The sequence below is a fragment of the Streptomyces sp. NPDC001796 genome (assembly GCF_042892355.1).
Lineage (GTDB): Bacteria > Actinomycetota > Actinomycetes > Streptomycetales > Streptomycetaceae > Streptomyces.
The window spans coordinates 56,029-113,699 of sequence record NZ_JBIAUC010000004.1 but is presented as its reverse complement, the minus strand read 5'-3'; the positions used below and the strand labels follow the sequence as shown (position 1 = coordinate 113,699).

Annotated in this window: 46 protein-coding genes, 1 tRNA gene and 4 pseudogenes (2 of these 51 only partly in view); 39 read left to right on the top strand and 12 right to left on the bottom strand. The window is 68.7% G+C overall.

Annotated elements, in window-relative coordinates:
- Positions 1–7,259, top strand: partial view of a LamG-like jellyroll fold domain-containing protein gene (locus tag ACFYZE_RS10125; protein WP_388990759.1) — the 3' portion only. 3,715 nt of this gene lie to the left of the window's left edge; only the last 7,259 of its 10,974 coding nucleotides appear in the window; the start codon falls outside the window, past its left edge; it ends in the stop codon at positions 7,257–7,259.
- Between the two features lie 66 nt (positions 7,260–7,325).
- A complete protein-coding gene (locus ACFYZE_RS10120; protein ID WP_388991440.1) occupies positions 7,326–7,826 on the top strand; it encodes an Imm1 family immunity protein in 501 nt (166 codons plus the stop codon).
- A gap of 230 nt (positions 7,827–8,056) precedes the next feature.
- On the opposite strand, the gene ACFYZE_RS10115 is transcribed toward ACFYZE_RS10120, so the two are convergent.
- The gene (locus ACFYZE_RS10115; RefSeq protein ID WP_388990758.1) at positions 8,057–8,830 is read right to left on the bottom strand and encodes a tyrosine-type recombinase/integrase; all 774 of its coding nucleotides are present in this window, start codon (positions 8,828–8,830) and stop codon (positions 8,057–8,059) included.
- 445 nt (positions 8,831–9,275) lie between these two features.
- On the opposite strand from ACFYZE_RS10115, the gene ACFYZE_RS10110 reads away from it, so the two are divergent.
- Both ACFYZE_RS10110 and ACFYZE_RS10105 read left to right on the top strand, forming a co-directional pair.
- Complete coding sequence (locus tag ACFYZE_RS10110) at positions 9,276–9,710, top strand: DNA/RNA non-specific endonuclease (protein ID WP_388990757.1); 435 nt, start codon at positions 9,276–9,278, stop codon at positions 9,708–9,710.
- A gap of 77 nt (positions 9,711–9,787) precedes the next feature.
- On the top strand, positions 9,788–10,309 hold the full coding sequence (locus ACFYZE_RS10105; RefSeq protein WP_388990756.1) for a hypothetical protein: 522 nt from the start codon (positions 9,788–9,790) through the stop codon (positions 10,307–10,309).
- Between the two features lie 44 nt (positions 10,310–10,353).
- Here ACFYZE_RS10105 and ACFYZE_RS10100 read toward each other — a convergent pair whose 3' ends face one another.
- Positions 10,354–11,313 carry an IS481 family transposase gene (locus tag ACFYZE_RS10100; protein ID WP_388990754.1) on the bottom strand — a complete coding sequence of 320 codons (960 nt, stop codon included), beginning with the start codon at positions 11,311–11,313 and terminating at the stop codon, positions 10,354–10,356.
- Positions 11,314–11,371: 58 nt separating this feature from the next.
- Here ACFYZE_RS10100 and ACFYZE_RS10095 point away from each other — a divergent pair.
- Positions 11,372–11,584, top strand: a pseudogene (locus tag ACFYZE_RS10095) (site-specific integrase); the annotation flags it as partial.
- Positions 11,585–11,749: 165 nt separating this feature from the next.
- Here the strand turns inward: ACFYZE_RS10095 and ACFYZE_RS10090 are convergent.
- The 3 genes from ACFYZE_RS10090 to ACFYZE_RS10080 form a co-directional block, all read right to left on the bottom strand.
- On the bottom strand, positions 11,750–14,332 hold the full coding sequence (locus ACFYZE_RS10090) for an NB-ARC domain-containing protein (protein WP_388990753.1): 2,583 nt from the start codon (positions 14,330–14,332) through the stop codon (positions 11,750–11,752).
- Between the two features lie 834 nt (positions 14,333–15,166).
- Positions 15,167–16,294, bottom strand: a complete 1,128-nt coding sequence (locus ACFYZE_RS10085) for a hypothetical protein (RefSeq protein ID WP_388990751.1) — start codon at positions 16,292–16,294, stop codon at positions 15,167–15,169.
- 156 nt (positions 16,295–16,450) lie between these two features.
- On the bottom strand, positions 16,451–17,149 hold the full coding sequence (locus ACFYZE_RS10080) for a hypothetical protein (protein ID WP_388990749.1): 699 nt from the start codon (positions 17,147–17,149) through the stop codon (positions 16,451–16,453).
- A 248-nt stretch (positions 17,150–17,397) separates the two neighbouring features.
- Here ACFYZE_RS10080 and ACFYZE_RS10075 point away from each other — a divergent pair, with 248 nt between their 5' ends.
- A complete protein-coding gene (locus ACFYZE_RS10075) occupies positions 17,398–17,799 on the top strand; it encodes a hypothetical protein (RefSeq protein WP_388990747.1) in 402 nt (133 codons plus the stop codon).
- A gap of 210 nt (positions 17,800–18,009) precedes the next feature.
- On the opposite strand, the gene ACFYZE_RS10070 is transcribed toward ACFYZE_RS10075, so the two are convergent.
- Positions 18,010–18,081 (bottom strand) — tRNA-Arg (locus tag ACFYZE_RS10070).
- A 109-nt stretch (positions 18,082–18,190) separates the two neighbouring features.
- On the opposite strand from ACFYZE_RS10070, the pseudogene ACFYZE_RS10065 reads away from it, so the two are divergent.
- The 25 genes and pseudogenes from ACFYZE_RS10065 to ACFYZE_RS09945 all read left to right on the top strand — a co-directional run.
- Positions 18,191–18,625: pseudogene (locus ACFYZE_RS10065) on the top strand (response regulator); the annotation flags it as partial.
- A gap of 449 nt (positions 18,626–19,074) precedes the next feature.
- Positions 19,075–20,073, top strand: coding sequence for an ArgS-related anticodon-binding protein NrtL (nrtL, locus tag ACFYZE_RS10060; protein WP_388990746.1), 999 nt, complete (start codon positions 19,075–19,077; stop codon positions 20,071–20,073).
- Between the two features lie 16 nt (positions 20,074–20,089).
- Positions 20,090–21,481 (top strand): diaminopimelate decarboxylase, encoded by a 1,392-nt coding sequence (gene lysA, locus ACFYZE_RS10055; protein WP_388990744.1) that lies wholly within the window; start codon positions 20,090–20,092, stop codon positions 21,479–21,481.
- Between the two features lie 160 nt (positions 21,482–21,641).
- Complete coding sequence (locus tag ACFYZE_RS10050) at positions 21,642–22,931, top strand: homoserine dehydrogenase (protein ID WP_388991439.1); 1,290 nt, start codon at positions 21,642–21,644, stop codon at positions 22,929–22,931.
- Between the two features lie 6 nt (positions 22,932–22,937).
- Complete coding sequence (gene thrC / locus ACFYZE_RS10045; RefSeq protein WP_388990742.1) at positions 22,938–23,996, top strand: threonine synthase; 1,059 nt, start codon at positions 22,938–22,940, stop codon at positions 23,994–23,996.
- 257 nt (positions 23,997–24,253) lie between these two features.
- Complete coding sequence (gene thrB / locus ACFYZE_RS10040; RefSeq protein WP_388990740.1) at positions 24,254–25,171, top strand: homoserine kinase; 918 nt, start codon at positions 24,254–24,256, stop codon at positions 25,169–25,171.
- 408 nt (positions 25,172–25,579) lie between these two features.
- On the top strand, positions 25,580–27,562 hold the full coding sequence (rho, locus tag ACFYZE_RS10035; protein WP_388990738.1) for a transcription termination factor Rho: 1,983 nt from the start codon (positions 25,580–25,582) through the stop codon (positions 27,560–27,562).
- Positions 27,563–27,846: 284 nt separating this feature from the next.
- Complete coding sequence (locus tag ACFYZE_RS10030; protein ID WP_388990736.1) at positions 27,847–28,986, top strand: LCP family protein; 1,140 nt, start codon at positions 27,847–27,849, stop codon at positions 28,984–28,986.
- A gap of 256 nt (positions 28,987–29,242) precedes the next feature.
- Entirely contained in the window at positions 29,243–29,464 is a 222-nt protein-coding gene (rpmE, locus tag ACFYZE_RS10025; RefSeq protein WP_103838593.1) for a 50S ribosomal protein L31, read from the top strand.
- 134 nt (positions 29,465–29,598) lie between these two features.
- Complete coding sequence (prfA, locus tag ACFYZE_RS10020) at positions 29,599–30,669, top strand: peptide chain release factor 1 (protein ID WP_388990734.1); 1,071 nt, start codon at positions 29,599–29,601, stop codon at positions 30,667–30,669.
- A 49-nt stretch (positions 30,670–30,718) separates the two neighbouring features.
- Positions 30,719–31,564 carry a peptide chain release factor N(5)-glutamine methyltransferase gene (gene prmC, locus ACFYZE_RS10015; protein ID WP_103838595.1) on the top strand — a complete coding sequence of 282 codons (846 nt, stop codon included), beginning with the start codon at positions 30,719–30,721 and terminating at the stop codon, positions 31,562–31,564.
- 55 nt (positions 31,565–31,619) lie between these two features.
- A complete protein-coding gene (locus ACFYZE_RS10010) occupies positions 31,620–32,267 on the top strand; it encodes an L-threonylcarbamoyladenylate synthase (RefSeq protein WP_388990732.1) in 648 nt (215 codons plus the stop codon).
- Positions 32,268–32,319: 52 nt separating this feature from the next.
- Positions 32,320–32,979: a protein-tyrosine-phosphatase gene (locus ACFYZE_RS10005; RefSeq protein WP_388990730.1), complete on the top strand. Its 660-nt coding sequence runs from the start codon at positions 32,320–32,322 to the stop codon at positions 32,977–32,979.
- A gap of 183 nt (positions 32,980–33,162) precedes the next feature.
- Positions 33,163–34,404 carry a serine hydroxymethyltransferase gene (gene glyA, locus ACFYZE_RS10000; protein ID WP_388990728.1) on the top strand — a complete coding sequence of 414 codons (1,242 nt, stop codon included), beginning with the start codon at positions 33,163–33,165 and terminating at the stop codon, positions 34,402–34,404.
- Between the two features lie 126 nt (positions 34,405–34,530).
- Positions 34,531–35,877 carry an MraY family glycosyltransferase gene (locus ACFYZE_RS09995; protein ID WP_388990726.1) on the top strand — a complete coding sequence of 449 codons (1,347 nt, stop codon included), beginning with the start codon at positions 34,531–34,533 and terminating at the stop codon, positions 35,875–35,877.
- A 298-nt stretch (positions 35,878–36,175) separates the two neighbouring features.
- Positions 36,176–36,613: a hypothetical protein gene (locus ACFYZE_RS09990; RefSeq protein WP_388990724.1), complete on the top strand. Its 438-nt coding sequence runs from the start codon at positions 36,176–36,178 to the stop codon at positions 36,611–36,613.
- 225 nt (positions 36,614–36,838) lie between these two features.
- Positions 36,839–37,657 carry a F0F1 ATP synthase subunit A gene (gene atpB, locus ACFYZE_RS09985; RefSeq protein WP_200419335.1) on the top strand — a complete coding sequence of 273 codons (819 nt, stop codon included), beginning with the start codon at positions 36,839–36,841 and terminating at the stop codon, positions 37,655–37,657.
- Between the two features lie 78 nt (positions 37,658–37,735).
- The gene (gene atpE / locus ACFYZE_RS09980; RefSeq protein ID WP_018571456.1) at positions 37,736–37,975 is read left to right on the top strand and encodes an ATP synthase F0 subunit C; all 240 of its coding nucleotides are present in this window, start codon (positions 37,736–37,738) and stop codon (positions 37,973–37,975) included.
- A gap of 46 nt (positions 37,976–38,021) precedes the next feature.
- A complete protein-coding gene (locus tag ACFYZE_RS09975; RefSeq protein ID WP_263232107.1) occupies positions 38,022–38,573 on the top strand; it encodes a F0F1 ATP synthase subunit B in 552 nt (183 codons plus the stop codon).
- On the top strand, positions 38,570–39,385 hold the full coding sequence (locus tag ACFYZE_RS09970) for a F0F1 ATP synthase subunit delta (protein ID WP_388990722.1): 816 nt from the start codon (positions 38,570–38,572) through the stop codon (positions 39,383–39,385). Before ACFYZE_RS09975 ends, ACFYZE_RS09970 begins: the two co-directional genes overlap by 4 nt.
- A gap of 122 nt (positions 39,386–39,507) precedes the next feature.
- Positions 39,508–41,100 (top strand): F0F1 ATP synthase subunit alpha, encoded by a 1,593-nt coding sequence (atpA, locus tag ACFYZE_RS09965; protein ID WP_388990720.1) that lies wholly within the window; start codon positions 39,508–39,510, stop codon positions 41,098–41,100.
- Positions 41,101–41,121: 21 nt separating this feature from the next.
- Positions 41,122–42,042: a F0F1 ATP synthase subunit gamma gene (locus tag ACFYZE_RS09960; RefSeq protein ID WP_388990718.1), complete on the top strand. Its 921-nt coding sequence runs from the start codon at positions 41,122–41,124 to the stop codon at positions 42,040–42,042.
- Positions 42,042–43,478: a F0F1 ATP synthase subunit beta gene (gene atpD, locus ACFYZE_RS09955; protein ID WP_388990716.1), complete on the top strand. Its 1,437-nt coding sequence runs from the start codon at positions 42,042–42,044 to the stop codon at positions 43,476–43,478. The genes ACFYZE_RS09960 and atpD overlap by 1 nt, the downstream gene beginning before the upstream one ends.
- A 175-nt stretch (positions 43,479–43,653) precedes the next feature.
- The gene (locus tag ACFYZE_RS09950; protein WP_388990714.1) at positions 43,654–44,031 is read left to right on the top strand and encodes a F0F1 ATP synthase subunit epsilon; all 378 of its coding nucleotides are present in this window, start codon (positions 43,654–43,656) and stop codon (positions 44,029–44,031) included.
- A 158-nt stretch (positions 44,032–44,189) separates the two neighbouring features.
- The gene (locus ACFYZE_RS09945) at positions 44,190–44,636 is read left to right on the top strand and encodes a DUF2550 domain-containing protein (protein WP_388990712.1); all 447 of its coding nucleotides are present in this window, start codon (positions 44,190–44,192) and stop codon (positions 44,634–44,636) included.
- A 68-nt stretch (positions 44,637–44,704) separates the two neighbouring features.
- Here ACFYZE_RS09945 and ACFYZE_RS09940 read toward each other — a convergent pair whose 3' ends face one another.
- The 3 genes from ACFYZE_RS09940 to ACFYZE_RS09930 form a co-directional block, all read right to left on the bottom strand.
- Positions 44,705–46,534, bottom strand: a complete 1,830-nt coding sequence (locus ACFYZE_RS09940) for a glycosyl hydrolase family 18 protein (protein WP_388990711.1) — start codon at positions 46,532–46,534, stop codon at positions 44,705–44,707.
- A 129-nt stretch (positions 46,535–46,663) separates the two neighbouring features.
- Positions 46,664–47,305, bottom strand: coding sequence for a response regulator (locus tag ACFYZE_RS09935; RefSeq protein WP_388990709.1), 642 nt, complete (start codon positions 47,303–47,305; stop codon positions 46,664–46,666).
- Positions 47,302–48,474 (bottom strand): sensor histidine kinase, encoded by a 1,173-nt coding sequence (locus ACFYZE_RS09930; protein ID WP_388990708.1) that lies wholly within the window; start codon positions 48,472–48,474, stop codon positions 47,302–47,304. Before ACFYZE_RS09930 ends, ACFYZE_RS09935 begins: the two co-directional genes overlap by 4 nt.
- A gap of 184 nt (positions 48,475–48,658) precedes the next feature.
- On the opposite strand from ACFYZE_RS09930, the gene ACFYZE_RS09925 reads away from it, so the two are divergent.
- The 4 genes from ACFYZE_RS09925 to ACFYZE_RS09910 are packed head-to-tail and all read left to right on the top strand — an operon-like array spanning position 48,659 to position 51,517.
- Positions 48,659–49,348 (top strand): response regulator transcription factor, encoded by a 690-nt coding sequence (locus ACFYZE_RS09925; RefSeq protein ID WP_388990706.1) that lies wholly within the window; start codon positions 48,659–48,661, stop codon positions 49,346–49,348.
- Positions 49,345–50,808 carry a sensor histidine kinase gene (locus tag ACFYZE_RS09920; RefSeq protein WP_388990704.1) on the top strand — a complete coding sequence of 488 codons (1,464 nt, stop codon included), beginning with the start codon at positions 49,345–49,347 and terminating at the stop codon, positions 50,806–50,808. Before ACFYZE_RS09925 ends, ACFYZE_RS09920 begins: the two co-directional genes overlap by 4 nt.
- A 50-nt stretch (positions 50,809–50,858) precedes the next feature.
- Positions 50,859–51,284, top strand: a complete 426-nt coding sequence (locus ACFYZE_RS09915) for a hypothetical protein (RefSeq protein WP_388990702.1) — start codon at positions 50,859–50,861, stop codon at positions 51,282–51,284.
- Complete coding sequence (locus ACFYZE_RS09910) at positions 51,284–51,517, top strand: hypothetical protein (protein ID WP_388990700.1); 234 nt, start codon at positions 51,284–51,286, stop codon at positions 51,515–51,517. The genes ACFYZE_RS09915 and ACFYZE_RS09910 overlap by 1 nt, the downstream gene beginning before the upstream one ends.
- A gap of 52 nt (positions 51,518–51,569) precedes the next feature.
- Here ACFYZE_RS09910 and ACFYZE_RS09905 read toward each other — a convergent pair whose 3' ends face one another.
- Positions 51,570–52,142: a cob(I)yrinic acid a,c-diamide adenosyltransferase gene (locus ACFYZE_RS09905; protein WP_388990698.1), complete on the bottom strand. Its 573-nt coding sequence runs from the start codon at positions 52,140–52,142 to the stop codon at positions 51,570–51,572.
- Between the two features lie 13 nt (positions 52,143–52,155).
- A pseudogene (locus ACFYZE_RS09900) lies at positions 52,156–52,441 on the bottom strand (ABC transporter permease); the annotation flags it as partial.
- Between the two features lie 18 nt (positions 52,442–52,459).
- On the opposite strand from ACFYZE_RS09900, the pseudogene ACFYZE_RS09895 reads away from it, so the two are divergent.
- The 4 genes and pseudogenes from ACFYZE_RS09895 to ACFYZE_RS09880 all read left to right on the top strand — a co-directional run.
- Positions 52,460–52,750: pseudogene (locus ACFYZE_RS09895) on the top strand (TetR/AcrR family transcriptional regulator); the annotation flags it as partial.
- A gap of 122 nt (positions 52,751–52,872) precedes the next feature.
- A complete protein-coding gene (locus ACFYZE_RS09890; RefSeq protein ID WP_388990696.1) occupies positions 52,873–53,721 on the top strand; it encodes a 3-hydroxyacyl-CoA dehydrogenase family protein in 849 nt (282 codons plus the stop codon).
- A 145-nt stretch (positions 53,722–53,866) separates the two neighbouring features.
- Positions 53,867–54,190, top strand: coding sequence for an STAS domain-containing protein (locus tag ACFYZE_RS09885; protein ID WP_388990694.1), 324 nt, complete (start codon positions 53,867–53,869; stop codon positions 54,188–54,190).
- A 290-nt stretch (positions 54,191–54,480) separates the two neighbouring features.
- A complete protein-coding gene (locus ACFYZE_RS09880; protein WP_388990692.1) occupies positions 54,481–56,949 on the top strand; it encodes an ATP-binding protein in 2,469 nt (822 codons plus the stop codon).
- A 66-nt stretch (positions 56,950–57,015) separates the two neighbouring features.
- Here ACFYZE_RS09880 and nucS read toward each other — a convergent pair whose 3' ends face one another.
- On the bottom strand, positions 57,016–57,671 hold the 3' portion of the coding sequence (gene nucS / locus ACFYZE_RS09875; protein ID WP_388990690.1) for an endonuclease NucS. It continues 16 nt past the right edge of the window; only the last 656 of its 672 coding nucleotides appear in the window; the start codon falls outside the window, past its right edge; the stop codon is at positions 57,016–57,018.

Sequence of the window (57,671 nt, the reverse complement as noted above, 5' to 3'; positions counted from 1 at the left end):
GCGGTGTGCTCTTCGACGAAGAGCAGTGTGCGATCACCAACAACCCTGTCGGATGCGGTGGTTACAACCCGGCGCTGTATGTCGGGACCGACGGCAAGCTGTACGGCAAGTTCTGGGACAGCCACGGAACCAGCAACCAGATCGTCACCTCCGCCAAGGTGAACGACGGACAGTGGCACCACGTCATCCTCGCCGCGTCCACCAATGCCCAGGTCCTGTACCTCGACGGCAACCAGGCCGGAACCACATCCGGCACCCTGTCGGCGACCGGCCAGGGATACACCTACATCGGCGCGGGCGCCGCGGGCGGCAACTGGACCAACCACCCGACCAACACTCTGGGCTACTTCCCCGGCTCCATCGCCGAGGCGGCCTTCTACCGGTCGCAGTTGACGGCGCAGGACGCCCAGGCGCACTTCGCCGCCGGAAAGAACTCCACCGGTCTCCTCCCGGTCTCCACGGTCACCGTCACCGACCCGGGCAACGCGACCCTCACGTACCGCTACGACGTCACCAACGGCTACCGGAAGCTGTCCGAGACCGACGGGCTGGGCAACACCACCAGCTACGGGTACGACACCTCCGGTTTCGAGCACACCGTCACCAACCCGAACGGAGCGACCACCACCACCGGGCACGACGTGCGTGGCAACACGGTGTCGACGACCACCTGCCAGAACCAGGCCGCCAACACCTGCTCCACGGAGTACTTCAGCTACTACCCCGATGACACCACGGCGCAGCTGACGACTGCCGATCCGCGTAACGACCTGCTGCTGACGCGGCGGGACGGCCGTTCCAGCTCGGCCACCGACAACACCTACCTGACCAGTTACGGCTACGACTCCAAGGGCAACCAGACCACGGAGACCACGCCCGCGGTGGCGGGCTTCCCCTCCGGGCGGACCACGACCACCACCTACAGCGACGGCACCTCCACCTACCCGGCAGCAGACTCCGGCAACGTCCCGGCCGGCCTGCCCGTGAAGACGGTGAGCCCGGGCGGCGCGGTCAACACCATCGCCTACCTCCACAACGGCGACGTCGCCTCCACCACGGATGCCGACGGCCTGGTCACCCAGTACACCTACGACGGCATCGGCCGGGTGCTGACCAAGACCGTCGTCTCGGACACCTATCCGTCGGGCCTGAAGACCTCCTACGTCTACGACGGTGCGGGCAAGGTCACGCAGGAGACCGAGCCGACCCTGACCGACCGTGTCACCGGTGCCCAGCACACCCCGGTCACCAGCACGACCTACGACGCGGACGGCAACGTCACCTCCCAGACGGTGTCGGACGCCACGGGCGGAGACGCCTCGCGCACCATCTCCTCCACCTACAACCAGTACGACCAGGTCGCCACCGAGAAGGACGCCAACGCCAACGCCAACGCGACCAACGGCGCGACGACCACCTACTCCTACGACGCCTACGGCAACAGGACCCAGGAGACCCATCAGGACGGCACCACCACCGCCTACTCCTACGACGCCGAGGGGCACCTGCTCACCCAGACCCTGAAGGGGTACACCGGCGACCCGGTCAACCCCGCAACGGCAAAGGACCTGGTGGAGTCCTCCCGTGCGTATGACCCGGCGGGGCGTCTGGCGTCGATCACCGACGCGATGGGCAACACCACCTCGTACACCTACCTGGACGACGGGTTGGTCGCGACCATCACCAAGAAGGACTCGTCCGGACAGAACCCGTTCGTGGTGGTGTCGAACCAGTACGACGCGGCCGGGAACCTCACCCAACGCACCACCAACAACGGCGCGACGGTCACCCAGTACCAGGTGGATGCGGCATCCCGCACCACCTCGACCACGCTGGACCCGAGCGGTGTGAACCGGGTCACCCAGGTCTCCTACACTCCCGACGACCTGGCAGCCACCACCAACGAGCACGACTCCTCGGGGGCCGAACGCGTCACGACCGCCACCTACGACCCGATGGGCCATGTCACCTCGCGGACGGTCTACGGTGACGCCTCCGGGCACCCTTCCGGCTGGTGGAAGCTCGACCAGACCTCGGGCACCACGGTGGCCGACGCCTCCGGCACCGGCAACACCGCCTCGGCCACGGGCGTGACCTGGGGCAACAGCGCGGCGACCTTCAGCGGCAGCACGGGGCAGCAGATCGCGACCAACGGTCCGGTGGTCAGCACCACCGGGTCCTACACGGTGTCCGCGTGGGTGAACATGTCGTCGCTGCCCACTCACAACGCCGCCATCGTGGCCCAGACGGGCACGCAGAACAGCGCGTTCATGCTCCAGTACAACTACGCGCACACCAATGCGCCGCTGTGGGGCCTGGTCGACACCAGCACCGACACCGCCAACCCGGCTGGCTTCCCGGCCGCCTACTCGACCTCCGCACCGACCACCGGTAGTTGGACGCACCTGGTAGGCGTGTACAACGTCAGCACCGGCGCGATGCAGCTCTACGTCAACGGCGCGCTCGCCGGGACGGGCACCAACACCAGCCCGTGGAACGCCGGCGGTCCGCTCACGATCGGCGCCGACAAGTACAACGGCGCCGCGGCGGACCTGTTGCCCGGATCCGTCTCAAACGTGCAGGTGTACCCGCGGGCCCTGTCCGCGTCCGAGGTCGGCACGCTGTACGGCAACGGCCGCAGCGGCGGCACCGTCGGCTCGTCCAACCAGCAGACCACCACGTGGACGTACGACAAGCGCGGTCTGCCGACCTCGATGACCGACCCGAACACCAACACCACCAACTACTCCTACGACGAGGCCGGAAACCTCGCCGTGACCACGGCGCCCGCGATCTCGGTGGAAACCGGCGGCGGCACCCCGGTCACCGAGCACCCGATCACCACCAGCGGCTTCAACACCTTCGGTGAGGCCGTCGAAGAGACCGACCCGAACAAGAAGGAGACCGTCACCGCCTACGACGCCAACGGCAACAAGGTCTCCGAAACCCAACCCGACTACACGCCGCCCGGCTCTCAGACACCGATCACGGCGACCAGTACCTGGGCGTACGACAGCGACGGAAACGTCACCTCCGAAACCCAGCCGGACGGCGAGTCGGTCCAGTACCTGTACGACCAGTTGGGTGACGTCGCCCAGGTCACCGACCCGAACGGCGCCAAGACCCACACCACGTACGACACCAACGGCGATCCGCTGTCGGTGACGGACGGCACCGGCGCGCAGACCCAGGCCACCTACGACTGGCTTGGCCGCAAGATCACCGAGACCACACTGGAGCGCTTCCCGTCCTCGCAGACGCTGACCTCCACGCTGTCGTACGCGGCCGGCAGCACCAACCCGGGCGGCGCGTTCCTGGCCAGCCGGACCTCGCCGGAAGGCCGGGTCACCTCTTACGGCTACGACAACATCGGCGAGCCGACCGCGCTCACCGACGGCGCCGGAAACACCACCCGGTTCAGCTACGACTTCGCGGGCCGCAAGCAGAAGACGACCCTGCCGGACGGCACGTACAGCACCACCGACTACAACGCCTCCGACCTGCCCACGGCTGCCAAGCAGTACGACGCCTCGGGCACGCTGCTGGCGCAGACCTCGCAGGGTTACGACGGCAACGGCAACGTCACCTCGGCCACGGACGCCAACGGCCACACATCGACGTTCACCTATGACGCCACGGGGATGGTGACGCAGGAGGTCCAGCCGGTCGACGCCAGCACCTCCATCACCACTTCGTTCGGCTACGACGCCGCAGGCCACCGCACCCGCTTCACCGACGGACGCGGCAACAACTGGATCACCAACTACAACTCCTACGGCCTGCCGGAGAGCGTGGTCGCCCCGACGACCGCCACCTACACCTCGGCGGCCGACTCCACCACCACGTACAGCTACAACGGCGACGGCCAGTTGGTGCACGTGGTCCAGCCCGGCAACGTGTCGTACGACATCGGCTACGACAAACTCGGCAACGTCACCCAGCAGTCCGGTGCAGGGGCGGAAGCGGCCACCGCCACCCGCAACTTCACCTACGACGCCGACAGCCGGGTCCTGACCGCCGCCACCGCGGCGGCAGGTACCTCCGGGCAGCCCGGCTACCAGGCGGCCACCAGCGAATCCTTCAGCTACAACGACCGCGGAGAACTACTCACCGCGTCCGGTACCGCAGGCTCCAGCTCGTTCGCCTACGGCAACGACGGCCTGATGTCCTCCCGCACCGACGCCGCGGGAACGACCTCCTACACCTACGACAACGCCGGCCGGCTGGCCACCCTGAACGACCCGGCCACCGGCACCAACCTCGCCTACACCTACAACTCCCTGTCACAGCCGGCCACCGTCCAGTACGGCAGCAGCGGTCAGCTCCGGACGTTCACCTACAACAGCGCCCATGAACTGACCGGCGACTCCCTCAAGCAGGGCACCACCACGCTGGCCTCCATCAGCTACGGGTACGACCTCAACGGCAACCTCACGTCGAAGAACACCACCGGGGTGGCGGGAGCGTCCAACAACACCTACACCTACGACTGGGCCGACCGCCTGACCTCGTGGAACAACGGCACGTCGACGACCACGTACGCGTATGACGCTTCAGGCAACCGCACCCGGGTCGGCTCGAACGTCTACACCTATGACGCCCGCGACCAGCTGACCTCCGACGGCACCAACTCCTACAGCTACACCGCGCGCGGCACGCTGAGTCAGCAGACCGGTCCGTCGGGAACGCAGTCCTTCACCTCGGACGCCTACGGCCAGCAGATCACGGCCGACACCCAGACCTATGGTCTGGACGCGTTCGGCCGTGTCATGACCGACACCACGGCGGGCGGCGGGCCGGCCCGCAGCCTGCAGTACTCCGGTGCTGACAACAAGGTCGCGAGCGACGGCTCCTACGCCTACACCTACGACCCGACCGGCGGCCTGATCGGCATCAACTACGCCGGTGCCGCCGACACCTCCACCGGCCGGCTGGCCATGACCGACCAGCACGACGACGTGGTGGCCACCTTCGCCGCCGGAGCGAGCGCACTGGCCGGTTCGACGACGTACGACCCGCTGGGCAACACCACCGCCAGCAGCAACACCTTCGGCCAGCTCGGTTACCAGTCCGGCTGGACCGACTCGAACACGGGCAAGGTCAACATGGCCGCCCGCTGGTACAACCCGGCGACCGGGCAGTTCATGAACAAGGACACCATGTCCTTGAACCCGCTCCCCAACTCAGCCGCCGCCAACCCGTTCGCCTATGTCGACGGCAACCCGCTGACCCGCACGGACCCGAGCGGACACGGCTGGTTCGACGACTTGACCAGCTCCGTCTCCGACGCCTGGGACTCCGCCTCCAGTTGGGCGTCCAGCAGTTGGGACTCCGCGTCCAGCTGGGCCTCCAGCAGCTGGGACACGGCCTCGTCGTGGGCCAGCGACGCCTGGGACTACACCTACCACGCAGCCGCCACGGTCGTTCACAGGGTGGTCCACACCGTCCGCCGCGCCGCCCGATACGTCTACCACCACGTACGCGACGCCTACCGCTGGACCGTACACCGGGCACGGCGCATCTACCGGTGGGCCGCACGTCACGTCAGGCACTACTACCGAGCAGCCGTCCACTACGCGCGAACCGCCTACCATGCGGTCGCCCGTGTGGCCAGAAGAGCCATCCACGTCGCGGCCCATGCGGCGAGATGGGCCTACCACGCCACCGTGCACGCGGTGAAGACCGCAGCGAAGTTCGTCAAACACCACGCCGCCGCCATCACCTCGTTCGTCGCCTCCACCGCGGTCTTCATGGGCTGTGAAGCGGTGACGGCGGGCATCGGCACCATCGGCTGCGCCGCACTGTCGGGAGCGGTGGGCGGCCTGGTCGAACAAGGCTTCAAGTGCGCCCAAGGCGGTGGGTCCGCCTGCAGCCTCGGCGCGTTCGGCGGAGCCGCCCTGGCCGGCGGTATCGGCGGCGCCCTGGGCGGAGCCCTCGGTGCGGTGGGCGGCAAGGTCATGGCGAAGGTCATGCCCAAGGCGCTGGACGCGGTGGGGGGACTGTTCGGCAGAGGAGCGTCCGAAGCGGCCGACGCGGCGGCGGGGGATGCCACGGATGCCGCGGCAAGCCGCGCGGCATCCGACTCGGCCGGCTCCAGCACGGAGGAGGCCGGCGCCGGGCGCCCGAGCGCGGGCGAGGAGGAGCCCACGGGGTGCCCGGTCCAGCACAGCTTCACCGGAGCCACTCGAGTGCTGATGGCCGGCGGCACGACCAAGGCGATCGACCAGGTCAAGGTCGGCGACGTGATCGCCAACTCGGTACCGGGCGCGAAGGGAGTGGAGGCCCACAAGGTCACCGCGGTGATCGTCACCCGCACCGACCACGACTTCGTGGACCTGACCATCAAGAAGACGACCACAGCGGGCGCGGGGAGCGCGGCGAAGGCCGGGGTGAAGGCCGCGGCGAAGTCCCTGGCCAAGAAGGCGGTCCGCAAGGCGGCCTTCGGCCTGGCGGCCTCGGCGGCGGTACTGGGCGCACTGGGGGCGGGCCACGGTCACGGCCAACAGCCGGCGACGGCACCGGTGGCGGCGGTCAGCGCGGCGGGTTCGGGCCTGCACGGCGGGACCGGCGCGGCGGAAGCGGGTGACCTGGGCGCACGTCTGACGACGACGTTCCATCACCCCTTCTACGACGAGACCCGCTCGGCGTTCGTCGACGCCCAGCACCTGACGGCCGGGGACCTGCTCCAGACCCCGACCGGCACGGCCAAGGTCACCAGTGTCCGCCTCTACCACGCGAACACCACGACCTACGACCTCACCATCGGCACCCTCCACACGTACTATGTGGAGGCCGGGACCACGCCCGTCCTCGTACACAACTGCACGTCGGTAGGAGACATCGCCGACGGCCTCCCGGTTCGGGGCCCGAAGGACAAAACGGTTGGACAGGTTATAAAGTTTGGTGACGATGGAGTTTCGAAGGTTGGGGCACCCTTCCAGAGTGGGCATACGTCGGCCTCCGAAGATATCGACGAGTTCCTGAGCAACTCGCCTCATATCGAGAACCCGCCGAGTGGAATGCATCCATCTGTGAGTCACGTCGAGACGAAGCTGGCATGGAACATGCGAAATGCCGGCATTAAATCAGCGGACGTTGTCATAAACCATGCCGATGGTCCGTGTAGCGGCACACTAGCGTGTGAATCGGCCGTCAAGGCCATCCTCCCTAGAGGTTCGACTTTGAATGTGTGGTTCAGGGATACGGCTGGGGTCATGCAAAAAGTTCCGCTGGGCGGCCTCGCAGACCCTCTGGAGTGAGTGGTAGCAGTGATACTGAGTGCCTTCTTCAATGGCAATTGGGTCTATGGTGAGACCCGGGAAGAGATGGCCTGCATAATTTCGAGCGTCATGGAGAACCTTCGTGGAGAGGGGGGAGAGGGGCGGAGTTATACCCCGGGAAGTGATGCATGGTTTTCCATGGCGAGCGAGCGGCACAGCAATGAACATCGAGCGGCAGATAACCATCTGCGCGTGGCAGTCAACAGGCGGACGGGATATGGAGGTCTCATCTGGTTTGTCGACGGCGACAGTTGCAAGGTGGGTGAGGTATATGAATCCGTTTGGATTTCCGATAATCCCCGCCCGCCCTCTGTTGACCCGCGCGTTGTGGCAGACCCGGGCTACCCGCTTTTCCATGATCCAGCCAGCGCGATTCCACTTGATCGAGTGCGCGCCGCGCTCGAAGAGTTCTGCTTTTCGGGCAGTGGAGACCGCCCTAGCTGCATTGACTGGGTGCCGGGGGAAGCGAATGGTCAGCGGCTTGATAGGGATCCTGTAGTGGACTTCGTAGAAGACCCGGTGATTGACTGGGGTAGCCTTGCGTAGTCAAGTGACTGCCTCGAACGCGGATTCAGTCGTTGCATTCCCGGACCGGTGACGGGGAACGGCTAGCGGAAATTTCGTAGCCATTGAAACGAGGCCCTCCCGAATTTCTCGGGAGGGCCTCATGCCGTTTGACGGCAACGCTGACGGCAACGCTGACGGCAACGCGAGCGGACGCCTGGAGACCCACCCGCGTTTCGTGGTGGGGACTCCGGCGTCTCTGCGTGGTGAGGTCAGTTGGGTGGGACGGTGGCCATAGGCGGTTCTTCGGGGTCGTCGCCGTCTCGGAGGACGTCGGTGAGTTGGTTGATGGTGACGAGTTGGACGCCCTGTTCCAGGAGCAGTGTGGCGCAGGTGTGAGGGAGGTCGTGGAAGCGGACTCGTCGGATGGCTGCCTGTTCGAGTAGTCCGGTGAACCGCCGGGCGATGTCGCTGGGGTCGAGGGGTGTGCCGACACAGGTGGCGAAGATCAGGCCGTTTTTCCGCCATCCGGCCCCTGCGGTGGTGCGTTGACGCTCCTGCTCCTGGCGGTGTTGTTCGAGGGCGGCCAGGCAGGTGGCGGGCAGGGCGATGCGTCGTTCGGCGGCGCGGGTTTTGGTGGGGAAGAGGGTGAGTCCTCCGGCGGGGTTGTGCTGGAGGCTGCGGCGGATGTTGAGGGTGCCGGCGGCCGGGTCGAGGTCGGCCCAGGTGAGTCCGAGCAGTTCGCCGCGTCGCAGTCCGGCTCTCAGGGCCAGTTCCCACAGAGCCCGGAGTTTGTCCTGCCGGGCCGCTTTGAGGAAGCGGCGTGCTTCGTCGGCGGTGAGCGGTTCGAAGCGTCGGTGGCGGGGCGGGTTGAGTTTGACGTTGCGGGCGACGTTGCGGGGCAGTTCTTCCTCCCGGACGGCGTGTTCAAGGCGCCGCGCATCCGCGCGGCGCGGCGCCCGCCCGGCCTGCGCGCCGCCGCTCCTGCCTCCGTCCCGCTCCGGCCTGCAGCCCGCGTGGGCGCCGCAGCCAGCAACGCACGCCAACCCGAGAAAAGCAGTGGGGCTCTGCCCCACACCCCGGCCCTCTCTCGGAGGGGGAGGAGGCCGGCGGTCGTGTGCGGGTGAGTCGCAGCGCGGGAATGAATGGCTGCCGCGGGCGCGGCTCCCTCCCCGGCCGGGCCCCGGAGGCGTACCAGGAACCCCCAGGGGCCGCCAAGGCCGAGCGCAAGCGTCACGACGTGAGCCTTGGCGGCCCCTGGCGAACCCTGGTCCGGCGAAGCTGCCCGACCGAGGAGGGACCCACCCGCTCCGGCCGGTCGTGTGCCGGTAGACCGGCTCGGCAACCCGCACAACAGGCACGGCCGTTGACGGCAACGGTGACGGCAACCGGGACGCACTCCAGCGCACATCTGCGGACGCCGACGGACCGTTGATTCCTCCCTCCCTGCGAAAACGCAGGCAGGAACGGCCTGCCTTCCACACGTACTATGTGGAGGCTGGCGACACACCGGTTCTGGTCCACAACTGCGATGTCTACGAGCATGGCAATGCTGTCCGCTATCACGCCTTGGACGATGACGGCAGAGCCACTGGGGTCTCTGCGACAATCACGAAATCCATGCTGCATAAGGGGACGCCGGCGAACAAGGCAATCGACCCTTCGGGTTGGAGCGGCAACGGGAGCCTCTACAACGAGGCGCGGGGTCACTTGCTCGCAGACAAGCTGGGCGGTAGCGGAGATCTGGAGGAAAACCTCGTCACTCTCACTCAGGACCCCATCAATACTCCCATCATGAGGGATGAGGTGGAAAAGCAAGTGGCCGATGCAGTCGGCGCTGGTGAGACGATCCAATACAACGTCAGGGCGATCTATGACCGAGCCGGTGACGTTGCCCCTATCAGGTTGGAAATCAGAGCTTACTGAAACGTGGGTTCAAACTTGAAAGAGATCTCCCCAAGCGGGCTGGAATGTTCCACATAGATGAATGACGGTAGGAAGTCATGTTCGATACGCAGAGGTTTCGGGAAGTAGTGGAACCGGCCGCGCGGTCCGCGGTCGAGATTCCGTGGAACCAGGTCGAGGCCGATCTTGGTCACGAGCTTCCATCCGACTACAAGTGGCTTGTGGAGAATTATGGTCCCGGTACCATCGATGGGTTCCTTGAAGTTCTGCAACCCGTCACCAAATTCGCGCCCATTCGACTGCAATCCCGAGTTGCTCGATCGCGGGAGATCTTGCAAACCTATGTTGACCACGGGGAAGTGATCCCGGCAGATCCGAGCGAGTTGGTTGCGGTTGCGGTGACGGATAACGGCGACACCGTGTACTGGGTGGCCAGACCACAACATGCCCCTGACAGATGGACGATCGCACTGAATGCTGCAAGGAATGACGTGTGGGAATTCTTCGATGGTGGTATTGTTCCATTCCTGACGGCGACATTGACGCGAGAAGTTACTTTTTCGTCATTCCCGAGGAACTTCCCGGAGCGCATCCCGGCCACTTTTACCGCGCATGCCTGAGTTCGCCTGAAAGATCTTCGGTTTGTGCCACTGACAAAGATCGATTACGCCTGAGTCGTGGTCTTCTGCTTGAGGCGTTCGTAGGGGGTCTGGCCGCCGAGGCCGCCGTGGGGGCGATGGTAGTTGTAGTAGTCCTCCCACTCGCGCAGCTTGTCGTTGAAGACCGCGGCGTCGTCGATGACGACGCCGTCCAGGAGCCGGTAGAACTCCTCGGCGTCGATGCGGTGGGAGCGTTCGACCTTGCCGTTCAGCCGCGGTGTGCGGGGCTTGATGTAGGTGTGGGCGATGCCTTTGTCGAGCGCGTGCCAGTGGAAGGCGGACTGGAACTCGGCGCCGTTGTCGGTCTGGATGACCTCGACCTGGAACGGCAGGCGCTGCAGCACGTAGTCGAGGAACTGGATGGCGGTGTTCTGGTTCAGCTGCGGGTAGATCCGCAGGACGCGCAGGCGGGTGCAGTCGTCGATCGCGGTGAACTGGAAGTACTTGTTGCGGCCGCCGCGTCGCCCTTGTGGCATCGAGGCGAGCGGCTCGATGAACTTCACGTCGATCTGGACGCGGTGGCCGGGCAGCTGCTTCTCGTACCGCTTCCATCTGCGGTCGTGGCGCTTGTAGCGTTGCGAGGCCGGCAGGCGGCCCATGTCCAGGCGGTTCAGGATGCGCCAGACACCCGACTTGCTGATGGTGACGTCGTGGTACCGCTTGAGGTACATGGCGATCTTCTCGGGGCCGAAGTGGTAGTTCTGCCGAAGGTAGATGATCTTCCCGACCACCTCAACGTGGGTCGCGTTCGGAGAGGTCTTCGGCGCCTTGGACCGGGTGCGCAGGCCCTCGACGCCCTCGGCCTGGTAACGGCGGTACCAGGTGTAGTACGCCTGCCGGCTGATCCCGAAGTACCGGCAGGACATCGCGACGTTCCCGGTGACCTCTTCGACGTGGCGTATGACGGCCAGGCGCCGCTTGGCCTCACGGTCAAGCGGCGGGGTGGCGGGAGTGGACTTCGGCATGTGGATCTCCGTAGTGATCGGAGACCCAGGTGTCAACGATGATCGTCAGTTTTAGACGGCTGTCGCGGTCTCGCCGCTCGCGAGTAGGCCGTACGACCTTCGGCACTCGGCGCTGTCGACGTGGCTCAACGCCGGAGTCGATCCCACCGAAGTGGCTGAACGCGCTGGCAACAGCGTCGAGGTCTTGCTGACCCGGTATGCGAAGTGCCTCGGCGGTCGGCAGGACGTCGCCAACCGTCGCATCGAGGACCTGCTTCGCGAGTACGAGTAAGAGCCTGGACCAGGATCGGGGCCCCAGGTACGCGGCCTGGGGTCCTCCTCGCGCTTCGCGCCCTATCGCCTCTGTACGCCGCATCTGTGGCGGAGGCGAGCGGCAATGTGAAGGAGCTTCAGGCCAGCGGACGTTGGTTACCGTGGTGCTGGCCAGTGTCGGGACCTAAGTTGGGTCGGAACTGTTGGCCGCGAGGCGCCGCTTTAGCCGCAGACAGTGCTCGTTAGTCGATTCTCTATGCAGACCTTCGGTAACCCAACGATCAGCAGACGCTGTGTCCTGGTCGTCGTACATGCACAGCCAGGCGAGGCGAGATAGATCTGTCGCGTCACCTTCGGTATGCCGCGCTTCGAGGAGTTCGCGCAGCCTCCGTACGATGTGACGCCGCTCGTCGGCGTCGAGGACAAGCTCCTTTCGGTGTAGCAGTCCGATGAGTCGGGAGGCGGCGGAACTTAGGTCGTGAAACGGCGGCTCGGTGAGTTCTGCGAGCCGCAGGCGGGCATTCATCTCCGCCAAAGGCTCCTCTGTGGCCCGGTATAGCGTGATGAGCAGCCCCCACCCGTACTGGTCCTCAGGGTAGTTCTCTAGATAGCGATTAACGGCTCGGATCGCTGCAGCATTGTCAGACATCTGATTGCGCTGAAATTCCGCCAAAGTCAACCAAGCGCGAGGGTAGCCCGTAGCCATGTATTCAATGACGGACAGTTCCTGACTGATGTCTTTCCCAAGCTCCATCTGCCTTGCGGCGAATCTGGCTAGTCTTTCGATGCGCGAAGCAAGGCCATGAGCTGCATCAGTTGTGGGTCCGAATTCCTGAATGAGTTTGAGGTCTGAGTTGACAACTATCCGCATGGGACTAGTTACAAGTTTCTTCTTACCGAACAGTGAAGCTGCCAGCGGAACGGAGAGAAACTCTTCCCCAGTCGCCCCCTGGGAGGACATCACTTCGACCAGAGAACGCTGTTCCAGCTCAGCTATCGCTCCGTCTACATTGAGGCGATCGTTCTCAGGACGCAGCAGTACAGCCTCAAGACCGAGACGGGGAACCAGCGAACGCCAGCCACAGAGCGTAAGAAACACTCTCTGGGCCGCGGAAGAAAGCGAAGCAAAGGACCGCTCGAAGAGCGCGTCGAGCATAGCATCCTTGGCTGCGACGACTCTCTTCACTGTGACCTTGCGGCCCGCCTCAGCGATCTCGCCTAGTAGCACCTTGGTGATATAGGGGTGACCGTCCGACTCGCGGAACAATGACTCCTCGTACTCTGGGTCGAGAAGAGAAGCGATGCCCAATTTGCCAGCGACGGTTCGTACGAGTTCTGAGTACTCTCCACGACGCATACCCCCAACTTCGATTGGATAGTCTGCTTTGAACTCGCGCGTCCGTGTCGTAATTAGCACCTTGTTGGGAAGCCGCACCGCATTGCTGACAAACTGATAAAGTTCGGCCTGCTCTCGCACGGTCTCGAAATTGTCGAAGACGAAAATGAAGGGACCCTCATCGGCGCTACCGGAAAGGCAGTCGGCGAGATATTTGCGAGATTCCTTCGATTTACGAGCCGAGGGATGGGCCATGAGTTGTGAGAAGTCCAGCGCGATGTCGTCCGTTGACAGTACATCAGGTCGTACGACCTTGGGCCCTTCGGGGAGGAGATCGATATCCCTAGCGCTGAACCACACAATTCCGAAGAATTCGTCCATTCTGGCTACTTTGTGTAGCACTTCCAGGGCGAGCGACGTCTTTCCCACGCCGCCCCGTCCCTGGAGCGTAATGACCGGATACCGGTCGTCACATAGACGGTCTGTCAGCTGCTGCTCAAGTTCGGCACGCTGCACGTAGTGCTCGGGGAGGGGAGGCATGTTGCTGAAAAGGTTGCCGACATATGCCATGTCCGGCTGTGCCGCGGTCTCGCTGCGTGGTTGCGCCTCGACGGGTAGAAGATATGGAGTCCCGTCTCCGGAACGCCGCTCGTCGCTGATGTAGGAGAGCGTCTCGTACTTACCGTTCCGGAAGTTCCCGTTGGGCAAGAAGAAGTCCGTGAGGTCTGGATCTGTAAAAAGCAGCTCACAGGCCCGTGGGCCTCCTAGATCCACGTAGGTGCCGTCGGGCAGAGAGTGCTCGCTCTCGCGCGCGAGGTAGGCGAAGCCTTGGTGACCGTTACCGAAGGGACTGACGCGATACTTTCCTGACAGGTTGCGCTTCAGATGGACCCAGGAGCGACTGAAGGCCGGCGCGTTGTTGATTACCTCGCTGAGCGACTCTGCCAGTTGAGGGCAGATGACGGAGAGCGCTGCGCCGCGGGGGGCGCCATGACCACGAGTTCGGTTCCTCAGCCAACTGAAGTCATGCGCCCATCTGCGGAAGCTCACCTTCTTGCCGGACATGTCCTCGTAGTTTGAGTCCAAGCAGGTGCAGACTCTGTTAAGTGCGTCGACTGCCTTACGCTGCCAACTATCGCTGTCTGGGCCAAAAGCGATGGTGATTGCCCGCTGCGAATCCCGGCCGGCGGGAACAAAGTGCTGGCTGGCTGGGCCGGAGGCGAGCTGGTCGAGTAGCTCGGCCCATCTACCGATGCTGTCAGCTCTGACTAGCTCTGAGATGGCTGCGTATCGGTGCTGCTCTCGGTCCGCCTGAAGTGCAGCAAGGAGTTCCACGGCCTGCACCTTGATGAGCATCTCGCCGAGGTAGAGGAGATCGAAAAAGTAGGCCGTGTCTGATTCCTCCCGAGCGAGACCGGCTCGCTCGAGCATACGATTAACGGGAAGAAATGTACTTTTCGTCATAGATCCCCCTGTTTCCCTCGCGCCCTTAGCCTGGCAGGACGTTGACACCCCTGCCGTGCCCTCACACCCTGCTGCACCCGCATCGTAGGCGCCTATTCGGTACGGGCCTGCCAGGATTGCGGTGCGGCGTCACGTCTCTCTGCTCACGGGATGAGCTCCGAACACTGCCTGGCTGGACGCCCGCTGTGGCTGCGAGTCGTCTCACTGGCTGGCTTCTTGCCGAGGAGTCGCAAGCTCCCCTCAAGAAGTGTCTTGCTCCGGCGATTGTGCCGGACCGTCTTGGTCAAGTCACTCTGTCCGTTCCCAAGTTGCCCTGGTTGCCAAGCGCGCTGACAGCGGCGTTGAGGCCCCGCTGACCCGGTACGCGAAGTGCATCGTCGGACGGCAGGATGCCGCCAACCGCCGCATCGAGGACCCGGCACCCGCTCTTCACGCGCCGACCTCAGTCCGGGCCGGACCTCGTCCTCGTGCCCAACCGAGCCGGCGAGCATGAGCGGCGCCTGGTCCCAGAGGGGCTGCGGCTGTACGACCTGGACTATAGGTTCGTTGCCACCTGGTGGCCGCACAGTCGTGGCGCTTGCGCAGCTATCCCTTGCAGTGTTGGCAGGCCGTGAGCCCCTGCTTCTTGGCCTCGTCCTCGGGCATCGACTCCCTACCCGCGTACGTGTCCTGCTTTCCGTTCAGCGACGGACAGTCAAGGTCAGTGTGGTATGCAGAGCGGTAAACCCCGATACGTACATAGACATCGCTCATACGGCTTCCTCAGTTGCTAGTGCAGGGTCGGTAGACGCGGCTCTTTACTCAGGCAGAGGCTCCGCTTTGTCCGCCGAACGGTGATGAGATGCGTGCAATCCGTGTGGGGCCGTCGGCTGCATCGTTGCAGTTCCCGGATTTCGAGGCGTCTGCCGCATATCCGTACGCGGTTGCCACGGCCGCGTTCTCTTGGTCGATATCACGGTTTGCCTCATTCACGTCTTCGGAGGCTGCCGACGCGGCCCCGGAACCAGCGCGCTGGACATCACTTGGTGACGGGTTGCTTCCATCGCCTGCATAACTCGGTTCGATCTTCAGTAGCGCCTGAAGATCACTGGCGAGTGTGGTGGCATCGTCGTGCAGTGTGGACAGGTCGGTGGTGATGCCCTGCAGGCTTCCTGAGAAGCTGGAGGCATCGCCAGAGATACCAGAGGCGTCTCCGCTGACGCCTGAAGCATCGCCGCACACGCTGCTGTTGTCCGTGCCGTTGCTTGCCTCTGTAAGCACGTTCTGCTCATCGGTGTGCTCGCTGGTGAGGTCGTTTTCCGTGCTGGTGACGTCATCACCCAAGTTAGTCAAGTCGCGGCGCAGACTGGACTCATCGGCGCTGATGGCCTGATAGTCCTTGGTCACCTGCTGCACCGCGCCGGTCTGGCTCTCGGAGAGGTTTTCCTGAGCATTTGCTTGGCTGACCGATTGCCTCAGCCTGGCGAGAGTTGCGTTGTACTCGCCGTCGGAGGCTCGGTGATAGGTGTACGGCCGGATGCTGCCATCACGGGTGACGACGTTTATGGTCAGTGTGTCAGTCGACAAGACGCCGCGGGCGGTGTTTCCCATATCTGACAGCGTGACCGTGGAGCCGTTGAGCTGCCCGTCGAAGTTGCTTCTACTGATGGACACTTGCTCGTTCGGCACGCTGCCCGTGACGGTGGCATCCAGCCCAGTGCCTTGAAGTGTGCCAGTCGCGTCCGACTGCCACTGGAGGTAGTCGACTTCGCCACCGTCTGCATAGAGGTAGCCGACTGTGCCGGGTACGGTCGCGGGCGTTGACGCGATGCCCCCGGCGGCAACGTTCACGGGGTTGCTGCCCCTATGCGAGCCGCTGCCGCAACCGGCGAGCGTGCAGGCAAGGAGAACGTGCAGCGAAGCTATCGCTGCACGCCGTGCAGGTTTCATGGGCGAAGCGTGCCGGACATGTGACGGTCTGTAAAGATGCTTCAGGGGTCAACTTACGCCCTCCGAGGTGATTGCCGGGGCTGCGGTGAGTGCAGTGGGGACTGGTGCACAGCACTGGCGGTTGGCGGACTGCCGTACTGCGCCGCCTACAGCAGCTCAGGGCCTGAACAGCCAGCGTTCGATCTCGTCGATTCCGATGCGGCGCCCGAGTCGCCAGCTCTCCTCGTGAGCCCAGCGGTTCAGGAGCGCGCAGTACCGGACGTAGGTGGTGGTGGGCCATCCCTCCTCACCGAGTGAGTCCCACTTGCAGGTGTTCCTGAGCGTGGCGGCAACTTGGGAGTCGAGGATCGCGCACGGGTGGTCGAGAGCGCCGCCGCCGGCGAAATACAGGACCTTGGTCAAGAACGCCGGGCCCAGGTACGCGATGGCGTTGCCACCTTTTGGACGCAGAGCTTCGTACGCCTGCTCCGGATCCTCGCGGGCCGCCCGCAGACCCCTGCGTAGAGCCGCCATGGCTGAGGGCCGGTTATCCGCCACAGCTCGGATGCGCTCGCGGTTTAGGCGGAGTCTCTTGCCGCTGCCCCAGGCGAGGACTCGCCACAGAAAGCGCAGCAGCTCCTCCTCGGAGCCCGCCTTAAGTCTGGCCGCGTCCGTGAACAAGTCTCCGCGACTGAGCTGCGTGACGTGTGGTCCAGTCACGGGCGCACCAGGCAGGCGTGCGGTGGCTATCTCGGTGTTCCACCAGTCGGTGGTGATGGAGATGGTGTGACCGTCGATCCGCTCCGACCGCGGCTCGGCAAGAGCGTCACGGCACGCGAGTGGCAACTGCAGGCGAGACAAGTCGGTGGGTGCCATGACCCCATCCTGCACCGCGGGAAGACTGGGGGATGGCGACTCCGGTGCTCACGCTTGCCGATACTGACGCCCGGGCCAGGCGGCGGCACAGTACGCGCCAGGCTTGGAACCAGGCCTGAGCCGGCGCATCCCGATGGAGTGCCGGCCGTTCCCACTGGAGCCATGGGTGGCCCCGCAGGACTTAGTGTCCGTCTCCGGCATATTGTTCCGTCGCCTTCTTCCCTTACCCCCTCCGCAGAGGAGCGCCGGTGCGCAGGGTTGGTTGCATCGCCCTCGGTTTGGTCTTGATAGCCGAGGCCATCTGGCTGTTTGTTCTGCTCGCCGGCATCACTGTTATCGCTGTGACCTTCCCTCGCGAACCTGGCCGCCCCGGCCCTACATGGACGACCTATGTCTCCTTCGCCCTCGCTCTGTTCTGGGTCGGCGCATGCCTTTGGGGCGCTTTCCGGGCCTTCGCCCTCCACCGGCCGACCGCCACCTGGTCCCGGGGCTTCCTTTTCCTCACCCTCGGCCACCTCGCCGTCACTGTCCTGACCGCAACCGACGGCTTTCCGCTCGTGGCCCTCGGCGAACTCGCGTGCGTGCCTCTTGTGCTCCTGGCTGCCCGGCCCTCCCGCTTCTGCGCCTCGACGCCTACCAGCATCCAGTAGTTCGAGAACACCAGGGCGCTATGCACCGACCGTCCAGCGACGTCGTGGCTTTCTGGGGATCACCTGCGGTAACGCCGCAAGATCCCGTCCACGCCTCGTCCACAGACCCCGACATACGGCCGCTTCAGGCGGCATACGCCTGCACATACACGAAGACCCCGACCGCAACGTTTCCGCTGGTGACGGGGTCTCTGGGCACCTCATACAGGGTGCCCCCGGCAGGATTCGAACCTGCGCACACGGCTCCGGAGGCCGTTGCTCTATCCCCTGAGCTACGGGGGCGTGTCCTGCGCTGTTGCGCTGACGGGTAGAACCCTACCAGCTCCTTCGCGGTGGTCATGAACGGTTTCCCGGGGGCTCCGTCGCCGCGGCTCGCCCGGACGGGGTGGAAGTGGGGAAAACCCGGACGCGGCCCCCTGGGGCGACCTACTCTCGAGTTGTGCCAGGCGCGTCCGGCCGGGTGCTTGTTGTGGACGACAACAAGGTCATCCGGCAGCTGATCAGGGTCAACCTCGAGCTGGAGGGTCTTGAGGTCGTGACCGCCGCCGACGGTGCCGAGTGTCTGGACGTCGTGCATCAGGTGCGGCCCGATGTCGTCACCCTGGACGTCGTCATGCCCCGGCTCGACGGGTTGCGAACGGCTGCGCGGCTTCGTGCCGATCCCCGGACCCGGAAGCTGCCCCTCGCCATCATCAGCGCCTGTTCGCAGTCGGAGGTCGAGAGCGGCCTCGATGTCGGCGTCGACGCCTTTCTCGCCAAGCCCTTCGAGCCGTCCGAACTCGTCCGGCTCGTGAAGGACTTGATCGAGCGCGGTCCTCAGGTCGGCCGAGAGAACCAGGAGTACCAGAAGTACCAGCAGCAGCAGCCTCACCAGCACCAGATCGGTCGACAGCAGCCGATCAGTGGGATCCAGGAGATCGGCGGAGTTCAGCAGGCCGGGGCGTATGTCGAAGACGGTGGGGAGCTGCTCGATGGCGCTCCCGAATCAAGTGCGGCCGGGGCCGCCGATCGCGTCGAGCCCGCCGGCCACGCACCCCACGCCGGGCAGCCGGGCGGTTGAGGCAACCCCTCCCGCACGTCGCACCGGGCAACCAGGCGGTCCGGGGGTGGCGGCAACCCAACGCTCCGCCTGCGAGGCCGCCTCACGGGCGGCGGCCGGCAGGCGTTCCCGCTCCAGCCCGACTGACCCCCCGCCCCACCAGCCCCGTCCACATCCCGGACCCCACCCGAAACCAACTCGCCTACCCACCCCCCTCCTCCCCTACCCTTGTCCCCGTGACCCCCGTCGAGCTGTCCCGCACCGTGCTGCACGCGGTGCGTCGTGCCATTGACGTGGGGGAACTCAGTGTGCCGCTGCCCGCGCGTGCGGTGGTCACTCCGCCCGGGCCCGGTGGTCGTGGGGACTACGCCACCAACATCGCCCTGCAGTTGGCCCGGCCCGCCGGACGTCCGGCCCTTCAGGTCGCCGAGATTCTCCGGCCCCACCTCCGTGACACCGTCGGCGTCGCCGATGTCGAGATCACCGGGCCCGGATTCCTCAACATCCACCTCGATCAGGGCACCGCCACCGCCGCGCTCGTCCGCGAGATCCTCGACCACGGTGACCCTCCCGAGAACGACTACGGGCACGGTCAGGCCCTCGACGGTCACCTCGTCCCCCTCCGCATCCCCTACGACATCCGCGCCGAAGTCGTGGCCGACACCCTCGTGCGGATCATCGCCACCCAGGGCGGACGCGCCGAGATCGATCACGCGCGTCCCGGTGAACCCGTCGATCTCCGGCCCGTCCCCGCGCCCGAGGACCCCACCCCGCTCGGCCCCGACGCCGCCCGCTGGGCCCTCCTCCACCCCGCCGCCCACGACCGGCCCCGGATCACGGCCGACCATCTCCTCCAGCGCGAGAGCAACCCGCTGTTCCGCGTTCGCTACGCCCACTCCCGCGCCCGCGCCCTGGCCCGCAACGCCGCGAGGCTCGGATTCGAGGCCGCCCCCGGCGACGTGCCCGACGCGACCGCCGCCCCCCTCACCCGCGCCCTCGCCGAGTACCCCGCCGCGCTCGCCCAGGCGGCCGCCCACCGCGCGCCCGATCGGCTCGCCCGGCAGCTCGTCGCCGTCGCCGACGGACTGCTCGCCTTTCAGCACACCGTTCTCCCGCTCGGCGAGGAGAAACCCTCGGCCGCCCACCGCGCCCGGCTCGCTCTCGCCGAAGCCGCCGGGACGGTGCTGGCCGGCGGCCTGTCCCTGCTCGGCATCAGTGCACCCGATTACCTGTGAGAGAGCCAGACCAGTCATGAGTCGTTCCGCGCACCCCGCCGGGCCCCGCCACGCCGACGTCCTGCCCGAGGGCCACTACTCCGCCCCGCCCGCCGACCTCAACGCCCTCGACCCCAAGGTGTGGGCGCAGACCGTCACCCGTGACGCGCACGGTGTCGTCACTGTCGGCGGCATCGACGTCAAGACGCTCGCCGAGCGGTTCGGCACCCCCGCCTACTTCATGGACGAGGCCGACTTCCGGACCCGCGCCCTCGCGTGGCGTACCGCCTTCGGGCCGGACGCCGACGTGTTCTACGCCGGGAAGGCGTTCCTGTCCCGCGCCGTCGTGCGCTGGCTGCATGAAGAAGGGCTCAACCTCGACGTCTGTTCCGGTGGTGAGCTCGCCACCGCTCTCGCCGGCGGTATGCCCGCCGACCGCATCGCCTTCCACGGCAACAACAAGTCCGTCGAGGAGATCACCAAGGCCGTCGAAGCCGGTGTCGGGCGGATAGTCCTCGACTCCTTCCAGGAGATCGTGCGGGTCGCGCACATCGCCTCGTCCATGGGCAAGCGGCAGCGCGTCCAGATCCGCGTGACCGTCGGTGTCGAGGCGCACACCCACGAGTTCATCGCCACCGCCCACGAGGACCAGAAGTTCGGCATCCCGCTCGCCGACGGGCAGGCCGCCGAGGCCGTGCGCCGCGCCCTTCAGCTCGACGGGCTCGAACTCGTCGGGATTCACTCCCACATCGGGTCGCAGATCTTCGACATGTCCGGGTTCGAGGTCGCCGCCCACCGGGTTGTGGGTCTTCTCAAGGACATCCGGGACGAGCACGGTGTCGAGCTGCCCGAGATCGACCTCGGCGGTGGCCTCGGCATCGCCTACACCAGCGACGACGACCCCCGCGAGCCCCACGAGATCGCCAAGGCCCTGACCGAGATCGTTTCGCGTGAGTGTGAGGGCGCCCGCCTCCGCACGCCCCGTATCTCCGTCGAGCCGGGCCGTGCCATCGTCGGGCCGACCGCCTTCACCCTCTACGAGGTCGGCACCATCAAGCCGCTTCCGGGGCTGCGTACGTACGTCTCCGTCGACGGCGGCATGTCCGACAACATCCGCACCGCGCTCTACGACGCCGAGTACAGCGTCTGCCTCGCCTCGCGCACCTCGGACGCGGAGCCGATGCTGGTCCGCATCGTCGGCAAGCACTGCGAGAGCGGGGACATCGTGGTGCGGGACGCCTTCCTGCCCGCCGATCTCGCGCCCGGTGATCTGATCGCCGTACCCGCCACCGGCGCCTACTGCCGCTCCATGGCCAGCAACTACAACCACGCGCTCCGCCCGCCCGTCGTCACCGTGGCCGACGGAGACGCCCGGGTCATCGTCCGCCGTGAGACGGAGGACGACCTGCTGCGTCTCGACGTCGGGTGAGCCACCGACAGGCAGAGGGCGGCGGACCGGAAGATCTTCCGGTCTGCCGCCGCCGACAAAATGAAATAAACGTCTCACGATCCGGACCAAGGGCAGAAACTCCCGTCCGGTGAGTGAGACTGGTCAAACCGTAGACCGCATGAGGAAACGAGGTCGGATGATGCGTACGCGTCCGCTGAAGGTGGCGCTGCTGGGCTGTGGGGTTGTCGGCTCAGAGGTGGCGCGCATCATGACGACGCACGCCGACGACCTCGCCGCCCGGATCGGCGCGCCCGTGGAGCTCGCGGGCGTGGCCGTGCGGCGGCCCTCCAAGGTCCGGGAGGGCATCGACCCCGCCCTCGTCACCACCGACGCCACCGCCCTCGTCAAACGCGGGGACATCGACGTGGTGGTGGAGGTCATCGGCGGGATCGAGCCCGCCCGCAGCCTCATCACCACCGCCTTCGAGCACGGGGCGTCCGTCGTGTCCGCCAACAAGGCCCTCCTCGCCCAGGACGGGGCCGCCCTCCACGCGGCTGCCGAGGAGCACGGCAAGGACCTCTACTACGAGGCCGCCGTCGCCGGTGCGATCCCGTTGATCCGGCCGCTGCGCGAGTCCCTGGCCGGCGACAAGGTCAACCGGGTGCTCGGCATCGTCAACGGGACGACCAACTTCATCCTCGACAAGATGGACTCGACCGGCGCCGGGTACCAGGAGGCCCTCGACGAGGCCACCGCTCTGGGGTACGCGGAGGCCGACCCCACCGCCGACGTCGAGGGGTTCGACGCGGCCGCCAAGGCCGCCATCCTCGCCGGGATCGCCTTCCACACGCGCGTGCGTCTCGACGACGTCTACCGCGAGGGCATGACCGAGGTCACCGCCGCCGACTTCCGCTCGGCGAAGGAGATGGGCTGCACGATCAAGCTGCTCGCCATCTGTGAGCGGGCCGCCGACGGGGGCTCGGTCACCGCGCGCGTGCACCCCGCCATGATTCCGCTGACCCACCCGCTCGCCTCCGTGCGCGGCGCGTACAACGCCGTGTTCGTGGAGTCCGACGCCGCCGGTCAGCTGATGTTCTACGGGCCCGGTGCGGGTGGTGCGCCGACCGCCTCCGCTGTCCTCGGTGACCTCGTCGCCGTCTGCCGCAACCGGCTCAGCGGGGCCACCGGGCCAGGGGAGTCCGCTTACGCCGCCCTGCCCGTGTCGCCCATGGGCGACGTCGTCACGCGCTACCACATCAGCCTCGACGTCGCCGACAAACCGGGCGTTCTCGCCCAGGTCGCCACCGTCTTCGCCGAGCACGACGTCTCGATCGATACGGTTCGTCAACAGGGGAAGGACGGCGAGGCGTCCCTCGTCGTCGTCACCCACCGAGCGTCCGACGCCTCGCTCAGCGGGACCGTCGAGGCGCTGCGCAAGCTCGACACCGTGCGGGGTGTCGCCAGCATCATGCGGGTTGAAGGAGAGTAACCAGCAATGACCCACCAGTGGCGCGGAATCATCGAGGAGTACCGGGACCGGCTGCCGGTGTCCGACAGCACGCCGGTCGTCACGCTCCGCGAGGGCGGTACGCCGCTCGTGCCCGCGCAGGTGCTCTCCGAGCGCACCGGGTGCGACGTCCATCTCAAGGTGGAGGGCGCCAACCCCACCGGGTCCTTCAAGGACCGCGGTATGACCATGGCCATCTCCAAGGCCAAGGAGGAGGGGGCGAAGGCCGTCATCTGCGCCTCCACCGGCAACACCTCCGCCTCCGCCGCCGCCTACGCCGTGCGCGCCGGCATGGTGTCGGCCGTGCTCGTGCCGCAGGGCAAGATCGCGCTCGGCAAGATGGGCCAGGCCCTGGTGCACGGAGCGAAGATCCTCCAGGTCGACGGCAACTTCGACGACTGCCTCACCCTCGCCCGGGCGCTCAGCGACAACTACCCCGTGGCGCTGGTCAATTCGGTCAACCCGGTACGCATCGAGGGGCAGAAGACGGCGTCCTTCGAGATCGTGGACATGCTCGGCGACGCCCCGGACATCCACGTCCTGCCGGTCGGCAACGCGGGCAACATCACGGCCTACTGGAAGGGCTACAAGGAGTACGCCGCCGACGGCGTCGCCAAGCGCACCCCGCGCATGTGGGGCTTCCAGGCGTCCGGCTCCGCCCCGATCGTGCGCGGCGAGGTCGTCAAGGACCCCTCGACCATCGCCACCGCCATCCGCATCGGCAACCCGGCGTCCTGGAAGTACGCCCTCGAGGCCCGCGACGAATCGGGTGGGTCCATCGACGAGGTGACGGACCGTGAAATCCTGCGTGCCTACCGGCTGTTGGCCGCGCAGGAGGGTGTCTTCGTGGAGCCCGCGTCCGCCGCGTCCGTCGCCGGGCTGCTGAAGGCCGCCGAGCAGGGCAAGGTCGACCCCGGGCAGCGGATCGTGTGCACCGTCACCGGCAACGGCCTCAAGGACCCCGACTGGGCCGTCGCGGGCGCCCCGCAGCCGGTCACCGTCCCGGTCGACGCGGCGACCGCCGCCGAGCGCCTCGGCCTCGCGTAACCAGGCCCTTCGCGGGGGATAACCCCTACGGGCACCCGACAGAGGGGGCACAGGGGCAGCACGACACGCATCGTGCGCCTCCTGTGCGCCCTATGTCGCCACAGAACCTTCCTTCGATAGGCTGTACTGAACCCGCCCGCCGCATATGCCGCAGCCGCATGTGCCGCGGTGCCGCGCCGCCTTCGCGGCCTTCGGGTCCTTGGTACGTCATCGAATGTCATTCGACGATCACGCAGCTCAAGGAGAGTCAACGAGCGATGGCCGGTCCAGCGTTCCGCGCCGCCGCCGTCCGGGTGCGCGTCCCCGCCACCAGCGCCAACCTCGGTCCGGGCTTCGACGCCTTCGGGCTCGCGCTGGGGCTCTACGACGACGTGGTCGTCCGGGTGGCCGACTCCGGGCTGCACATCGACATCGCGGGCGAGGGCAGCGAGACCCTCCCCCGGGACGAGAACCATCTCCTCGTACGGTCCCTGCGGGCCGCCTTCGACGCGCTCGGCGGACAGCCGCGCGGCCTGGAGATCGTCTGCGCCAACCGCATCCCGCACGGCCGCGGCCTCGGCTCCTCCTCCGCCGCCATCTGCGCCGGCATCGTCGCCGCCCGCGCCGTGACCATAGGCGGCGACACCCGGCTCGACGACACGGCGCTGCTGGAGCTCGCCACCGAGATCGAGGGGCACCCCGACAACGTCGCGGCCTGCCTCCTCGGCGGTTTCACCCTCTCCTGGATGGAGCGCGGCGCCGCCCGTGCGATCCGCATGGACCCCGCCGATTCCATCGTTCCGGTGGTTTTCGTCCCCGGGAAGCCGGTCCTGACCGCGACCGCGCGCGGACTGCTCCCGCGTACCGTGCCGCACGTCGACGCCGCCGCCAACGCGGGCCGCGCCGCTCTGCTCGTCGAGGCCCTGACACGGCGCCCCGAGCTGCTGCTGCCCGCCACCGAGGACCGCCTCCACCAGGAGTACCGCGCCCCGGCCATGCCGGAGAGCGCCACGCTGGTGGAGCGGCTGCGGGCGGACGGCGTCCCCGCGGTGATCTCCGGCGCCGGCCCCACGGTCCTGGCGCTCGCCGACGACGCGAGCGCCGACAAGGTGGCCGACCTGGCGGGCGAGGGCTGGGCCGCCAACCGGCTGGAGCTGGACAGCCAGGGAGCGAGCGTGCTGCCGCTTGCGCCCTGACACACGGTTGCCGGATTTCGAGAGGGGGAATGTTTGTTGGATCCGGTAGTGTTAACCTCAAGTCTGCACCCGACCCCGCCATGGCGAGGTGCTTCGTGTCCCCGTCCGGGACCAACATTCTTCCGGGAGCTTCCCAAGCTGCTCTGTGTTCCGTATCACGTACCTGAGCCATACGTCGTACGCGGACACTGAGCGGATTGCAGAGCACGCTCCGGAATCGGCGTGACCGAGCCGTGTGACACAAAACCGGGTGTCACGGCTTTGGGAAGCGCCAATCACCAGAAATTTCTTCCGCCGCTTTGGCGGACCACCGCACCGGCACGGTCCACACAAACCGGACCGAAGCCGGACAGCACAACCGGTCGCCGAGCCAGACAGGCCGACGTCCGCTCCAGGGAAGGACCCTTCGTGAGCGACACCACCGATCTGATGGGCGCACGTGTCGAGGACACCGCTGCCGCGCCCGCCACGGACGCCTCCGCGCCTGCCACCGGTGCCGGGTCCCGGCGGCGCCGCGGTACCGGCCTCGAGGGCATGGTGCTGGCCGAGCTGCAGCAGGTCGCATCCGGCCTCGGCATCAGGGGCACGGCGCGCATGCGCAAGAGCCAGCTGATCGAGGTCATCAAGGAGGCGCAGGCGGGGGGCGGTGCCCCGGCCGCCAAGGCCGACGCCGCCGCCGAGACCAAGCCCAAGCGCCGGGCCACCTCCAGGACCCGCACCGGCGACGAGGCCGCCGCGGCCGAGCCCAAGGCCGGCAAGGCCGCCGAGCAGGCCGTGGCCCCGCAGCAGATCGAGATCCCCGGCCAGGGAGCCGGTGACGACGCCCCGGCCGAGCGCCGCCGGCGCCGCGCCACCGCCGAGGCCGGCAGCCCCGAGACGGTCGCCGCCGAGGCGCAGAGCGAGCCGAAGGCCGAGACCCCGGCCCAGCCCCAGCAGACCCAGCCGCAGGGCGACGGCGCCAAGGCCGACGCCGGCGACGGCGACGGCCGCCGCCGCGACCGCCGCGAGCGCGGCCGTGACCGCGACCGCCGCGGCAAGGGCGACGACCAGCAGCAGGGCCAGGGCGGCGGCCGTCAGGACCGTCAGCAGCAGGGCCAGCAGCAGGGCGGCGGCCGCCAGGACCGCCAGGAGCGCCAGCAGGACGACGACGACTTCGACGGAGGCCGCAGGGGCCGTCGAGGCCGCTACCGCGACCGCCGTGGCCGCCGTGGCCGCGACGACATCGCCGCCGAGCCGCAGCTCGCCGAGGACGACGTCCTGATCCCCGTCGCGGGCATCCTGGACATCCTCGACAACTACGCGTTCATCCGGACCTCCGGCTACCTGCCCGGCCCGAACGACGTGTACGTCTCCCTCGCCCAGGTCCGCAAGAACGGCCTGCGCAAGGGCGACCACATCACCGGTGCGGTCCGTCAGCCCAAGGAGGGCGAGCGCCGCGAGAAGTTCAACGCGCTGGTCCGCCTCGACTCCGTCAACGGCATGGCGCCCGAACACGGCCGCGGCCGCCCGGAGTTCAACAAGCTGACCCCGCTCTACCCGCAGGACCGCCTCCGCCTGGAGACGGACCCCGGTGTCCTCACCACCCGCATCATCGACCTGGTCTCGCCGATCGGTAAGGGCCAGCGCGGTCTGATCGTGGCCCCGCCGAAGACCGGCAAGACCATGATCATGCAGGCGATCGCCAACGCGATCACCCACAACAACCCCGAGTGCCACCTGATGGTCGTCCTCGTCGACGAGCGTCCGGAAGAGGTCACCGACATGCAGCGGTCGGTCAAGGGCGAGGTCATCTCCTCGACCTTCGACCGCCCGGCCGAGGACCACACCACGGTCGCGGAGCTGGCCATCGAGCGCGCCAAGCGCCTGGTGGAGCTGGGCCACGACGTCGTCGTGCTGCTCGACTCGATCACGCGTCTGGGCCGTGCGTACAACCTCGCCGCCCCGGCCTCCGGCCGCATCCTGTCCGGTGGTGTCGACTCGACCGCCCTGTACCCGCCGAAGCGCTTCTTCGGTGCGGCCCGCAACATCGAGGACGGCGGCTCGCTGACCATCCTCGCCACCGCTCTGGTGGACACCGGGTCCCGCATGGACGAGGTGATCTTCGAGGAGTTCAAGGGCACCGGCAACATGGAGCTCAAGCTCGACCGGAAGCTCGCGGACAAGCGCATCTTCCCCGCGGTGGACGTGGACGCGTCCGGTACCCGCAAGGAGGAGATCCTGCTCGGCGCCGAGGAGCTCAACATCGTCTGGAAGCTGCGCCGGGTGCTGCACGCGCTCGACCAGCAGCAGGCGATCGAGCTGCTCCTCGACAAGATGAAGCAGACCAAGTCGAACATCGAGTTCCTGATGCAGATCCAGAAGACGACCCCGGCGCCCGGCAACGGGGACTGATCGGATCGTTACAGCACAGGGCCGCCCCGTCGTACCCGACGGGGCGGCCCTGTGCGTTGGCGAGATTTATGCCACAAGTAACTGGTTGCGGGCTGAACGGCCACTACGCCCCTGTTCGTGCGAAGCCGCAGGTGAACGCGGTGCCGTCGACTTCGTAGTGACCGTGCGTGTTTGCCGGGCCACGTCCTGGACACTCAGCGTTGTGCAACTCTTTCCCCGGTTTCTCCGTCTGACCGAACGGAGCGACCATGGAGCAATGAGAGGCCGCCAGGACTGAGGAGCACATGCCTTCCGAGAGCACGCCGGAGGCCGGCATAGCCGGCGAGGCCACGACGCGGAGCCCGCGCCGCGGCGGCGGGGGCCGCCGCCGCAAGCCCCGCAGCGCCGGACGCAAGGCGCTCCTGGCCACCGCATGGAGTGCGGCGGGCATCCTGCTGCTCGGCGGCACCGGCGCCGGCTACCTGTACTTCAAGCTCAACGGCAACATCAAGAGCGTCGACATCAACCAGGCGCTCGGCGGCGACCGGCCCCAGAAGGTCGACAACGGCTCCGAGAACATCCTGGTCCTCGGCTCGGACACCCGTTCCGGCGCCAACAAGAAGCTGGGCGGCGGCACCGACGACGGCACCGGGCGTTCGGACACGGCGATGATCGTGCACCTGTACAAGGGCCACAAGCAGGCCAGCGTGGTCTCCATCCCGCGCGACACCCTCGTCGACCGCCCCGCGTGCACCGACCCCAAGGGCGTCACGCACGCGGAGGCCCACGGCTCCATGTTCAACGAGGCCTACTCCGTCGGCGGCGCCACCTGCGCCGTGAAGACCGTCGAGTCGATCACCGGCATCCGTATGGACCACTACATCGAGGTCGACTTCGCCGGCTTCGAGAAACTGATCGACACTCTCGGCGGCGTCCAGGTGACCACCACCAAGAACATCCACGACGCCGGCAGCCACCTCGACCTGAAGGCCGGCACGCACACCCTGAACGGGCAGCAGGCGCTCGGCCTGGTCCGCACCCGGCACGGCGTGGGCGACGGCTCCGACCTCGGGCGCATCCAGCTCCAGCAGGCGTTCATCAAGGCCCTGGTGAGCCAGGTGGAGCACATCGGCGTGCTGACCAGCCCACAGAAGCTGTACGACCTCGCCGACACCGCGACGAAGTCCGTCACCACCGACTCCGACCTGGCCTCCGTCAAGGACCTGGCGTCGTTCGCCGAGGGGCTGAAGGGCATCAGCTCCTCCCACATGAACATGGTGACGATGCCGGTCCAGTACGACCCGGCGAACCCGAACCGGGTCCTGCTGGACGAGTCCAAGGCCCGGCTGATGTGGACCGCGCTGAAGAACGACCAGCCGATCCCGGCGGCGGCGACGAAGGGTACCGCCACGGGTGAGGCCAAGGGTGTGGTCAGCGCCCCGTGAGGGGCGCGGGGCCGTACCCGTACGCGGCTCCGCCGCGGTGGGCGCGAGGAACCCCCCATCGAGCCCGCACCGGCCCACGGCGACGAGGTGGCCCCCCGGTGGGCGAACCCACCCCTCCACCCTTGGGGAATACACGAGCCCATCCCCCGGTTTTGGGGGATGGCGCCAGTCCTGGCAGACTGGTACGTCGGCTCCGGTTCACGCACCCGCATCCCGCGGCTGCGACCCGGCGCCCTCCCGGAAACTAGGAGACACCTTGAAGCGCGACATCCACCCCGCGTACGTCGAGACGCAGGTCAGCTGCACCTGCGGCGCGTCGTTCACCACCCGTAGCACCATCGAGTCCGGCACCATCCGGGCCGAGGTCTGCTCCGAGTGCCACCCGTTCTACACGGGCAAGCAGAAGATCCTCGACACCGGTGGCCGTGTGGCCCGCTTCGAGGCCCGCTTCGGCAAGGCTGCCGCTGCCAAGAAGTAGCGAGCCCACAGCGCCGGTCTCCGGTGCCCCCTTCGCCGGGGGCACCGGGGCCGGCGCTTTGCGGTGCAGCCATTGTTCGTCGTACACACGTCCCCATGCCCCGGCCGGGCAGGGGGCATTTCAGGGAGCCGGAGATGTTCGAGGCGGTCGAGGAACTGGTCGGTGAGCACGCCGACCTGGAGAAGAAACTCGCGGATCCGTCGATCCACGCGGACCAGGCGGGCGCGCGCAGGCTGAACAAGCGCTACGCCGAGCTGGGCCCGATCGTCGCCACGTACCGTTCCTGGAAGCAGACCGGCGACGACATCGAGACCGCGCGGGAACTCGCCGCCGACGACCCGGACTTCGCCGCCGAGGTCAAGGAGCTGGAGAAGCAGCGCGAGGAGCTGACCGAGAAGCTGCGCCTGCTGCTCGTCCCGCGCGACCCCAGCGACGACAAGGACGTCATCCTCGAGATCAAGGCGGGCGCGGGCGGCGACGAGTCCGCTCTGTTCGCCGGCGACCTGCTGCGCATGTACCTGCGTTACGCCGAGCGCGTCGGCTGGAAGACCGAGATCATCGACTCCACCGAGTCCGAGCTCGGCGGCTACAAGGACGTCCAGGTCGCGGTGAAGGCCCGCGGTCAGATCGAGCCCGGCCAGGGCGTGTGGGCCCGGCTGAAGTACGAGGGCGGGGTGCACCGCGTGCAGCGCGTGCCCGCGACCGAGTCCCAGGGCCGCATCCACACCTCCGCGGCCGGTGTCCTCGTCACCCCCGAGGCCGAGGAGGTCGACGTGGAGATCAACCCCAACGACCTCAGGATCGACGTCTACCGGTCCTCGGGCCCCGGCGGCCAGTCCGTCAACACCACCGACTCCGCGGTGCGCATCACGCACATCCCGACCGGCGTCGTCGCCTCCTGCCAGAACGAGAAGAGCCAGCTGCAGAACAAGCAGCAGGCCATGCGTATCCTGCGCTCCAGGCTGCTCGCCATGGCGCAGGAGGAGGCGGAGAAGGAGGCCGCCGACGCCCGCCGCAGCCAGGTCCGCACCGTCGACCGCTCCGAGAAGATCCGCACCTACAACTTCCCGGAGAACCGCATCTCGGACCACCGCGTCGGCTTCAAGGCGTACAACCTGGACCAGGTCCTGGACGGCGACCTCGACGCGGTCATCCAGGCCTGCGTCGACGCGGACTCGGCCGCCAAGCTCGCCGCCGCCGCGTAAGGCTCCGTACCAGCCGCACCAGGCCCGTACACAGCACCGGAGGACCAGCGTGAACCTGCTGCTCGCGGAGGTGGCCCAGGCCACCCAGCGGCTGGCCGACGCCGGCGTGCCCTCGCCGCGCAACGATGCGGAGGAGCTCGCCGCCTTCGTGCACGGCGTCAAGCGGGGCGAGCTGCACTCCGTGAAGGACTCGGACTTCGACGCCCGCTACTGGGAGGTCATCGCGCGCCGGGAGCAGCGCGAGCCGCTCCAGCACATCACCGGGCGCGCCTACTTCCGGTACCTGGAACTCCAGGTCGGGCCCGGGGTGTTCGTGCCGCGCCCGGAGACCGAGTCGGTCGTCGGCTGGGCCATAGACGCCGTACGGGCCATGGACGTCGTCGAGCCGTGCATCGTGGACCTGTGCACCGGCTCCGGCGCCATCGCGCTCGCCCTCGCGCAGGAGGTGCCGCGCTCGCGCGTGCACGCCGTGGAGTTGTCCGAGGACGCCCTGCAGTGGACCCGCAAGAACATGGCGGGCTCCAGGGTCGACCTGCGTCAGGGAGACGCCCGGGACGCGTTTCCGGACCTCAACGGACAGGTCGACCTGGTGATCTCCAACCCGCCGTACATCCCGCTGACCGAGTGGGAGTACGTGGCCCCGGAGGCCCGGGACTACGACCCGGAACTGGCCCTGTTCTCCGGCGAGGACGGCCTGGACCTCATCCGGGGCATCGAGCGCACCGCGCACCGGCTGCTGCGCCCCGGCGGTGTCGTCGTCATCGAGCACGCCGACACCCAGGGCGGCCAGGTGCCGTGGATCTTCACCGAGGAGCGGGGCTGGGCGGACGCGGCGGACCACCCCGACCTGAACAACCGCCCGCGCTTCGCGACCGCCCGCAAGGCGCTGCCGTGAGCATCCCTGAGACTCTTTTCCCCCAGCAGTACGTGTACGAGGAGGCCAGCTGACAATGGCACGGCGATACGACACCAACGACGCGACCGACCGCGCGACGGGTCTGCGCGAGGCCGCGTCAGCCGTCCGCCGTGGCGAACTCGTGGTGCTGCCGACCGACACGGTGTACGGCATCGGCGCCGACGCGTTCTCCTCGGAGGCCGTGGCCGACCTGCTCCAGGCCAAGGGCCGGGGCCGCAACATGCCCACACCCGTCCTCATCGGCTCCCCGAACACGCTGCACGGCCTCGTCACGGACTTCTCCGAGATGGCGTGGGAACTGGTGGACGCGTTCTGGCCGGGGGCCCTCACGCTGGTCACCAGGCACCAGCCGTCGCTGCAGTGGGACCTGGGGGACACCCGGGGCACCGTCGCCGTGCGGATGCCGCTGCACCCGGTCGCGATCGAGCTGCTGACGGAGGTCGGGCCGATGGCGGTCTCCTCCGCGAACCTCACCGGTCATCCGGCGCCGGAGACGTGCGACGCCGCGCAGGAGATGCTCGGCGACTCCGTCTCCGTCTACCTGGACGGCGGCCCCACCCCCGGCAACGTGCCGTCGTCGATCGTCGACGTCACCGGCAAGGTGCCCGTGCTGCTGCGCGAGGGCGCCCTGTCGCCGGAGGAGCTGCGCAAGGTCGTACCCGACCTCGAGGTGGCGAATTGACGGCCCCTGGCTCCCCCAAGCTCTCGGCTTCGCTCGAGCAGGGGGCACCCCCATGCGTGGCATAGGCAACGGGGACGAGAGGGGGGACCTGGCCGAGCCGGGTCCGCCCCGCGACACCTTCCGCATCCTCCACGTCAGCACCGGCAACGTGTGCCGCTCGCCGATCACCGAGCGGCTGACCCGGCACGCCCTGGCGGACCGGCTCGGCGACCCGCTGTGGGGCGGGGTCATCGTCGAGAGCGCGGGCACCTGGGGCCATGAGGGCGCGCCCATGGAGGCGAACGCGGAGGCGGTCCTCGCGGACTTCGGGGCGGATGCCTCCGGGTTCGTGGGGCGGGAACTGCTGGACGAGCATGTGATCAGGGCCGACCTGGTGCTGACCGCCACGCGGGACCACCGGCAGCAGGTCATCTCCATGGGGCACTCGGCGGGGCTGCGCACGTTCACCCTGAAGGAGTTCACACGGCTGGTGCGCGCGATAGACCCGGCCACCTTGCCGCCCCTGGAGGAGGGTGTGGTCGCGCGTGCGCGTGCGCTGGTGCGGGCTGCGGCGGCTCTACGCGGGTGGCTGCTGGCGCCGACGGCGGAGGCGGACGAGGTGTACGACCCGTACGGGGCGCCTCTGCCGTTCTTCCGGGCGATCGGGGACGAGATCCATCAGGCGCTGGAGCCGGTGGTGACGGCGCTGACGGGGGTCCCTGCGCGGACCTAGGGTGCCGTGGCTCCCGGGCGCCCGGAGGTGTGCGGTGCCGGGGTGTGGCTGCCGAGGGGAGGCACGCCTGCCTGCGGCGACCGCGGTGGCGGCACGACTGTTCCCAGCGGCGTGACGCCGGGCGGGGCCGGTTCCCCGGGCCTACATTGGTGCTACGTCCCCGTCGTCGCCCGGGAGCTCACCATGGCGGTCATCCCCACCCTCGAGGCCGACGTCCTGCGGCGGCAGGACCCCGAGATGGCCGAGCTCCTGCTCGGGGAACTGGCACGGCAGTCGACGACCCTGCAACTGATCGCCGCCGAGAACTTCAGCTCGCCGGCGGTGCTCGCCGCCCTCGGGTCCCCGCTCGCCAACAAGTACGCCGAGGGATACCCCGGCGCCCGGCACCACGGCGGGTGCGAGATCGTCGACGTCGCCGAGCGCCTCGCCGTGGAGCGGGCCAAGGCACTCTTCGGTGCCGAGCACGCGAATGTGCAGTGCCACTCGGGATCGTCGGCGATGCTCGCCGCGTACGCCGCCCTGCTCCGCCCCGGCGACACCGTGCTCGCCCTCGGGCTGCCGCACGGCGGACATCTCACGCACGGCTCGCCCGCCAACTTCTCCGGCCGCTGGTTCGACTTCGTCGGCTACGGCGTCGAGGCGGAGTCCGGGCTCATGGACCATGTGCAGGTGCGCGCCCTGGCCCGTGCGCACCGCCCGAAGGCCATCGTGTGCGGGTCGATCGCCTATCCGCGCCACATCGACTACGGCTTCTTCCGGGAGGTCGCCGACGAGGTGGGGGCGTATCTCATCGCCGACGCCGCGCACCCGATCGGGCTCGTCGCCGGGGGAGCGGCGCCCAGTCCCGTGCCGTACGCCGACATCGTCTGCGCCACCACCCACAAGGTGCTGCGCGGCCCGCGCGGCGGCATGATCCTGTGCGGAAGCGAACTGGCCGAGCGCGTGGACCGGGCCGTCTTCCCGTTCACCCAGGGCGGCGCGCAGATGCACACCATCGCGGCCAAGGCCGTCGCGTTCGGGGAGGCGGCGACGGACGCCTTCGCCGCGTACGTCCACCGGGTGGTCGCCAATGCCCGGGCGCTCGCGGCGGGACTGGCGGCCGAGGGGCTGCACATCACGACCGACGGCACCGACACGCACCTGATCGTCGCCGATCCGGCGCCACTGGGCGTCGACGGCCGCGGCGCGCGCGGGCTGCTCGCCGCCGCCGGGATGGTCCTGGACTGCTGTGCGCTGCCGCACGGCGACGCCCGCGGCCTGCGCATGGGCACCGCGGCGCTGACGACACAGGGCATGGGCGAGAGGGAAATGGCGTATGTGGCGGCCCTGTTCGCGTCCGTGCTGCGCCAGGAGACGGAGGCCAGGACGGCACGCGAGAAAGTGCGGGATCTCACCGAGGGATTTCCGCCGTATCCCGGGCGATGAGGGGTAGGCGCGCGTTATACACAGCCACACGTGCAACCATTTTCGCTACCCGTGAGTCCTCAACCATATGCACGCGAAGCTAGGGTGTGGGGCTGAGGACGCCCAGCGAGACCTGTGGGGAAGCCCGTGCGTGAATACCTGCTGACGCTCTGCATCACGGCCGCGGTGACGTATCTGCTGACAGGGCCGGTACGCAAATTCGCGATCGTGGCAGGAGCGATGCCGGAGATCCGGGCCCGGGACGTGCACCGGGAACCGACGCCCCGGCTCGGCGGGATCGCCATGTTCTTCGGCCTGTGCGCGGGCCTGCTGGTCGCCGACCACCTCAAGAACCTCAACGAGGTCTTCGCCAAGTCCAACGAGCCCCGGGCGCTGCTCTCCGGAGCGGCCCTCATCTGGCTGATCGGTGTGCTGGACGACAAGTTCGAGATCGACGCCCTGATCAAGCTGGGCGGCCAGATGATCGCCGCGGGTGTGATGGTCATGCAGGGTCTGACCATTCTGTGGCTGCCGGTCCCGGGCGTCGGCACGGTCTCGCTCACCCCCTGGCAGGGCACCCTGCTGACCGTGGCGCTGGTCGTCATCACGATCAACGCGGTCAACTTCGTCGACGGTCTCGACGGTCTCGCCGCCGGCATGGTGTGCATCGCGTCGGCGGCGTTCTTCATGTACGCGTACCGGATCTGGTACGGCTACGGGCTCGAGGCCGCCGCCCCCGCCACCCTCTTCGCGGCCGTCCTGATGGGCATGTGCCTGGGCTTCCTGCCGCACAACATGCACCCGGCGCGGATCTTCATGGGTGACTCGGGATCGATGCTGATCGGGCTCGTGCTCGCCGCCGGCGCCATCTCGATCACGGGGCAGGTCGACCCGGACGCGATGAACCTCTTCTCCGGTTCGGAGCGCGCGACGGTCCACCAGACCGTCCCCGTCTACATCCCGCTGCTGCTCCCGCTGACGATCATCGCCGTCCCGGCCGCGGACCTGGTCCTCGCGATCGTGCGCCGTACCTGGCGCGGCCAGTCCCCGTTCGCCGCCGACCGCGGTCATCTGCACCACCGGCTGCTGGAGATCGGGCACTCGCACAGCCGCGCCGTGCTGATCATGTACTTCTGGTCGGCACTCATCGCCTTCGGCGCCCTCGGCTACTCCGTGAACTCCGCGTCCCTGTGGATCGTGCTCGGCATCGTGGTGCTCAGCGCGGTCGGTCTGGTGCTGCTCCTGCTGCCGCGGTTCACGCCGCGCGCCCCGCGGTGGGCCGAGTCCTTCGTGCCTCCGCGCTACCGCCGCCGGCGCGGTACCGCAGCGAAGGCGCTGCCGGCCGCCGCGTTCACCGAGTACGCCGAGAGCGGGCAGGCACGGCCGGGGGAGCGCCGCACCCCTGTGGTCGCAGGCGTCTCGGGCGTCAACGGAGCCACTGCCATCGGCGCCCGTGCGCGGATGGACCGCAGCCGGGCGGAGTCGTCACGCTGACGTGCAAGGTAAGAATCTGACGAGCGCGTTGCCATTTCGTGGGGGCGCAAAGCGTTGCAATACCAGACAAGGCGCCCCCGTGTCCGCGCAGACGGGCAGATTCACTCTCATGTGTGACAGCTGGCACACCACCTAGGTAAAGACCGCATCAAATAGTTTGTGATACGGTTCACGAGAACCCCGGGATAGAGCCGGAGGGTCCGGATGTGACGGCCCCTTGGCGTGCGGACTTCGCTCGGCCCGGGACTACGCTCGTCCATGACGACACCCTGCCCCCTGTGAAAGCGGAGTTGCCGCCATGCCGTCCAATGACGCCCGGAACCTTCTGCAGATCGCTGTGCCCGTAGCAGCGGTCGGCGTCGTCGCTGTCGCTGTCAGCGGGGGCGTCGCGGGCGGCAAGGGGGCGATCGGGGCGGCCGTCGGCGTGGTGCTCGCCATCCTCTTCATGGGGATCGGTCTGTATGTGCTGCAGTGGACGGCGAGGACGCTTCCGCAGCTCTTCCAGGCGATGGGCCTCATGCTCTACGTCGCCCAGCTCCTCCTGCTCATGATCTTCCTGGCTCTCTTCAAGGGCACCTCGCTCTTCAACGGCAGGGCATTCGCGTTCTCACTCATCGCCGCGACGGTCGGGTGGATGATCGCGCAGGCCCGGGCGCACATGAAGGCCAAAATCTTCTACGTCGAACCCGACTCCCAGAAGGGCGGGAGCCCCCAGAAGACGGGGCATCCGTCGTGAGGGGTAGGGCCGGGATAAAGACGTGTGAGATCTCCTGCTATCGTCCGGTGCCAACTGCGGCATCGCGGGCGCGGGCATCTGAGCTGACGCCTGCTCACACGCGAGGCTCGATGCCCCCCAGCCGCCCCCACATCCGTAACACCAGTCCGGTGCCGATCCGCGGCTGCGCGCCGCGCCGACACAACGAGGTTGCCGTATCCATGCGTCACGCCGAAGGAGCCCGCGGTGAGTGCTGACCAGACCACGCTCGCCTTTGACTGGAGTTGCCGCGTCTTCGCCGAGAACGGCTGCGGCTTTCCCTCGCCGGGTCTGAACTCCTTCATCTTCAAGCCGATGTTCACGGTCGGCGGCATCGACTTCGACAAGCCGATGCTGCTCGCTCTGGTGACCACCGTCGTCGTCGTCGGCTTCTTCTGGGCCGCCTTCAGCAAGGCCAAGGTGGTGCCGGGCAAGCTCCAGATGGTCGGCGAGGCCGGTTACGACTTCGTGCGCCGCGGCATCGTCTACGAGACGCTCGGCAAGACCGAGGGCGAGAAGTACGTCCCGCTCATGGTCTCCATCTTCTTCTTCGTCTGGATCATGAATCTGTGGTCGATCATCCCGGTCGCCCAGTTCCCGGTGACGTCGATCATTGCCTACCCGGCCGCCCTCGCCGCGATCGTGTACCTGACGTGGATGATCCTGACCTTCCGCAAGCACGGCTTCGTCGGGGGCATGAAGAACCTCACCGGCTACGACAAGTCGCTGGGCGCGGTGCTGCCCCTCGTCGTAACCATCGAGTTCTTCTCCAACGTGCTGGTCCGGCCGTTCACCCACGCGGTGCGACTGTTCGCCAACATGTTCGCCGGTCACCTACTGCTCGTGATGTTCACCGTCGCCAGCTGGTACCTGATGAACAGCTGGCTGGCCGCGGCCGGTGCCGTCTCGTTCGTCATGGCCATGGTCATGATCATGTTCGAGCTCTTCGTCCAGGCCGTCCAGGCGTACGTCTTCGTCCTTCTGGCCTGCTCCTACGTTCAGGGCGCTCTCGCCGAGCACCACTGAGCCCCCCGTCCGAACGCTCCTCACCAGACGTCCGGTGGCCAACCCCCACCGGTCCTTGAAAGAGAAGGAAGAATCAGCATGGCTGCCACTGAGACCCTTGCCGCCGTCACCGGCTCCATCGCCTCCGTCGGCTACGGCCTCGCCGCCATCGGTCCCGGCATCGGCATCGGCATCATCTTCGGCAACGGCACCCAGGCCCTCGCCCGTCAGCCCGAGGCCGCCGGCCTGATCCGCGCCAACCAGATCCTGGGCTTCGCCTTCTGTGAGGCGCTCGCCCTGATCGGTATCGTCATGCCGTTCGTTTACACCTACAAGTAAACCGCGGCCGGCGACCCACCCCCCTTAAGGGAAAGGCACTGATGACATGCAGCTGACTCAGCAGCTGATGCTGGCCGCGGAGGAGCAGCAGAACCCGCTCATCCCGCCCGGCCCCGAGCTGGTCATCGGCCTCGTCACCTTCGCCATCGTCTTCTTCTTCCTCAGCAAGAAGCTGCTTCCGAACATCAACAAGGTTCTGGAGGAGCGTCGCGCGGCGATCGAAGGCGGCATCGAAGAGGCCGACGCCATGAAGGTCGAGGCCCAGAGCGTGCTCGAGCAGTACAAGGCTCAGCTCGCCGAAGCCCGGCACGAGGCCGCGCGGCTGCGCCAGGAGGCGCAGGAGCAGGGCGCCGCCCTCATCGCCGAGATGCGCGCGGAAGGCCAGCGGCAGCGTGAGGAGATCATCGCCGCCGGTCACGCGCAGATCGAGGCCGACCGCAAGGCCGCCTCGCAGACCCTGCGGCAGGACGTCGGCAGGCTCGCCACCGAGCTGGCCGGCAAGCTCGTCGGCGAGTCCCTCGAGGACCACGCCCGGCAGAGCCGCGTGATCGACCGCTTCCTCGACGAGCTCGAGGAGAAGGCCGAGGCCGCGCGATGAACGGAGCGAGCCGCGAGGCCCTGGCAGCCGCACGCGAGCGTCTCGACGCGCTGACGGACTCCACGTCCGTGGACGCGGCGCAGCTCGCCGACGAGCTGGCCGCCGTCACCGCGCTGCTCGACCGCGAGGCGTCGCTGCGCCGGGTCCTCACCGACCCGGCGCGGGCCGGCGAGGCCAAGGCAGGACTGGCCCAGAGCCTGCTCGGCGGCCAGGTCGGCGGGCCGGTCGTGGACCTGCTGTCCGGCATGGTGCGCTCGCGCTGGTCGCAGTCGCGCGACCTGGTCGACGCGCTGGAGGAGCTGGCGAACCTCGCCGACCTCACCGCCGCCGAGAAGGCGGGCACGCTGGACGACGTCGAGGACGAGCTGTTCCGGTTCGCCCGGATCGTCTCCTCGAACACCGAGCTGCGCGCCGCGCTCACGGACCGTGCCGCCGGCACCCCGGCCAAGATCGAGCTGCTGCACCGGCTGCTCGGCGGTCGCGCCGACGTCGCGACCGAGCGTCTGGTCACGCGCCTTGTGACCGCGCCGCGGGGACGTAGCCTGGAATCGGGAATCGAGTCCCTGTCCAAGCTGGCCGCCGCCCGCCGTGACCGCCTGGTCGCCGTCGTCACCTCGGCGGTCCCGCTGAGCGACACCCAGAAGCGGCGCCTCGGTGCCGCACTGGCCAAGCTCTACGGCCGCCAGATGCACCTCAACCTGGACGTCGACCCCGAGGTCGTCGGAGGGATCCGGGTGCAGGTCGGTGACGAGGTCATCAACGGTGCGATCGCGGACCGACTCGAGGACGCCGGCCGCCGCATGGCGAGCTAGCACAACTCCACAAGCAGTACTACGGCCCGGGTTGGGCCGTGCAGAGGATGCAGAGTTTCTGGGGGGCGCCCCCAGAACCCCCACAGAAACTTCGGGCCCAACAAGGAGAGCAGGGAACCCAGATGGCGGAGCTCACGATCCGGCCGGAGGAGATCCGGGACGCGCTGGAGAACTTTGTCCAGTCGTACAAGCCGGACGCGGCCTCGCGCGAGGAGGTCGGCACGGTCACCTTTGCCGGTGACGGCATTGCGAAGGTCGAGGGCCTGCCCTCGACCATGGCCAACGAGCTGCTGAAGTTCGAGGACGGCACCCTCGGCCTCGCCCTCAACCTCGAGGAGCGCGAGATCGGTGCCATCGTCCTCGGCGAGTTCAGCGGCGTCGAGGAGGGGCAGCCGGTGCAGCGCACCGGTGAGGTGCTCTCCGTGGCAGTCGGCGAGGGCTACCTCGGCCGCGTCGTCGACCCGCTCGGCAACCCGATCGACGGCCTCGGCGAGATCGAGACCGAGGGCCGCCGCGCCCTCGAGCTGCAGGCCCCCACGGTCATGCAGCGCAAGTCGGTGCACGAGCCGATGGAGACGGGCTACAAGGCCGTCGACGCGATGACCCCGATCGGCCGTGGTCAGCGTCAGCTGATCATCGGTGACCGCCAGACCGGCAAGACCGCCCTGGCGATCGACACGATCATCAACCAGCGCGACAACTGGCGCACCGGCGACCCGAAGAAGCAGGTCCGCTGCATCTACGTCGCCATCGGCCAGAAGGGCTCCACCATCGCCGGCGTCCGCCGCGCGCTGGAGGAGAACGGCGCGCTGGAGTACACCACGATCGTCGCCGCCCCGGCGTCCGACCCGGCCGGCTTCAAGTACCTGGCGCCCTACACCGGTTCCGCCATCGGCCAGCACTGGATGTACCAGGGCAAGCACGTCCTGATCATCTTCGACGACCTGTCGAAGCAGGCCGACGCCTACCGCGCCGTGTCGCTGCTGCTGCGCCGTCCGCCGGGCCGCGAGGCCTACCCGGGCGACGTCTTCTACCTGCACTCCCGCCTGCTGGAGCGCTGCGCCAAGCTCTCCGACGACATGGGCGCCGGTTCGATGACCGGTCTGCCGATCGTCGAGACCAAGGCCAACGACGTCTCGGCGTTCATCCCGACCAACGTCATCTCCATCACCGACGGCCAGTGCTTCCTGGAGTCCGACCTGTTCAACGCCGGTCAGCGTCCGGCCCTGAACGTCGGTATCTCGGTCTCCCGCGTCGGTGGCTCCGCCCAGCACAAGGCGATGCGCCAGGTCTCCGGCCGTCTGCGCGTCGACCTCGCCCAGTTCCGTGAGCTGGAGGCGTTCGCCGCCTTCGGTTCCGACCTGGACGCCGCGTCGAAGTCCCAGCTGGAGCGCGGTTCGCGCATGGTCGAGCTGCTGAAGCAGAACCAGTACGAGCCGATGGCCACCGAGGACCAGGTCGTCTCCATCTGGGCCGGCACCAACGGCCGTATGGACGACGTTCCGGTCGCCGACATCCGCCGCTTCGAGAAGGAGCTCCTCGACTACCTGCACCGCAAGGAGCAGGGTCTGATGACCTCCATCAAGGAGGGCGCCAAGATGTCGGACGACACCATCCAGGCGATCGACGACGCCGTCGCGGAGTTCAAGAAGCAGTTCGAGACCTCTGACGGCAAGCTGCTCGGCGAGGACACCCCGGCCGCAGCCGCCAAGTGACGTAAGGAAGGGACCTGACTCATGGGAGCCCAGCTCCGGGTCTACAAGCGTCGCATCCGATCCGTCAGCGCGACCAAGAAGATCACGAAGGCGATGGAGATGATCGCCGCCTCGCGCGTCGTCAAGGCGCAGCGCAAGGTGGCGGCCTCCACGCCGTACGCGACCGAGCTGACGCGCGCGGTATCGGCGGTCGCCACGGGGTCGAACACCAAGCACCCGCTGACGACGGAGTCGCAGACCCCGACCCGTGCCGCGGTCCTGCTCCTCACGAGCGACCGCGGCCTGGCCGGCGCCTTCAACTCCAACGCCATCAAGACGGCGGAGCAGCTGACCGAGCGGCTCGAGCGGGAGGGCAAGCAGGTCGACACGTACATCGTCGGCCGGCGCGGCGTGGCCCACTACAACTTCCGTGAGCGCAAGATCGCGGAGTCGTTCACGGGCTTCACCGACGACCCCTCGTACGCGGACGCCAAGAAGGTCGCGGCCCCCCTGATCGAGGCCATCGAGAAGGACACGGCGGACGGCGGCGTGGACGAGCTGCACATCGTCTACACGGAGTTCGTGTCGATGATGACGCAGACGGCACTCGACGCCCGTCTGCTGCCGCTCAGCCTCGACGAGGTGGCGCAGGAGGCGAAGCCGAAGGGCGACGAGATCCTGCCGCTGTACGACTTCGAGCCCTCGGCGGAGGACGTCCTCGACGCCCTGCTGCCGCGCTACGTGGAGAGCCGTATCTACAACGCGCTGCTCCAGTCGGCCGCCTCCAAGCACGCCGCCACGCGGCGCGCGATGAAGTCGGCCACCGACAACGCCGGTGACCTCATCGAGAGCCTCACCAGGCTTGCCAACGCGGCCCGCCAGGCCGACATCACCCAGGAAATCAGCGAGATCGTCGGTGGCGCGAGCGCCCTGGCCGACGCGACCGCGGGGAGTGACTACTAATGACCACCACAGTTGAGACGGCCACGGCGACGGGCCGCGTCGCGCGGGTCATCGGCCCGGTCGTCGACGTGGAGTTCCCCGTCGACGCGATCCCGGACATGTACAACGCCCTCCACGTCGAGGTCTCCGACCCGGCGAACCCCGGCGAGAAGAAGACGCTGACCCTGGAGGTCGCCCAGCACCTGGGTGACGGCCTGGTCCGCGCGATCTCGATGCAGCCCACCGACGGTCTGGTCCGCCAGTCCCCGGTGACCGACACCGGTGCCTCCATCTCCGTCCCGGTCGGCGACTTCACCAAGGGCAAGGTGTTCAACACCATCGGTGAGGTCCTGAACGTCGACGAGAAGTACGACGGCGAGCGCTGGACCATCCACCGCAAGGCCCCGAACTTCGACCAGCTCGAGTCGAAGACCGAGATGTTCGAGACCGGCATCAAGGTCATCGACCTGCTGACCCCGTACGTCAAGGGCGGCAAGATCGGTCTGTTCGGCGGCGCCGGCGTCGGCAAGACGGTGCTCATCCAGGAGATGATCTACCGCGTCGCCAACAACCACGACGGTGTCTCCGTGTTCGCCGGTGTCGGTGAGCGCACCCGTGAGGGCAACGACCTCATCCAGGAGATGTCCGAGTCCGGCGTCATCGACAAGACCGCGCTGGTCTTCGGTCAGATGGACGAGCCGCCGGGCACCCGTCTGCGTGTGGCCCTCGCGGGTCTGACGATGGCGGAGTACTTCCGCGACGTCCAGAAGCAGGACGTGCTGTTCTTCATCGACAACATCTTCCGCTTCACCCAGGCCGGTTCCGAGGTCTCCACGCTGCTCGGCCGTATGCCGTCCGCGGTGGGTTACCAGCCGAACCTGGCCGACGAGATGGGCATCCTGCAGGAGCGCATCACCTCGACCCGCGGTCACTCGATCACCTCGATGCAGGCGATCTACGTCCCCGCCGACGACCTGACCGACCCGGCCCCGGCCACCACGTTCGCCCACCTCGACGCGACGACGGTTCTGTCCCGTCCGATCTCCGAGAAGGGCATCTACCCGGCCGTGGACCCGCTGGACTCCACGTCCCGCATCCTGGACCCGCGCTACATCTCGCAGGACCACTACAACGCGGCCATGCGCGTCAAGACGGTCCTGCAGAAGTACAAGGACCTCCAGGACATCATCGCGATCCTCGGTATCGACGAGCTCGGCGAGGAGGACAAGCTCGTCGTCCACCGGGCCCGCCGTGTGGAGCGCTTCCTGTCCCAGAACACCCACGTCGCCAAGCAGTTCACCGGCGTCGACGGGTCGGACGTGCCGCTGGACGAGTCGATCACGGCGTTCAACGCGATCATCGACGGCGAGTACGACCACTTCCCGGAGCAGGCGTTCTTCATGTGCGGTGGTCTCGAGGACCTGAAGAAGAACGCGAAGGAGCTGGGCGTCTCCTGACGGTCGCCTGCGGCGGGCTCGAACCGGGCCCGCCACGGGTACCGCCTCTTGGTGAGAGGGGTGGAGAAGCGTCTCGCGGCTTGCACCGCGGGGTGCGGTCCGCCCCTCTCCGTACGCCTACTAGAATTCAGACCAACACCCGGCGACCGCCGGGTGGTGACCCGAGGAGCCACCCTTGGCTGCTGAGCTGCATGTCGAGCTGGTCGCTGCCGACCGCCAGGTCTGGTCCGGCGAGGCCACCCTGGTCGTCGCGCGCACCACGTCCGGCGACATCGGCGTCATGCCCGGTCACCAGCCGCTGCTCGGTGTGCTGGAGTCGGGCCCGGTGACCATCCGTACGAGTGAAGGTGGAACGGTCGTCGCCGCGGTGCACGGCGGTTTCATCTCGTTCGCGGACAACAAGCTGTCCCTGCTGGCCGAGGTCGCCGAGCTGTCGGACGAGATCGACGTCCAGCGTGTCGAGCGGGAGCTCGAGCGCGCGAAGGCGGAGGACGACGCCGTCGCCGAGCGGCGCGCGGATGTCCGCCTGCGGGCGGCGCAGGCGGCGCGCTGACTGGGGGTACCTCCCAGGCCGTCTAGGCTCTGGGGGAGCGCTTGCTGTGACGTGACTCAGCCGCGGTCGGCCCGGAGTGATCCGGTGCCGGCCGCGGCTGAGGCAAATCCGGGTGTTTTTTCCGTTCCGTTACCTAGGAGACGAGGAGGTCGGTGTCGATGGTCCTCGCTCTGGGCGTGTGCGGAGTGGTCGTGGCACTCGTACTGGTGGGGCTGTTCGTCTTCGGTCTCAGGCGCCGCCTCATCCAGCGCTCCGGCGGCACCTTCGACTGCAGCCTGAGGTGGAACGTCCCGGAGGAGCCCGACACCAGCGGCAAGGGCTGGGGATACGGCGTCGCCCGTTACAACGGCGACCGCATCGAATGGTTCCGCGTCTTCTCCTACGCCCCGCGCCCGCGCCGTGTCCTGGAGCGCTCGGCGATCGAGGTGGCCGGCCGGCGCGACCCCGAGGGCGAGGAGGAACTGGCGCTGCTCTCCGACGCGGTGGTCCTCGCCTGTCGCCACCGGGGCACCCGTCTGGAACTTGCGATGAGCGAGGACGCGCTGACCGGTTTCCTGGCGTGGCTGGAAGCCGCGCCTCCCGGACAACGAGTGAATGTGGCGTAACGCCATTCACCCTCCCTCGAACGAAGTCCGGGGGAGGGTGAATGCCGTCCGACACCCTTCGATCAGGCTTACGACAGCCCGTTGCTGAGGGCGCTCACCAGCTCACCGTTGCCGGTGTCGCCGCTGAACTCCCAGAAGAAGGCGCCGCCGAGACCCTGGTTCTTGGCCCATGCCATCTTCGTCCCGATGGTGGCCGGAGTGTCGTACGACCACCAGTTGCTGCCGCAGTGCGCGTATGCCGTCCCCGCGACGGTGCCGGTGGCCGGGCAGGACGTCTTGAGCACCTTGTAGTCCTCGATGCCCTGCTCGTACGTGCCGGACGCCGGGCCCGTGGCCGTGCCGCCCGGTGCGTCCTGGGTGACGCCGGTCCAGCCGCGGCCGTAGAAGCCGATGCCGATGAGCAGCTTCTTCGCGGGCACCCCGATCGCCTTGTACTTGGCGATCGCGTCGGCCGTGGTGAAACCGGCCTTCGGGATGCCGCTGTAGGAGGTGAGCGGGGAGTGCGGGGCCGTGGGGCCCTGCGCGTCCCAGGCGCCGAAGAAGTCGTACGTCATCACGTTGTACCAGTTGACGTAACTCGCGGCGCCCGCGTAGTCGGCGGCCTCGATCTTGCCGCCGGAGGAGCCGTCGGCGGTGACGGCCGCGGTGACCAGGGCGGAGGAGCCGAACTTGGCGCGCAGCGCGGCCATCACGTTCTTGAAGGCCGCAGCGCCGCTGGTGTCGCAGGACAGGCCGCAGGCGTTCGGGTACTCCCAGTCGATGTCGATGCCGTCGAACACGTCGGCCCAACGCGGGTCGTGCACCAGGTCGTAGCAGGACTGGGCGAAGCCCGCCGGGTCCTTGGCCGCGTCCGCGAAGCCGCCGGACCAGGTCCAGCCGCCGAAGGACCACAGCACCTTCAGGTTCGGGTACTTGGCCTTGAGCTCCCGCAGCTGGTTGAAGTTGCCGCGCAGTGGCTGGTCCCAGGTGTCGGCGACGCCGCTGACGGACTGGTCGGCGGTGAACGCCTTGTCGTAGTCGGCGTAGGAGTCGCCGATCGCGCACTTGCCGCCGGTGACGTTGCCGAAGGCGTAGTTGATGTGCGTGATCCTGGACGCGGACCCGGACGTCACCAGGTTCTTGACGTTGTAGTTCCGGCCGTAGATGCCCCACTCGGTGAAGTAGCCGAGCTTGACCTTGTCGCCGGTGGTCGGGGGAGTGGTGGTGCCGCCGGTGGTGTGCACGGCGACGGCGCCGCTGACCGGGCCGGTCTGGTCGGCGGTGTCACGGGCCTGGAGGGTGTAGGAGTAGTCGGAGCCGGCGGTCAGGCCGGTGTCCGTGTACGAGGTGGCCGTCACGGTGGCGACGGTCCTGCCGTCGCGCAGGACGTCGTAGTTCTTGACGCCCTTGTCGTCGGTGGCCGCGCTCCAGCTGAGCTTCACCGAGGTGTCGGTGATGCTCGAGGCGGTGGGGGTGCCGGGTGCGGAGGGCGGGTTGTCGCCGGGGACGGTCGTGCCGCCGTCGCAGCTGCCGCCGTTGAGTTTGCAGTTGGACGGTGAGCCGGAGCCGCTGCCGTTGAAGCCGAAGGAGACGGAGGCACCGGGGGCCAGCGTGCCGTTGTACGACTTGTTCCTGGCCGTCCAGTGGGTGCCGGAGCTGGTGACGTCCGCGTCCCACGCCGAGGTGACGGACGTGCCGGAGGGGAAGTCCCACTCGACGGTCCAGGAGGTGATGGTCGTGGAACCGGTGTTCTGCACCGTCCACTTGCCTTCGAAGCCGGTGCCCCAGTCCTGCGTCTTGGCATAGGTGGCGGTGGCGGTCGAGGCGGCCTGGGCGGGGCCTGCGGCGAGTCCGACGAGCCCGGCCAGCGGGAGCAACAGGGTCGCGAACCCTGCCGCGGCTCTGTGTCTGAAGCGCATGCTGCGCCTCCCTGTCTTGGGGATGGGGAGTTGGGGGGCATGACTGAGCCTTCACGCCCACGGTGCCGCGAGAATAGAAAGGTCTGGACCAGAGGTCAATAGGTCTGGACCACTGCGCGGGTTGGTGTGCTAGATCCCCAATTCCTGTGCCAGGACGGCCGCTTGGACCCGGCTGCGCAGCTCCAGCTTGCCGAGGACACGACTGACGTGGGTCTTCACGGTGGCCTCGGCCATGTTCAGGCGCCCCGCGATCTCGGCGTTGGACAGTCCCTCACCGAGGCACGACAGGACGTCGCGCTCGCGCCGGGTGAGGGCGTCCAGGACGGCCGGATCGGCCTTGGGCTCCCGCGCCGACCCCGCGGCGAACTCCGCGATCAGCCGCCGTGTCACCGCCGGGGCGATCAGCCCCTCGCCGCGCGCCACCGTCCGTACGGCTTCGATGAGGTCCCTCGCCTCCGTGTTCTTCAGCAGGAACCCGGACGCGCCCGCCCGCAGAGCGCCGAAGACGTACTCGTCCAGGTCGAAGGTGGTCAGGACGAGGACGTCGGCGAGTTGCTCCTGGACGACCTGCCGGGTCGCCGACACCCCGTCGAGCTTCGGCATCTGGACGTCCATCAGGACCACATCCGGCCGTAGTTCCCGGGCGAGCGCCACCGCCTGCTCGCCGTCCGCGGCCTCCCCGGCCACCTCGATGCCGGGCGCGCTGCGCAGGATGAGCACCAGTCCGGCGCGTACGGCGGACTGGTCCTCGGCGACCAGGACGCGGATCATGCGGGATCTCCTTCGGTGACGGGCAGGACGGCGCGTACGGTCCACCAGGGACCGTCGGGTCCGGCCGCGAACGTGCCGCCCAGCAGCGCGACGCGCTCCCGCATCCCGGTGAGCCCGGCACCGGAGCCGGGGGCGCGCGGACCGTCCCCATGGCCGTAGGGGCTGGTCACGCGTATGTCGAGCATGCCGTCGCGCCGGGTCAGACACACGGTGACCCGGCCCGGGCGCGCGTGCTTGAGGGCGTTGGTCAGTGACTCCTGGACGATCCGGTAGGCGGCCAGTTCCACCGGCGCGGGCACCTTCTCGCGGCCGGCGTCGAGCGTGACGTCCAGTCCGTTCGCCCGGGCGGTGCCCACCAGGGCGGAGAGCCCGTCGAGGGTGGGGGTGGCGGCGGGTGCGCTGTCGGCGTCGCCGTCGCGCAGGATGCCGATCAGCCGCCGCATCTCCTCCAGCCCTGCCACGCTGTTCTCACGGATGACGGCGAGGGCCTCGCGGGAGGTCGCCGGGTCGTCGAGGGAGAGCGCGGCCGTGGAGTGAATGGCGATCGCGGACAGGTGGTTGGCCACCACGTCGTGCAACTCCCGTGCCACCCGCGCACGTTCGGCGGTGACGGCCTGGGCACGGTCCATCTCGGCGAGCAGGGCCGTCTGTTCGGCACGCAGACGGGCCGCCTCGGCGGCGTCGCGGTGGTCGCGGACGACCCACCCGGTGGCGGCGGGCGCGAGGGCGACCACGCCGACACCGACGCCGATCAGCAGGGTCTGGGGGACGCGCCAGACGGCGAGGGGGACGAGAGCACTGGTGACGGTGAGGAGCCCCGTGACCCACGGCAGGCGGCGGGCGGATGCAGGGGTGCCGTAGAGGACGGCCGCGTACATCAGGTCCGTGAACATCACGACGGTGACCAGGTTGCCCCGGGTCACCGTGTCGGCGACCAGTGCGGCGGTGCCGATCAGCAGGGCAGCCTTGGGCCGGGTACGGCGCAGCAGCTCGCAGCCGGCGGTGACGACGAGAGGCACGAGCGGCGCCCAGCGGGCCGGCCAGAGCACGACTGCTTCCTGCGGCCCCCGGGGGCTGAGCCCGATGCCCCACAGCAGCAGGCCACCGAGCAGCCCGCCGACCGCGATGCGCATGTCGTCACGGTGCGGGCGGGGGAGTCGTACGGGCATGGGTCCATCCAACAGGGGCCGGCGGCCGCCCGCGTGGTTCCCCGGAAGGGTCCCGGACTGCATCTTTCGGTGTACGGCGACCTCGTCACGTCGACTCTGAAGCCGGCAGCGCCCGGACACCGCTGCCATCGGTCCGACGCCGCGCCGTACGCTGACCCGGCGACAGGCGGTCCAGGGAGGGCGTATGAGCGACGCGGTCGGGGCGGTACTGGTCGTGGACGACGACGCGGCCATCCGGCGCTCGCTCGAGCGCGGCCTCAGGCTGAGCGGTTTCCGGGTGCGGACCGCCGAGGGCGGGGCCGAGGCGCTCGCCGTCATCCGGGACGCACCGCCCGACGTGCTCGTCCTCGATGTGTCGATGCCCGGTATGAGCGGCATCGAGGTGTGCACCCGGCTCCGCGACGACGGCCAGGACCTGCCCGTCCTCATGCTCTCCGCACTCGACGAGACCGCGGACCGCATAGCCGGCCTCCAGGCGGGCGGCGACGACTACCTCGTCAAACCCTTCGCCCTGCAGGAACTCGTCCTCAGGCTGCGCGCACTGCTGCGCCGCCGCCCGCCCGCCGACCGGGACGTGCTGTGCGTGGCCGGCCTGGTGATCGACCCGGCGGCCCGCACCGCCCACCGCGACGGCCGGCCCCTGGAGCTGACCCGGCGCGAGTTCGAACTCCTCGAGGTGCTCGCCCGCAACGCCGGCCTCGTCCTCACCCGCGACCAGCTCCTGGAACGCGTATGGGGCTACGACTTCGACGTCCGCACCGACGCCGTCGACACCTTCGTCAGCTATCTGCGGCGCAAGCTGGAGGCGGAGGGGCGGCCACGGCTGATCCACACCGTGCGCGGGGTGGGCTTCGTGCTGAGGGAACAGCCGTGAGACTGTCCACCCGCATCGGACTCGCCGTGGGACTCACCGTCCCGCTCCTCGTGCTGGCCTCCGGCTGGCTGCTGCTGCGCCTGGTCGCACGCGACCTGCACCAGGAGGAGGACCGCCATCTGCGCACCCGGGCCGCCGCCGTCGCCCCGGACGCGCGTTCCCTGCTGCGCGCGGCCGCCACCGGCCGGCCCAAGGCCGCCGACACCCGGGAACGCCGGCTCTACACCGCCGCCCTCGACGTCGGAGTACGCGTCGTCGGACCGGACGCCACCTTCAGCGGCGGGCCCCAGCCCGGCACCTCCGTCGCCCTGCCGGCCGAGGCCACCGAGCCGGTCACCGTCCGGGACGCCGGGCGCAGTTGGCGCGCCCTGTCCAAGCCGATCGTGGGCCCCCAGGTCTCCGGCACCCTGTGGGTCTTCCAGCCCGACACCGCCGACCGCACCCAACTCCGCCTCGTCCGGCACCGCGTCGCCATGACCGCCCTGCTCGCCGCGCCCCTGTCCGGCCTGCTCGCCTGGGGCCTCGCCACCGGCGCCACCGGCCCGCTGCGCCGCCTCGGCCGCCGCACCGCGGGCCTCGACCCGCGCACCAGCACCGCCCGGCTGCGCCACGAGCCGACCGGCGTGAAGGAGGTCGACGAACTCGCGGCCACCCTGCGCACGGTCCTCGCCCGCTACGACGAACAGGCCGCCCGAACCGCCGAGGCGCTGGACACCGCCCGCTCCTTCTCCGCCGCCGCCTCGCACGAACTGCGCACCCCGCTGATGAGCATGGGCACCAACCTCGACATCCTCGCCGACCACCCCGACCTGCCCGAGCCGGACCGCACCGAGGTCCTCACCGACCTGCGCCGTGAGCACGCAAGGCTCCTCGGGCTGCTGGTGATGCTGCGCGAGCTGGGGCGGGGGGACCTGGTGGAGGCGGAGGCGTTCCGCACGGTCGACGTGACGGAGGCCGCGGACGCGGCGGTCGCCGAGGCGCAACGCCGCGCCCCGGACGCCCGCATCACGTCGAGCACGCAGCCGGGGCTCACCGTGCACGGCTGGGAACCCGGACTGCGGCTGCTGCTCGACAACCTGCTCGCCAACGCGCTGGCCCACGGACGGAACGGACAGGGCAGGGCGATCGTGACGGTCGGCGTGCGCGAAGACGGTCGGGAGGTGGTGATCACGGTGGACGACCAGGGGCCCGGAGTCCCGCCCGAGTCCCGCGCCCGGATCTTCGAGCGGTTCCGGCGGGGGCCGGACAGTGCCGGCTCCGGGCTCGGCCTGACTCTGGTCGCGCAGCAGGCGGCGCTGCACCGGGGGAGCGTCACGGTGACGGACGGCCCGGACGGCGCGGGGGCTCGCTTCGAGGTACGGCTGCCCAGGGCGGGCGGGGCGCTGCCCGAACGGCGGGACTGGCTGATCGGTACAGCAGGGACAAACCGGTCACAGAGTTCCCACAAAGACGGCTTCTAGCCTCCGCGGCGTCGGACGGACGACGGTGCCGTCCGGGAACGGAGGAGGACATGGACGTACGACGACGCCGGCGCACCCTGCTCGCGGGTCTGGCCACGGCCGTGCTGCTGGTGAGCGGTACGGGGGCGGCCGTGGCGGAGACGTCACCCACGCCCGCGCCCACCGCCACGGCCAAGGCGGCGCCCAAGGGTGACGGGGCGAAGGCGCTGTGCAAGCGGGTGCCGAAGATCGACCGGCGCATCGACCGGGCGCTGAAGCGGCTGGAGGGCGGAGCGGGGGTCAAGGGCTCCATCGCCCGGCTGCAGCAGCGCGTGGACAACGCGAAGAAAGCGGGCCACGAGGAGATCGCGACCTATCTCCAGGACCGGCTCACCTTCCGCAAGTCTCTGGTGACCACGCTGCAGCAGCGGCAGAAGGACCTGGCCGCGGTCAAGACGTGGTGCGCGGACAACGACAACGGCAAGGCGGCGAGCTGATGCGTCGCGCGCTTCGGGCGGCCGTCCCCGCGGTGGTCCTGCTCGCGGGTCTCACCGCGGGCTGCGCACGGGACCACGGCACGGCGGCCACGCCGGCGTCGGCCGGTGGCCCGTCAGCGACACCGTCCGCCGCCCTGTCCGGGTTCGCGGACATGCAGAAGAAGGTGGACGCCGCCGAGTCCGCCGCCTCGGCGGCCGACCGGGACGCGGCCCAGGACGGCACCGGCCGCTGACCGGGCCGGGGAGCGCGCCCCGTGGCTCAGCGCTGGCAACGCGCCCCGTGGCTCAGCGCTCCCCGCCCGGCACCCACAGCACGTCCCCGGTCTCCTTGTTCGCGTACCGGGCGAGAATGAACAGCAGGTCCGAGAGCCGGTTGAGATACGTGGCCGTCAGGGGGTTCATCACCTCGCCGTGGACCTCCAGCGCCGCCCACGTGGAGCGCTCGGCGCGCCGTACGACCGTGCACGCCTGGTGCAGCAGGGCCGCGCCGGGGGTCCCGCCGGGCAGGATGAACGAGCGCAGCTTCTCCAGGTCGGCCAGGAAACGGTCGCAGTCCGCCTCCAGCCGGTCGACGTAGAACTGCTCCACCCTCAGCGGCGCGAACTCCGGGTTCTCGGCCACCGGCGTCGACAGGTCCGCGCCCACGTCGAACAGGTCGTTCTGCACGCGGGTGAGGACCTTGACGACCTCCTCGTCGAGATCGCCCAGCGCGATCGCGGTGCCGATCACCGCGTTCGCCTCGTTGGCGTCCGCGTACGCGGCGATCCGCAGGTCGGTCTTCGGCACCCGGCTCATGTCGCCGAGGTGCGTGGTGCCCTTGTCGCCGGTCCGCGTGTAGATGCGCGTGAGATTGACCATGCGACCAGCGTAGTTACGCTCCGGCCGTCCGGAACACCCGTGTGCCCACCGTCACGGCGAGCGCCGTGAGGCCGACTGCGACCAAGGCGCCGTAGAGCATGTGCGCCGTCGCCCAGGAGCCGGCGTACGCGTCCCGCACCGCGTCCACCAGACGGCGGAACGGCATGAAGTGGGAGAGCACGTCCAGCCGGCCGGGGCCAGGGGCATCGGTGCGAGACCGTGAGCAGCGCGGCGGACGCGAAGCCGACCAGGACGCCGGGCAGCGGGGCCCTGAGGCCGATCGCCACCGCCGCGAGGACCGGCACTTCCCCGCGAAGGGGGAGTCGGCCGCCGCTCCCGTCCTGCGCGAACTGCGTGACGAGTTCACGGCGGTGTCGTCGCGATTGGGGCTGATGGAGGGATACGACTGCTTCATGAGGGTCATTCACGGCGTCCGGGCTCTCCGGTCGTGCCTGTGGGCCATCGGTCAGGAGGTCCTCGACAACCGGGAGATGACTACCGGGCGCAACCCGGACGAAGTGTCACACGGGGTGCGCCTGCTTCTCGACGAGATGGAGGAGCTGTTGAGCGAGAAGGTGCTCAAGTACGCCGTCCATGCCCCGGAATGACCCGTGCCGGTGTGACGTCCGTCATTTGAGACGTGACGCGCGTTACTAACCGGTCACACCGGCCCTCACGGGCGCTAGTGTCCGGCCGAGAGGCATAAAAGGCGCGTCAGGGGAGTCGCACAGTGGCACGGAAGCTTGCCGTCATCGGGGCCGGACTGATGGGTTCCGGTATTGCCCAGGTATCGGCCCAGGCCGGCTGGGACGTCGTCCTCAGGGACGTCACGGACGAGGCGCTGAACCGTGGCACGGACGCCATCAAGGCGTCGTACGACAAGTTCGTGAGCAAGGGCAGGCTGGAGGCGCACGACGCCGACGCGGCGCTCGCCCGCATCACGGCGACCACCGATCTCGACGCCGCCGCCGACGCGGACGTCGTCATCGAGGCCGTCTTCGAGAAGCTCGAGGTCAAGCACGAGATCTTCCGGACGCTCGACAAGCTCGTACGCGAGGACACCGTGCTCGCGTCCAACACCTCCGCCATCCCGATCACCAAGATCGCGGCGGCCACCGAGCACCCGGAGCGCGTCGTCGGCGTGCACTTCTTCTCGCCGGTTCCGATGATGCAGCTCGTCGAACTCGTCCGCGGCTACAAGACGAGCGACCAAACCCTGGCCACCGCCCGCGAGTTCGCGGAGTCCGTCGGCAAGACCTGTATCGTCGTCAACCGCGACGTCGCCGGTTTCGTGACGACCCGTCTCATCTCGGCACTCGTCGTCGAGGCCACCAAGCTGTACGAATCGGGCGTGGCCACCGCCGAGGACATCGACCTCGCCTGCAAGCTGGGCTTCGGCCACGCCATGGGACCCCTGGCCACCGCCGACCTCACCGGCGTCGACATCCTGCTGCACGCCACCAGCAACATCTACACCGAGACCCAGGACGAGAAGTTCGCTCCGCCCGAGCTGATGCGCCGGATGGTTGACGCGGGTGACATCGGCCGCAAGAGCGGGCAGGGCTTTTACACGTACTGACACCGGGGGCCCACTCCGGGCTCACCCTCCCGGGTGAATTCGGTATCGGTTCGCCAACGATCGGCAACCTGGCCGCTCTCCAGGCAGTCAGACGTTGCACAACCACAACGCGGAGTACACAGCGACGCACTCTCGGGGAGCGCATATGCACATCAGGGGCGACCACGCCGAGCTGGTCGTCGGGGGCCGCCTCGACGTCCACAGCGCGGCGGACGCCCGTACGGTCCTGCACTCGGCCGTCGACGACGGCGTCGGCGACCTGGTGCTCGACCTGTCCGAACTGGACTCCTGGGACGCCACCGGGCTCGGGGTGATCATGGGTGCCCACCGGCGGGCCGGGCGGTGCGGCCGACGGCTGGTGCTGCGCGGTGTACCGCTGCAGATGCAGCGCCTGCTGGTGGCCACCCGGCTGCACCGGATCCTGGCCATCGAGGGCGGCATCGGGGTGGAGTCACTGCCCCGGGTCTGACCGGGCGGTGACCCGACTGCACGGGTTTCGCCCGGGCGACACGGGTGACCCGGAGACCGGCCCCCAGGGGTGAACGCCGACGAAACGTGCGTCGCGCGCAATCCTCACGAGACTGTGACGTCTCGGACGGCCCGGTACCCCGGCCTGTCGGAGATACTGACCGAAGGTTTAGGGTTCGGCTGCCCGCCGCCCTCAGGCCCTCGAGCGGGCACCGGACCAGAAGCGACAGGCAGTGTGCGGCAAGGCCGGGAGGGGCTCAGGCACACGACGCTTTTGGGGGGCTTGGAGCTATGGACCCGAACAACCCGGGACCCGAGCAGTACGGCCGGGACGGCGCTGGTGACGCGCCGGGCCGACGACCGCCGCGGGACCCCATGACACCCGACTTCGGGCAGCCGGCACCGGCACTCGCCCGTACTGTCCGGCTCGTGACGGGCGACTTCCTGCTCACCGTCAACCCTGTCGACGGCAGCGAGATCGAGGTCTGCCCGCCCGGGGAGCGTCCCGCGCGCCCGGCCAGGTACACCGCCGACGAGCGCAGCGGCCGCGAGCGCGCCACCAGGCCGCCCGTACCGGCCGGGCCCTCGTCGGCACGGCTGCCGCTGCTCGAGCGCCAGGAGGAGCGCGAGCGGCTGGTGCGGCTGCTCGCCCGCGGCCGCTCGGTCCGGCTCACCGGACCCTCCGGTTCCGGCCGCACCACGCTTCTCGACGTGGTCGCCGAGGACTGCTCGGATCTCGCGCCGGACGGCGTCGTACGCCTGACCGGCTACCGGCGCAGTGCCGGAGATCTGCTGTACGACCTCTTCGCCGCCGTCCACAAGGCGCCTCGGCACCGGCCCGACCGGGAGGAGCTGCTCGGGTACGTCCGCGAGATCGGCGCCGTCGTCGTCCTGGACGACCTGGAGTTCGGTGGCAGCGCGCTCGACGAGCTGCTGGACGCCACACCCGAGTGCGCGTTCCTGCTCGCCGCCACCCCCGACGTGCCCGCGCCCTCCGCCGACTCGCACGTGGAGGAGGTGTTCCTCGGCGGACTCGCCCGCGCCGGGGGCCTGGAACTCCTCGAACACGCCGTCGGTCGCGACCTCACCGAGGAGGAGGCGAACTGGGCGGGCGACCTGTGGTTCGAGTCCGAGGGGCTGCCGCTGCGCTTCGTGCAGGCGGGGGCGCTGCTCAGGCAGCGCGACCGGCAGCGGGCCGACGAGGACGCCGTCGACGAGTTCGGCGTCTTCCAGGACGTCGACGTCCCCGTCGACGCGCCCTTCGACGCCGAGGACGGCGGTGACGTCCCGCTGCCGTCGCTCGCCGAGGCCGCCGCGCCCGCCCCGCTGCTCGCCTCCCGGCTCAGCGCCTCGGCGCGCGAGACGCTGAAGTTCGCGGTCGCGCTCGGCGGGGAGGTGCCGCACCAGACGCATCTGCCGGCCCTCGTCGACGACACCCACGCGGACGCGGCGCTCGCCGAACTCGTCGGCTGCGCCCTCGTCTCCCCGGTCGGCTCCCGCTACCGGCTCGCGGCCGGAGTGCTGACCCAGCTGGAGGCCGCCGGATACGCGACCGGCGCGGAGGAATACGCGCTCAAGGCCGCCCAGCACTACTCCTGGTGGGCCGGGCACCCCTCGGTCACACCCGAGAGGGTCTCCGCGGAGGCCGACGCCGTACTGGCCGCGCTGAGCGCCCTCGTGCCCGTCACCTCCCCGCCCGCCGAGGGCGAGCACAGCGCAGCGGTCCTCCTGGCCCGGCAGGCGGCGCCCGCGTTGGCCGCGGGGCTGCACTGGAGCGCCTGGGAGCGGGCACTGCGCTCCGGGGCGGAGGCGTCCCGGCTGGCCGGTGAGGTCGGGGAGCAGGCCTACTTCCACCACGAGCTGGGCATCCTCGCGCTCTGCGGCGGACAGCTCGACCGGGCCCGGGCGGAACTGGAGGCGTCCATCGGGCTGCGCGGTGCCCTCGCCGACAAGCGCGGCACGGTCGCGGGGCGGCGCGCCCTTGCTCTGGTCGCCGACCGGTCCGGTGAGACGCCGCCCGGTGTGGAGCCGCCCGCGGAACCTACGCCGCCGACCGGCTTCCTGGTGCCCACGCCCTCCGACGACATGGGGACCCTGCTCACCCGGCAGGCTCCGGCCCGCCCGTCCGGCGGCCTGCGAGGCGTGACCAAGGGCACCCGGCGCAACCTGGTGGCCGCGGGCGCGGGCGCGGCGCTGGTCGCGGTGCTCGGCACGGTCGTGACGCTCGGCATGACGTCGAACAACGACGACAAGGCCCCAGCGGACCAGGTCCGCGTGGGCCCTTCGGCAAGCCAGGGCACGGACGGCGGAGGCTTGGGCGCGGACAAGGCGGGCGACAGCGGCTCGGGCGGCAAGGACGGTTCGGGCTCGGTGGGCGCGGCGACGGCGAAGGCTCCCACCGGGACCGGTGCCCCCGGTACTACGGGCAGCCCGACGCCGGGCAGCTCCGGTGACGTGCCGTCGGGCAACCCCACGGGTACGCACGGGTCGACTCCTTCGAAGTCGCCGTCGAAGCCGCCGTCCGCGCCGCCCACTAGGCCGTCGACGCCGCCTACGAAGCCGTCGAGCACCCCTCCGACCTCCCCAACACCCACGGAAACCGGGCCGACCACGTCCCCGTCGCCCACCGCGAGCACGCCGAGTACCTCCAACTCGGCCAGCGGCCCTTCGTCCAGCGCCCCCGCCACGACAAGCAGCTCGACAAGCGCGCCCACCACCACCGGCTCCGGCTCCCCCGGCAGCACCGGCACGGTGATGTAGGGCCCCTGGTCACAAAGAGGGCCGGGTCCGACTCACGGACCCGGCCCTTGGCCGTCGTACCGCCCGTCAGAACAAGCGCAGCTTGTCGTCCTCGATGCCCCTCAGGGCGTCGTAGTCCAGCACCGCACAGCTGATCCCGCGGTCCGTGGCAAGCACGCGGGCCTGCGGCTTGATCTCCTGGGCCGCGAAGATGCCGCGCACCGGCGCGAGGTGCGGGTCGCGGTTCAGGAGCTCCAGGTAGCGCGTGAGCTGTTCCACGCCGTCGATCTCGCCGCGCCGTTTGATCTCCACCGCCACGGTCTGCCCCTCGGCGTCCCGGCACAGGATGTCCACCGGCCCGATCGCCGTCATGTACTCGCGGCGGATCAGCGTGTAGCCCTCACCGAGGGTCTCGATGCGGTCGGCGAGCAGTTCCTGAAGGTGCGCTTCCACGCCGTCCTTGATCAGCCCCGGATCGACGCCGAGTTCGTGCGAGGAGTCGTGGAGGATCTCCTCCATCGTGATGATCAGTTTCTCGCCCGTCTTGTTGATCACGGTCCACACGCCTTCCTCGTCGCCCGAACCCTCCTTCAGCGTGCAGGGCGGCGACATCCAGTTGAGGGGCTTGTAGGCACGGTCGTCCGCGTGGATCGAGACGCTTCCGTCCGCCTTCACCAGGATCAGGCGGGGAGCGGAGGGGAGGTGGGCGGTGAGACGGCCCGCGTAGTCGACGGCGCACCGGG

Bases quoted from the DNA above. Each gene is read 5' to 3' on its own strand.
- ACFYZE_RS10120 (WP_388991440.1), top strand. From the start codon at position 7,326: ATGGCCTGCATAATTTCGAGCGTCATGGAGAACCTTCGTGGAGAGGGG.
- ACFYZE_RS10105 (WP_388990756.1), top strand. From the start codon at position 9,788: ATGTTCGATACGCAGAGGTTTCGGGAAGTAGTGGAACCGGCCGCGCGG.
- ACFYZE_RS10100 (WP_388990754.1), bottom strand. From the start codon at position 11,313: ATGCCGAAGTCCACTCCCGCCACCCCGCCGCTTGACCGTGAGGCCAAG.
- ACFYZE_RS10090 (WP_388990753.1), bottom strand. From the start codon at position 14,332: ATGCTCGAGCGAGCCGGTCTCGCTCGGGAGGAATCAGACACGGCCTAC.
- ACFYZE_RS10085 (WP_388990751.1), bottom strand. From the start codon at position 16,294: ATGAAACCTGCACGGCGTGCAGCGATAGCTTCGCTGCACGTTCTCCTT.
- ACFYZE_RS10080 (WP_388990749.1), bottom strand. From the start codon at position 17,149: ATGGCACCCACCGACTTGTCTCGCCTGCAGTTGCCACTCGCGTGCCGT.
- lysA (WP_388990744.1), top strand. From the start codon at position 20,090: ATGAGTCGTTCCGCGCACCCCGCCGGGCCCCGCCACGCCGACGTCCTG.
- ACFYZE_RS10050 (WP_388991439.1), top strand. From the start codon at position 21,642: ATGCGTACGCGTCCGCTGAAGGTGGCGCTGCTGGGCTGTGGGGTTGTC.
- thrC (WP_388990742.1), top strand. From the start codon at position 22,938: ATGACCCACCAGTGGCGCGGAATCATCGAGGAGTACCGGGACCGGCTG.
- thrB (WP_388990740.1), top strand. From the start codon at position 24,254: ATGGCCGGTCCAGCGTTCCGCGCCGCCGCCGTCCGGGTGCGCGTCCCC.
- ACFYZE_RS10030 (WP_388990736.1), top strand. From the start codon at position 27,847: ATGCCTTCCGAGAGCACGCCGGAGGCCGGCATAGCCGGCGAGGCCACG.
- prfA (WP_388990734.1), top strand. From the start codon at position 29,599: ATGTTCGAGGCGGTCGAGGAACTGGTCGGTGAGCACGCCGACCTGGAG.
- ACFYZE_RS10010 (WP_388990732.1), top strand. From the start codon at position 31,620: ATGGCACGGCGATACGACACCAACGACGCGACCGACCGCGCGACGGGT.
- ACFYZE_RS10005 (WP_388990730.1), top strand. From the start codon at position 32,320: ATGCGTGGCATAGGCAACGGGGACGAGAGGGGGGACCTGGCCGAGCCG.
- glyA (WP_388990728.1), top strand. From the start codon at position 33,163: ATGGCGGTCATCCCCACCCTCGAGGCCGACGTCCTGCGGCGGCAGGAC.
- ACFYZE_RS09990 (WP_388990724.1), top strand. From the start codon at position 36,176: ATGCCGTCCAATGACGCCCGGAACCTTCTGCAGATCGCTGTGCCCGTA.
- atpE (WP_018571456.1), top strand. From the start codon at position 37,736: ATGGCTGCCACTGAGACCCTTGCCGCCGTCACCGGCTCCATCGCCTCC.
- ACFYZE_RS09975 (WP_263232107.1), top strand. From the start codon at position 38,022: ATGCAGCTGACTCAGCAGCTGATGCTGGCCGCGGAGGAGCAGCAGAAC.
- ACFYZE_RS09970 (WP_388990722.1), top strand. From the start codon at position 38,570: ATGAACGGAGCGAGCCGCGAGGCCCTGGCAGCCGCACGCGAGCGTCTC.
- atpA (WP_388990720.1), top strand. From the start codon at position 39,508: ATGGCGGAGCTCACGATCCGGCCGGAGGAGATCCGGGACGCGCTGGAG.
- ACFYZE_RS09960 (WP_388990718.1), top strand. From the start codon at position 41,122: ATGGGAGCCCAGCTCCGGGTCTACAAGCGTCGCATCCGATCCGTCAGC.
- atpD (WP_388990716.1), top strand. From the start codon at position 42,042: ATGACCACCACAGTTGAGACGGCCACGGCGACGGGCCGCGTCGCGCGG.
- ACFYZE_RS09945 (WP_388990712.1), top strand. From the start codon at position 44,190: ATGGTCCTCGCTCTGGGCGTGTGCGGAGTGGTCGTGGCACTCGTACTG.
- ACFYZE_RS09940 (WP_388990711.1), bottom strand. From the start codon at position 46,534: ATGCGCTTCAGACACAGAGCCGCGGCAGGGTTCGCGACCCTGTTGCTC.
- ACFYZE_RS09935 (WP_388990709.1), bottom strand. From the start codon at position 47,305: ATGATCCGCGTCCTGGTCGCCGAGGACCAGTCCGCCGTACGCGCCGGA.
- ACFYZE_RS09930 (WP_388990708.1), bottom strand. From the start codon at position 48,474: ATGCCCGTACGACTCCCCCGCCCGCACCGTGACGACATGCGCATCGCG.
- ACFYZE_RS09925 (WP_388990706.1), top strand. From the start codon at position 48,659: ATGAGCGACGCGGTCGGGGCGGTACTGGTCGTGGACGACGACGCGGCC.
- ACFYZE_RS09915 (WP_388990702.1), top strand. From the start codon at position 50,859: ATGGACGTACGACGACGCCGGCGCACCCTGCTCGCGGGTCTGGCCACG.
- ACFYZE_RS09910 (WP_388990700.1), top strand. From the start codon at position 51,284: ATGCGTCGCGCGCTTCGGGCGGCCGTCCCCGCGGTGGTCCTGCTCGCG.
- ACFYZE_RS09905 (WP_388990698.1), bottom strand. From the start codon at position 52,142: ATGGTCAATCTCACGCGCATCTACACGCGGACCGGCGACAAGGGCACC.
- ACFYZE_RS09885 (WP_388990694.1), top strand. From the start codon at position 53,867: ATGCACATCAGGGGCGACCACGCCGAGCTGGTCGTCGGGGGCCGCCTC.
- ACFYZE_RS09880 (WP_388990692.1), top strand. From the start codon at position 54,481: ATGGACCCGAACAACCCGGGACCCGAGCAGTACGGCCGGGACGGCGCT.